This window comes from Microcoleus sp. D2_18a_B4, assembly GCF_036702475.1.
Classification (GTDB): Bacteria; Cyanobacteriota; Cyanobacteriia; order Cyanobacteriales; family Microcoleaceae; genus Microcoleus.
Genome location: NZ_JAUBTL010000002.1, coordinates 193,167 through 244,878, shown reverse-complemented (window position 1 = coordinate 244,878; position 51,712 = coordinate 193,167). Strand labels below are relative to the sequence as shown.

General features: G+C 46.5%; 37 protein-coding genes and 1 pseudogene (1 of these 38 running past the window's edge). 16 read left to right on the top strand and 22 right to left on the bottom strand.

Annotation, left to right across the window (positions count from 1 at the left end; all coding sequences use genetic code 11):
* Positions 1-508 precede the first annotated feature (508 nt).
* Positions 509-1,516, bottom strand: a complete 1,008-nt coding sequence (locus QUB04_RS02390) for a zinc-dependent alcohol dehydrogenase family protein (protein ID WP_333280525.1) — start codon at positions 1,514-1,516, stop codon at positions 509-511.
* 137 nt (positions 1,517-1,653) lie between these two features.
* A complete protein-coding gene (locus QUB04_RS32465; protein WP_445243008.1) occupies positions 1,654-1,785 on the bottom strand; it encodes a ribbon-helix-helix protein, CopG family in 132 nt (43 codons plus the stop codon).
* Between the two features lie 37 nt (positions 1,786-1,822).
* Here QUB04_RS32465 and QUB04_RS02385 point away from each other — a divergent pair, with 37 nt between their 5' ends.
* Together QUB04_RS02385 and QUB04_RS02380 are read left to right on the top strand one after the other, a co-directional pair.
* On the top strand, positions 1,823-2,965 hold the full coding sequence (locus QUB04_RS02385; RefSeq protein WP_333054402.1) for a transposase: 1,143 nt from the start codon (positions 1,823-1,825) through the stop codon (positions 2,963-2,965).
* 123 nt (positions 2,966-3,088) lie between these two features.
* Positions 3,089-6,631: an EAL domain-containing protein gene (locus tag QUB04_RS02380; RefSeq protein WP_333280514.1), complete on the top strand. Its 3,543-nt coding sequence runs from the start codon at positions 3,089-3,091 to the stop codon at positions 6,629-6,631.
* Between the two features lie 169 nt (positions 6,632-6,800).
* Here QUB04_RS02380 and ilvN read toward each other — a convergent pair whose 3' ends face one another.
* From ilvN to QUB04_RS02355, 5 genes and pseudogenes are all read right to left on the bottom strand, one after another.
* Positions 6,801-7,319: an acetolactate synthase small subunit gene (gene ilvN / locus QUB04_RS02375; protein ID WP_041622928.1), complete on the bottom strand. Its 519-nt coding sequence runs from the start codon at positions 7,317-7,319 to the stop codon at positions 6,801-6,803.
* A 274-nt stretch (positions 7,320-7,593) separates the two neighbouring features.
* Positions 7,594-7,680 (bottom strand): annotated as a pseudogene (locus QUB04_RS02370) (carbon-nitrogen hydrolase family protein); the annotation flags it as partial.
* Between the two features lie 19 nt (positions 7,681-7,699).
* Positions 7,700-8,512, bottom strand: a complete 813-nt coding sequence (locus QUB04_RS02365) for a carbon-nitrogen hydrolase family protein (protein WP_333280512.1) — start codon at positions 8,510-8,512, stop codon at positions 7,700-7,702.
* Positions 8,513-8,990: 478 nt separating this feature from the next.
* Positions 8,991-9,119, bottom strand: a complete 129-nt coding sequence (gene psaJ / locus QUB04_RS02360) for a photosystem I reaction center subunit IX (protein WP_106151078.1) — start codon at positions 9,117-9,119, stop codon at positions 8,991-8,993.
* A 119-nt stretch (positions 9,120-9,238) separates the two neighbouring features.
* On the bottom strand, positions 9,239-9,727 hold the full coding sequence (locus QUB04_RS02355) for a Photosystem I reaction center subunit III (RefSeq protein WP_333138816.1): 489 nt from the start codon (positions 9,725-9,727) through the stop codon (positions 9,239-9,241).
* A 330-nt stretch (positions 9,728-10,057) separates the two neighbouring features.
* On the opposite strand from QUB04_RS02355, the gene tsaD reads away from it, so the two are divergent.
* Together tsaD and QUB04_RS02345 are read left to right on the top strand one after the other, a co-directional pair.
* On the top strand, positions 10,058-11,131 hold the full coding sequence (gene tsaD, locus QUB04_RS02350; protein ID WP_333280510.1) for a tRNA (adenosine(37)-N6)-threonylcarbamoyltransferase complex transferase subunit TsaD: 1,074 nt from the start codon (positions 10,058-10,060) through the stop codon (positions 11,129-11,131).
* Between the two features lie 81 nt (positions 11,132-11,212).
* Complete coding sequence (locus QUB04_RS02345; RefSeq protein WP_333280508.1) at positions 11,213-11,704, top strand: N-acetyltransferase family protein; 492 nt, start codon at positions 11,213-11,215, stop codon at positions 11,702-11,704.
* 287 nt (positions 11,705-11,991) lie between these two features.
* Here the strand turns inward: QUB04_RS02345 and QUB04_RS02340 are convergent, their stop codons facing one another.
* The 10 genes from QUB04_RS02340 to QUB04_RS02295 all read right to left on the bottom strand — a co-directional run bounded on the left by QUB04_RS02340 (position 11,992) and on the right by QUB04_RS02295 (position 26,392).
* Positions 11,992-12,732, bottom strand: coding sequence for an HAD family hydrolase (locus tag QUB04_RS02340; RefSeq protein ID WP_333280506.1), 741 nt, complete (start codon positions 12,730-12,732; stop codon positions 11,992-11,994).
* Positions 12,733-13,089: 357 nt separating this feature from the next.
* Complete coding sequence (locus QUB04_RS02335; protein ID WP_333280504.1) at positions 13,090-17,304, bottom strand: chemotaxis protein CheB; 4,215 nt, start codon at positions 17,302-17,304, stop codon at positions 13,090-13,092.
* 237 nt (positions 17,305-17,541) lie between these two features.
* Positions 17,542-18,951 carry an adenylate/guanylate cyclase domain-containing protein gene (locus tag QUB04_RS02330; RefSeq protein ID WP_333280502.1) on the bottom strand — a complete coding sequence of 470 codons (1,410 nt, stop codon included), beginning with the start codon at positions 18,949-18,951 and terminating at the stop codon, positions 17,542-17,544.
* A gap of 686 nt (positions 18,952-19,637) precedes the next feature.
* On the bottom strand, positions 19,638-20,753 hold the full coding sequence (locus tag QUB04_RS02325) for a 30S ribosomal protein S1 (protein WP_333051464.1): 1,116 nt from the start codon (positions 20,751-20,753) through the stop codon (positions 19,638-19,640).
* Between the two features lie 639 nt (positions 20,754-21,392).
* Positions 21,393-21,950 (bottom strand): transcriptional regulator NrdR, encoded by a 558-nt coding sequence (nrdR, locus tag QUB04_RS02320; RefSeq protein ID WP_190738941.1) that lies wholly within the window; start codon positions 21,948-21,950, stop codon positions 21,393-21,395.
* Between the two features lie 193 nt (positions 21,951-22,143).
* Positions 22,144-22,239, bottom strand: a complete 96-nt coding sequence (locus tag QUB04_RS02315) for a photosystem II reaction center protein T (RefSeq protein WP_006635641.1) — start codon at positions 22,237-22,239, stop codon at positions 22,144-22,146.
* A 419-nt stretch (positions 22,240-22,658) separates the two neighbouring features.
* A complete protein-coding gene (psbB, locus tag QUB04_RS02310; RefSeq protein WP_333280500.1) occupies positions 22,659-24,188 on the bottom strand; it encodes a photosystem II chlorophyll-binding protein CP47 in 1,530 nt (509 codons plus the stop codon).
* A gap of 198 nt (positions 24,189-24,386) precedes the next feature.
* Positions 24,387-24,716 carry a hypothetical protein gene (locus QUB04_RS02305; protein ID WP_333037185.1) on the bottom strand — a complete coding sequence of 110 codons (330 nt, stop codon included), beginning with the start codon at positions 24,714-24,716 and terminating at the stop codon, positions 24,387-24,389.
* A 946-nt stretch (positions 24,717-25,662) separates the two neighbouring features.
* Entirely contained in the window at positions 25,663-26,082 is a 420-nt protein-coding gene (gene vapC, locus QUB04_RS02300; RefSeq protein WP_333280498.1) for a type II toxin-antitoxin system tRNA(fMet)-specific endonuclease VapC, read from the bottom strand.
* Positions 26,075-26,392: a hypothetical protein gene (locus QUB04_RS02295; protein WP_106333715.1), complete on the bottom strand. Its 318-nt coding sequence runs from the start codon at positions 26,390-26,392 to the stop codon at positions 26,075-26,077. Before QUB04_RS02295 ends, vapC begins: the two co-directional genes overlap by 8 nt.
* A 308-nt stretch (positions 26,393-26,700) precedes the next feature.
* Here QUB04_RS02295 and mnmG point away from each other — a divergent pair, with 308 nt between their 5' ends.
* A complete protein-coding gene (gene mnmG / locus QUB04_RS02290; protein WP_333280496.1) occupies positions 26,701-28,617 on the top strand; it encodes a tRNA uridine-5-carboxymethylaminomethyl(34) synthesis enzyme MnmG in 1,917 nt (638 codons plus the stop codon).
* An 807-nt stretch (positions 28,618-29,424) separates the two neighbouring features.
* Here the strand turns inward: mnmG and glgP are convergent.
* Together glgP and QUB04_RS02280 are read right to left on the bottom strand one after the other, a co-directional pair.
* Positions 29,425-31,983, bottom strand: a complete 2,559-nt coding sequence (gene glgP / locus QUB04_RS02285) for an alpha-glucan family phosphorylase (RefSeq protein ID WP_333280523.1) — start codon at positions 31,981-31,983, stop codon at positions 29,425-29,427.
* Positions 31,984-32,095: 112 nt separating this feature from the next.
* Positions 32,096-32,356 carry a hypothetical protein gene (locus QUB04_RS02280; RefSeq protein ID WP_333138790.1) on the bottom strand — a complete coding sequence of 87 codons (261 nt, stop codon included), beginning with the start codon at positions 32,354-32,356 and terminating at the stop codon, positions 32,096-32,098.
* Between the two features lie 222 nt (positions 32,357-32,578).
* Here QUB04_RS02280 and QUB04_RS32460 point away from each other — a divergent pair, with 222 nt between their 5' ends.
* Both QUB04_RS32460 and QUB04_RS32455 read left to right on the top strand, forming a co-directional pair.
* A complete protein-coding gene (locus QUB04_RS32460) occupies positions 32,579-32,773 on the top strand; it encodes a ribbon-helix-helix protein, CopG family (protein ID WP_445243109.1) in 195 nt (64 codons plus the stop codon).
* 5 nt (positions 32,774-32,778) lie between these two features.
* Positions 32,779-32,934, top strand: a complete 156-nt coding sequence (locus QUB04_RS32455) for a hypothetical protein (RefSeq protein ID WP_445301027.1) — start codon at positions 32,779-32,781, stop codon at positions 32,932-32,934.
* Between the two features lie 155 nt (positions 32,935-33,089).
* Here QUB04_RS32455 and QUB04_RS02270 read toward each other — a convergent pair whose 3' ends face one another.
* Positions 33,090-36,437, bottom strand: coding sequence for an EAL domain-containing protein (locus tag QUB04_RS02270; protein ID WP_333280493.1), 3,348 nt, complete (start codon positions 36,435-36,437; stop codon positions 33,090-33,092).
* A 343-nt stretch (positions 36,438-36,780) separates the two neighbouring features.
* On the opposite strand from QUB04_RS02270, the gene QUB04_RS02265 reads away from it, so the two are divergent.
* The 8 genes from QUB04_RS02265 (at position 36,781) to QUB04_RS02230 (ending at position 46,696) form a co-directional block, all read left to right on the top strand.
* Positions 36,781-37,359 carry a hypothetical protein gene (locus QUB04_RS02265; protein WP_333280491.1) on the top strand — a complete coding sequence of 193 codons (579 nt, stop codon included), beginning with the start codon at positions 36,781-36,783 and terminating at the stop codon, positions 37,357-37,359.
* Between the two features lie 352 nt (positions 37,360-37,711).
* Positions 37,712-38,749, top strand: coding sequence for a M20/M25/M40 family metallo-hydrolase (locus QUB04_RS02260; protein WP_333280489.1), 1,038 nt, complete (start codon positions 37,712-37,714; stop codon positions 38,747-38,749).
* A gap of 190 nt (positions 38,750-38,939) precedes the next feature.
* Positions 38,940-40,799 carry an ABC-ATPase domain-containing protein gene (locus tag QUB04_RS02255; protein ID WP_333280487.1) on the top strand — a complete coding sequence of 620 codons (1,860 nt, stop codon included), beginning with the start codon at positions 38,940-38,942 and terminating at the stop codon, positions 40,797-40,799.
* A 77-nt stretch (positions 40,800-40,876) separates the two neighbouring features.
* Positions 40,877-43,237 (top strand): FHA domain-containing protein, encoded by a 2,361-nt coding sequence (locus QUB04_RS02250; RefSeq protein ID WP_333280485.1) that lies wholly within the window; start codon positions 40,877-40,879, stop codon positions 43,235-43,237.
* A 59-nt stretch (positions 43,238-43,296) separates the two neighbouring features.
* Positions 43,297-43,779, top strand: coding sequence for an SRPBCC family protein (locus QUB04_RS02245; protein ID WP_333280484.1), 483 nt, complete (start codon positions 43,297-43,299; stop codon positions 43,777-43,779).
* Positions 43,780-43,784: 5 nt separating this feature from the next.
* Entirely contained in the window at positions 43,785-44,234 is a 450-nt protein-coding gene (locus QUB04_RS02240) for an EVE domain-containing protein (protein WP_333280482.1), read from the top strand.
* A gap of 84 nt (positions 44,235-44,318) precedes the next feature.
* Positions 44,319-44,804, top strand: a complete 486-nt coding sequence (locus QUB04_RS02235) for a hypothetical protein (RefSeq protein WP_333280480.1) — start codon at positions 44,319-44,321, stop codon at positions 44,802-44,804.
* Between the two features lie 125 nt (positions 44,805-44,929).
* Complete coding sequence (locus QUB04_RS02230; protein ID WP_333280478.1) at positions 44,930-46,696, top strand: tetratricopeptide repeat protein; 1,767 nt, start codon at positions 44,930-44,932, stop codon at positions 46,694-46,696.
* Positions 46,697-46,847: 151 nt separating this feature from the next.
* Here the strand turns inward: QUB04_RS02230 and QUB04_RS02225 are convergent, their stop codons facing one another.
* Together QUB04_RS02225 and QUB04_RS02220 are read right to left on the bottom strand one after the other, a co-directional pair.
* Positions 46,848-47,888, bottom strand: a complete 1,041-nt coding sequence (locus tag QUB04_RS02225; protein WP_333280476.1) for a glucokinase — start codon at positions 47,886-47,888, stop codon at positions 46,848-46,850.
* Positions 47,889-47,923: 35 nt separating this feature from the next.
* On the bottom strand, positions 47,924-49,984 hold the full coding sequence (locus QUB04_RS02220; RefSeq protein ID WP_333280474.1) for an amylo-alpha-1,6-glucosidase: 2,061 nt from the start codon (positions 49,982-49,984) through the stop codon (positions 47,924-47,926).
* 316 nt (positions 49,985-50,300) lie between these two features.
* Here QUB04_RS02220 and treZ point away from each other — a divergent pair, with 316 nt between their 5' ends.
* Positions 50,301-51,712: the 5' portion of a malto-oligosyltrehalose trehalohydrolase gene (gene treZ / locus QUB04_RS02215; protein ID WP_333280472.1), read on the top strand. It continues 412 nt past the right edge of the window; 1,412 of the gene's 1,824 nt are visible here — the first part of the coding sequence; its start codon is at positions 50,301-50,303; the stop codon falls past the right edge of the window.

The window sequence follows — 51,712 nt, the reverse complement described above, 5'->3', positions numbered from 1 at the left end:
AAATTGGAATTAGGAGTCAGGAGTCAGGAGCCAGGAGAAAAGAGTCAGAAGGAAGAAGAAAGAAGTGTTTTTGCAAAGATGAGATGCTCCAGAAACGGAAGAGACAGATGAATCATTCCGAATAGGAATTAGGAGTCAGGAGTCAGGAGCCAGGAGAAAAGAGTCAGAAGGAAGAAGAAAGAAGTGTTTTTGCAAAGATGAGATGCTCCAGAAACGGAAGAGACAGATGAATCATTCCGATGCCAACGGATTTGATAGAAAACAAAGATTCACCTTGGTCGTTGAATTAGCCATAGTTCTCTCAAAATTATTAACGAGGATTTTGCACTTTTCTATCCAAGAATTTCATATCATGTCCGCTCGATTAACCATAATATCCCGGTCGGGCGAGTTTTTGAGATTGTCAATTATTGGCAGGTATTATTGGTGAACTCGCACCTAAAAAAATCGCGGTTCCTCGACCGGACATGATATCAGTTGTGAATTTCTTATTTAAGCAGCCGCAATTTTAACCACCCGCAATTTCAAGCACTATTTTACCGGTTACTGAGCCTGTTTCTAACAGTTCGTGAGCGGCTTGCGCTTCTTCGAGAGGGAAAGTTTTGCTGACGTGAATTTTTAGCAAGTTGCGATCGCACAAACGAGCACACTTCTGCAAAATATGAGCCTGCTGTTCCTGTTCTTCCACCAAACCTTCCAGCATCGGTGTCAACATTAATTCCAGACTAATTCTCAGATTCCGCATTCTCGCTGTTTTCAAATTGCCCAAAGCCGGATCGGGTTCCAAAATTGTTACCAAATCTCCATAAAATCGAACAGCCGGAATAGTTTGGTAAAAAGTTTCTCCCCCGACTGTATCGAAAGCCAAATCAACTCCTTGTCCTTGAGTCCAAGTCAAAACCTCATCGACAACATTGGTATTTTTGTATAAAATAACTGAATCTGCACCTAGGTGCTTGACAAAATTGGCTTTTTCCTCAGAACTAACAGTCGTGCAAACCTCTGCACCCTGCAATTTTGCCAACTGTACCGCGACGTGGCCGACACCGCCGGCACCAGCTTGAACCAGGACTTTTTGACCGGCTTGCAAGCGCCCTCGATCGTACAGCGATTCCCAAGCTGTAATTAAAACTAACGGTGCCGCCGCCGCCTCAGCAAAACTTAAAGCAGCAGGCTTGAGGGCGAGAAAACGTTCGTCTACAACGGCAAACTCGGCATAAGTACCGATCGACCCGCCCAAACCGCCATTGCAGAAAAAAACCTCGTCTCCCACTTGGAAACTTTGCACACCTGCACCGACAGCCTCTACGACTCCGGCACCGTCGCACCCCAAAACGTGAGGAGTTTTCTCGGGGTAAAAAGTGCCGCGCGATCGCAACTTAGTATCTATCGGATTGATACCTGCCGCTCGCAACCGTACCAAAACTTCAGTTTCTGTTTGTATAGTAGGGGCGGGGATATCTTGCAGTTTCAATACGGACGGGCTTCCGGGCGTTTCAAAAACGATTGCTTTCATCAGGGATATTAACTCTCTTGTCGCTTTCACCTGCAATCCTACCTTGTATGCGTTACTCATTCATGACCAAGAAACTGGGATACAAGCCCCGTCACTTCGGCGGAGTTTATCCGCCGAAGGGCTCAGTACATCGCCTTCTAGGACGGCTTTATCTTTATTTTCCTAATAAGCTCCCTGAATACATCGTTTTGCGTTCTATTCGTAAGCTTGCAATATTCCGCAAGTTTCTCATATTCTTCATCAGAACATCTAATAGTTAACTTTTTCATGCCGTCAATATGCCGTCAGTTATGCTAAGATAATAACATGAAAGCAAGATACCAGTACCGATTCTACCCAACCGACCAACAGCAACAGAGCTTAGCTCAGTTGTTTGGTTGTGTGCGAGTAGTGTGGAACGATGCTCTAGCGCTGTGCAAGCAATCAGAGAAAAAGCCCAAATCCGCAGAGCTTCAGAAAATAGTAATTACTCAGGCAAAGCAGACAATCGAAAGAGCTTGGTTGGGGGAAGTGTCAAACATTCCACTACAGCAGTCTGTAGCCGATTTAGAGACAGCATTTAAGAACTTTTTCGACTCCTGTAAGGGCAAGAGAAAGGGACGCAAGGTTGGTTATCCTAAGTTCAAAAAAAGGACTAGCAGCCAGTCGGCAAGACTTACTCGCGGTGGTTTTTCTTTTAAAGGCAATGGTGTCTATTTAGCCAAAATAGGAATCGTCAACCCTATATGGTCTAGGAAATTGCCGTCTAAACCTAGCTCTGTCACAGTAATCAAAGACTGTGCAAACCGCTATTTTTTGAGTTTTGTTGTAGAGCTTGGGCCAATTCAAATTGAGGCTAAGAGTCCAAGTATCGGAATTGACTTAGGGATTAAAACTTTTGCAGTAATGAGTAAGGGTGAAAAAGCTAAAAGTCCCAGTTATAAAAAGTTAGACCGAAAAGTTCGCCAACTCCAGCGCAAAGAGGCCCGTCAGCCCAAAGATTCTAAAAGAAGAAATGTAACTCGAATTAAAATTGCTAAACTACATAATCGCATTGCCGATACCCGTAAAGATTTCCTACACAAACTGTCAACCAAAATAGTCAACGAAAACCAAGTGATTATTCTGGAAGATTTGAACGTGTCAGGAATGCTAAAGAATCGGAAACTTTCAAGGGCAATTAGTCAGCAAGGATGGAGGGAGTTTAGAACTCTCTGTGAAGCCAAATCCGAAAAGTTTGGCAGAGAGTTTCAAGTAATTAGCAGGTGGGAACCTACCAGTCAAGTTTGTGCGGACTGTGGCTTTAAATGGGGTAAAATCGATTTGTCTATTCGTTCAGTGCTTTGCCTGAGTTGTGGTACTGAGCAAGACAGAGATAAAAACGCTTCTAGGAATATAGAACAAGTCGGGATGGGGAATCGCCACGACTCTAAACGGACGCAGAGGGATTGTCAGACTAGCAACGGTTAGCAGAACCCTGTGAAGCGTCAAGAATCACCGCACCTGATAGTCGGTGAGTATTTCAAGATACTTAGTTATTTTTAAATAGATTGGCTTCAGATAACTACAACAATTTTCGAGCGGTGTTAATCGATGTTCGATCTAAATTTATTTTTTTACTTTGAGATTTTTGCATATCTTCTGGGATTATCGGCGATTTTAGCCTTGGCGTCCGCGATTTATCTTAAGTGGCAGCCAATGCCCCCCCGTCTGCCGCCGGCCGAAGAGCAACGGCAGTTGCCACAATTAAACGATGATTTATCTGCCGGATTGAAAATGCGGAAAAACTTTGTGATTTTTCCCAACTCAAATCGGTTGCCGGCAACTGACAGCTTCTTGGGTAAAGTTTTAGGTATGGGCCCCGCTGTATTCTTTGCCAAGCAACAGCGCCTAAGTGTGAATTCTTCGCCTATTGTGGGGCCTGGAACCAGCAAAACCCTAAGTCTGAGCATTTCGGGTTCGATGGGGGAAAATCCCGATCGCCCGAATGCCGAGAATCTTCCCAAAGTTAATGGTTTCGCGCAATTAGAGGAAGATTTGCTGGGCGAAATCCTAGCAGGTACTGATTCGCCGGGGGGAGCAGAATTCTTTGATGCCTTAGTTTGCCACTTAGCCTCAGCACTCGGAGTTCGCACCGCCGTCGCTGCCAAATCGATTAAGTCGAAGGCTCGCACCGATGCTGGTGCTGATAGATTGCAACTTATCAGTTTTTGGAGCGACGGACAGCAGCAGCCAAACTTTGAGTGGGACACCGCCAATACTCCCGAAGCGCGGGTGCTGGAGGAGGGAATGTATTCCTGTCCAGACAACCTCTGCGAAACCTTTCCAGAAGACCGCAGACCGGTAGTTACAGGTGCGCGCAGTTTCCTGGGAGTCTTGCTGAAAAACTCTTACGGCGAACCTTTAGGCATTATTTGTATTTTCCACGATCGACCCCTGGTGGAAGCACATCTTGCCAAATTCCGATTAATTCTCAATATCTTTGCCGGACGGGCAGCCGCCGAATTAGAGCGGCAGCGCCTAGAAGCAGCACTGTCTACTGTAGAAGCGAAATACTGCGCCCTGGTAGAACAAATGCCCGCTGTCACCTACATTTCTCCCCTCAACCGCAAGGCTGCCAAACTTTACATCAGCCCGCAAATCGAGACTTTTCTAGGTTATTCTGTAGCTGAATGGAGAGCCGATCCCGACCTGTGGCTGAAACTCGTTCACCCAGAAGACCGTGACCGCGTGTTAGTGGAAAACGCCACACAGAAATTCAGCGAGGGAGAAGATATCTTCTGCGAGGGGTCGCTGGTTTCAGAATACCGCGCGATCGCCCGCAACGGCCGAGTCGTCTGGTTCCGCGATCAAGCGACCGCAGTTCGCGATGAAGCAAGCAAGTCTGTTATCCTTCAAGGCGCAATGTTTGATATCACGGAGACTAAAGTAGCTGCCAGCGCGCTGCTAGAAAGCGAATACCGCTATTACACCTTGGCAAAAATACTGCCTGTCGGGATTTTCCGCGCCGACGCTGCTGGAGATTGCTTGTACGTCAATGAGCGATTTTTGGAGATGGCGGGACTGACTGCGCCAAAGGCACTAGGCGAAGGTTGGGCGCAAAGTTTGCATCCCGAAGACCGCGAGCGTGTTTTGAGCCAGTGGTATCGCGCTGTCACAGACAAGTTGCCCTGTAAGTTAGAGTACCGCTTTTGCAACGGTGACTTCACAACCTGGGTATTTTGGCAAGCAGTGCCAGAAATTACCCAAGGCGGGGAAGTTCTAGGCTATCTCGGCACGTTGACCGATATCACCGATCGCAAGCAGGCAGAATTCGCGCTGCAACAGGCGGAAGAGAAATACCGCAGCATCTTTGAAAATGCGATCGAAGGCATTTTCCAAACAACGCCCGACGGACGCTACCTCAGCGCTAACCCTGCTTTGGCGAGAATTTACGGCTACGAGTCGGCCGCCGAATTGATCGCGAATATCCAAGACATAGACCGCCAACTTTACCTCGATCCCATCCGCCGCGTCGAGTTTTTGCGCGCGATCGAAAAACAGGGTTTTGTGTCTGAGTTCGAGTCCCAAGTTTACCGCGCTGACGGCACTACTATCTGGGTTTCCGAGAACGGCCGCGCAGTTCGCGATCCTGACGGAAATTTACTTTACTACGAAGGCACTGTCGAAGATATTACCCTCCGCAAAATAGCAGAAGATAAGTTAGTACACGATGCTTTGCACGATATGCTAACCGGTTTGCCCAACCGATCTTTATTTATGGATCGCTTGGGGCACGCGATCGATCTTTCAAAACGCCGCCCCGAGATTTTGTTTGCGGTGCTGTTTATCGATCTCGATCGCTTTAAGGTTGTTAACGACAGTTTGGGGCATTTAGTGGGCGATCGGTTGCTGATCGCGATCGCGCAGCGCCTGGGAATCTGTTTGCGCGCTGGAGATACCGTTGCCCGTCTCGGCGGCGACGAATTCGCTATTTTGCTGGAAAATATCAAAAGCACCGAGGATGCGATCCAGATTGCCGAACGAGTGCAAGCGGAACTGGCAGAGCCTTTTTACCTTAACGAGTATCAAGTTTTTACCAGTGCTAGCATTGGGATTGTTTGTTCTGGTTTTCCTCCGTATCAAAGGGAAACCAGCAAACTGTCGAGCCCCGAAAATCTCGGAAATATCGATCGGGAAAGTTCTTTGTCTTGCTTATCTTCTGACTCTCCTGTTCCCAATGCCCCGTTGTCCATATTGTACGATCGGCCTGAAGAACTGCTCCGAGATGCAGATGCTGCCATGTATCATGCTAAGGGATTGGGCAAAGCTCGCCACGAAGTTTTTGACTTAAGTATGCACACTCGCGCCGTCGCCCTTTTGCAACTGGAAAACGACCTGCGACGCGCTTTAGACTCCCAGGAATTTCAGCTTTACTATCAGCCCATCGTCTCTCTAGTTACTGGTAGAATCAGCGGTTTTGAAGCGCTGATACGGTGGTATCACCCGCAGCGGGGTGTCGTATCTCCTGGCGAGTTTATTTTAGTAGCCGAAGAAACTAGATTGATTATACCTATGGGCTGGTGGATGATGCGATCGGCTTGTCGTCAGATCCACGAGTGGCACCAAAAATTCCCAACAAATCCGCCGTTGACTGTCAGCGTCAACCTTTCTAACCAACAATTTAAACAACCGGATTTAATCGATCGCATTCGTGAAATTTTACAAGAAACTCAGCTTGACCCCCGCACTTTAAAGGTAGAAATTACTGAAGGTGTCATCATGGAGAATGCGGAATCAGCAGTCGCTATCCTCGCGGAATTGAAAAATTTAGAAATTCAATTATATATTGACGATTTCGGCACGGGCTATTCTTCTTTGAGCCGCCTGCACACTTTTCCAACTGATGCTTTAAAAATCGATCGAGCTTTTGTCAGCCGCATGACTGAAGATGAAGGCAACGAAGCGATTGTACAGACTATTTTAATTTTAGCCAGTCATTTAGGTATGGATGTAATTGCTGAAGGAATCGAAACCATCGAACAGCTTAATTTACTCAGAGCGCTGCAATGCGAATACGGACAAGGATACTTTTTCTCAAAGCCGATAGACAGCATTGCAGCCACACTTTTGATAGAAAGTCAACCTAAATGGTAATTAGTCAGGAGTCATTAGTCATTGGGAATTGCTAATTAGGAATCGGGAATTGGAACTTGGAAATTGGAAATTAGAAATTAGCAATTGGAAGTTAAAACCTTCTTCCTTCTTCCTTCTTCCTTCTTCCTTCTTCCTTCTTCCTTCTTCCTTCTTCCTTCTTCCTTCTTCCTTAAACTTTCGCTTCCAAAGACTTGAGAAACTCAGTATTTACCCCCGACTCCCGCGTCAGGGCAATTTTCCCAGTACGAGCAATTTCCTTAATCCCAAATCTATTCAGAACCTGGACGATCGCCACCATTTTACCGGGATCTCCGACAACTTCCAATGTCAGCGTATCATCACCAATATCCACCACTCGCGCTCTAAAAATTTGAGCTAACTCAATTATCTCCGATCGCGTCCCGCTAGCAGCATTAACTTTCAGCAACATCAACTCCCGTTCCACACAGGGAATTTCCGTTATATCCTGAACTTTAAGCACGTTAATCAACTTGTACAGTTGCTTTGTCAACTGTTCGATAATTTGGTCATCTCCGGGTACAACCATCGTAATCCGAGACACTCCCCCTTGTTCCGCCGGGCCAACGGCGAGACTTTCAATATTAAAACCCCGACGGGCAAACAAACCAGCAATTCGAGTGAGGACACCCGCTTCATCTTCAACTAAAACCGAAAGAGTGTGTTTCATTTCTTCAAAAAAGACGCATTTCGTGCAATTCTACTTTCGCCAATTCGCCTTTTAGCAGAAGTGCACGGTCATTGAACCTTCATTAAACAATATGTTTGGCTCAAAATTCTTCAGGTGTTGTCCCTGACGGGGACTGAATTTTTGAGACCAATTGGTCTCAAAATTCCTTCAGAGAAAAAGCCGGTGTTGCAGTGAGGGCATCTGGTGGCGGACTTGTTCTAGTCGATCGGGATTAATTTCCGAATTTTTGAGACCAATTAATCTCAAAATTCCTTCAAAGAAAAACCCGGTGTTGCAGTGAGGGCATCTGGCGACGGACTTGTTCTAGTCGATCGGGATTAATTTCCGAATTTTTGAGACCAATTGGTCTCAAAATTCCTTCAAAGAAAAACCCGGTGTTGCAGCGACGGCATTTGGCGGCGGACTTGTTCTAGTCGATCGGGATTAATTTCTGCAATTGCCACACCCGGTTCCTCTCCAGCATCCGCCAAAATGGCACCCCAAGGGTCTATAATCATCGCGTGACCGTGTGTTTGACGGCGGCCGTAGTGGTGTCCAGTCTGTGCCGGGGCGATCGTATAACAAGTATTCTCGATCGCCCTAGCTTGCAACAAAACCTTCCAGTGATCCTTGCCAGTGTAAGCGGTAAACGCCGCCGGCACGAACAAAATATCAGCCCCCTTGTACGACAAATGCCTGTACACCTCCGGGAACCGCACGTCATAGCACACCGAAAGTCCCAGGGTGCCCAAATCCGGTGACACATAAACAGGCGGCAAATCTTCACCAGCTTTCACAGTGTTCGATTCCCTGTAAGTAATGCCGTCTGGCACATTCACATCGAACAAATGTACTTTTCTGTACCTTGCCACTTCAGTGCCGTTTGGGTCTACCAGCAAACAAGTATTGTATACCTTCCCCCCCTCCGTCGGCACTGGAAATCCGCCGCCCAGAATCGTTACCTGGAACCGTTGGGCCATCGTTTTGAGGAATTTTTCGCTTTGGAGCCCGATCGCCTCTGCTGAAGCAATCTTTTCCTCCTCTTCTCCCATAAACGAGAAATTTTCTGGTAAGGAAACTAACTCCGCACCCCGACGCACTGCCAGGTCGATTAATTCCTCTGCCTGAACCAAATTTTTTTGCAGGTCAGGCAAGCTAGTCATTTGAATTGCTGCGGCGAGATAAGACTTCATCGATTCCAAATATTAGTCATTAGTCAGTAGTCAGTAGTCAGTAGTCAGTAGTCAGTAGTCAGTAGTCAGTAGTCATTAGTCATTAGTCATTAGCCCTTAGTCAGTAGTCATTAGTCATTAGTCAGTAGTCATTAGTCAGTAGTCATTAGTCAGTAGTCATTAGTCATTAGTGATTAGTCATTAGTGATTAGTCATTAGTCATTAGTGATTAGTCATTAGTCATTAGTCATCAGTCATTAGTCATTGGCAACTAATTTGAGCACTAAATAGTTGAAATTCTGGGGGTTTTTTCCCATTTATGCGCTGGTCTTGCGCCAACTTTTACGGTTTGAGAGCTTTGATGTTTGAGCTTTAAATTAACCTGTAACTCATCACTCAAAACTCAAAACTCTCAACTTTTTCTTCCACCGTCAACCGTCAACCGTCAACCGTCAACCGTCAACATTCATAGGTTTTGCAACCTAATTTCCCTCAAATCTTAAGGCATTGGATGGAAAAGCAGGTCGGGGAAAAAGCGGTTAAATTCAATTAAAGCCGCGCCTTGAATAGAGAGCCAAAGGATAGCCAATACTGGGGCGGTCGAAAGAAACTTGACAAAATATTGCATGATTTCTGCTCCTGAAAATTCGAGACAGTTGGTAATTGCCGATCGGTCTAGCGCGCTAATTGCTAATTTCTAGTTAATTACTTAACTGTTAGCTATTAGCTCTTCTCCATTTCCCAATTTTAGCGGGGGGAAACAGTAATTTCGTCGTCCTTGGCAAACATTTCACCGCTGGTGATTGATGTGAGAGCTGCCAGAGGCCATAAAACGCCGCTCAGCATACATTTGATTGCCAAAGGAACGTCGATAATAATCTCTTTTTCCTCTGGGGTTGCTGATTTTTTGGTAACTTGCAGATAAGAACGGCCTACCCAACCAATCCAACCAGCCATATACAAGAACAGTATGCTAGGAATCAAAAAGTCCCCTGCTTTGCTCAAGTTGCCGTCTACGATTAAGTGCGGGTATCCTTCCGGGCCGCACATAGCTTGAGAATAGCGATCGAACCGCGCTTTCGCAGATGCGGGGTCGCCATTGGTAGAACGTGCATTTTTAGCCAGTTCCTTGAATTCGGGAGAGTCTTTGCACGGCACTAAATTGTAAGCCGAAGCAACTGGAGCAAAACTGATCCAGACACTCAACACTAAAATTGCAGCAAACAATCGTCGCATGGAATTGTTTCCTTTTGTTACAAAACAATAAGTTTTTGTACAAGCATTTCAACTTGCCGATCTGGAATCCAGATTACCGTGTTTGTTGACAGTGTAAAGTATCCATCATTGATGCGGCAAAGCCCAATAGAATGAGGGATTCCCGTTTTCATAGGTCAATGCTGAGCTAGCAATACCGCGAGGATATTCCTTCATTGCATCCGATGATGGCCTTAGCTGTCGATCGGGCAAAAATCCCTTAACAATAACCTGAGTACAGGTAGAGCGGGGGACTTGCGCCGAATTAGTTAAGCTAGCAATAACTAACCTATCAAATAAAATTAGCAGTTAATGGCAACCATTTTCGCAATCGAAACAAGTTGTGACGAAACAGCAGCAGCAATTGTTAAGAATCGTCAAGTTTGCAGCAATGTTGTAGCATCGCAAATTAAAATCCACGAGCAGTATGGCGGGGTAGTACCGGAAGTGGCTTCGCGGAGTCACCTAGAAATGCTCAATCAGGTAATTGCCCAGTGTCTCGGTGAAGCAAACCTGAGTTGGTCAGAAATTGACGGCATTGCAGCGACTTGTGCCCCCGGTTTAGTAGGTGCATTGTTAGTCGGGCTGACAGCGGCCAAAAGCTTGGCAATAGTCCATCAAAAACCTTTTTTAGGCGTCCACCACCTCGAAGGGCACATCTACGCTTCTTACCTTACCGAACCCGACTTGCAGCCACCGTTTTTGTGTTTGTTAGTTTCCGGGGGACACACTAGCTTCATTTACGTCAAAGATTGCGGCGTTTATGAAACTGTAGGACAAACACGCGACGACGCCGCCGGCGAAGCTTTTGATAAAGTCGCGAGACTGTTGCAGCTAGGATATCCCGGCGGGCCACTGATTGACAAATTGGCCGCCCTTGGCAATCCCCAAGCATACCCCCTACCAGAAGGCAGAATTTCCTTGCCTGGTGGCGGCTACCATCCTTACGACAGTAGTTTTAGCGGGTTAAAAACAGCAGTTTTGCAATTAGTGCAGAAACTCAAGAAACAAAATAACAATGTGGGTGCGGAAGGCATCTTGCCTGCCTCTACAATTAATGATATTGCGGCCAGCTTTCAGGAAACTGTAGCTAAGGGTTTAACAAAAAGAGCGATCGACTGTGCGGTAAATTTCGGGCTTACCACTATTGTAGTCGGCGGGGGAGTTGCAGCAAACAGCGGACTCCGAAAACACTTACAAGCAGCAGCAGCAAAACACAACTTGCGGGTATTGTTTCCGCCCTTAAAATATTGTACAGACAACGCAGCAATGATTGGCTGTGCAGCGGCAGAACACTTGCAGCGAGGACACACATCACCGCTGACTTTGGGAGCAAATTCAAGAATGGCTGTCAGCGATATTATGGAACTGTACAACAGTCATTAGTCATTAGTCATTAGTCATTAGTCATTAGTCATTAGTCAACAGTCAACAGTCAACAGCCAACAGTCAACAGTCAACCCAACGATGAAAATCCGCGACGCAGAAGAAAGCGATTTGCCAGCAATTGTTCAAATATACAACGCAGCAATACCGGGCAGAATGGCCACAGCAGATTTAAAACCAGTCTCAGTCGAAAGCCGCCTCCCGTGGTACAGAGAACACTCCTCCCATTCCTGGCCGATTTGGGTAATGGAATCCGAACAAAATATTGTTGGCTGGCTGAGTTTGCAGATTTTCTACGGACGCGCCGCCTATCAGCATACAGCAGAAGTTAGCATCTACGTCGCACCCGATCGCCAACGCTGCGGAATCGGACAAAAATTATTGCAATCGGCAATTGTGCGGAGTCCAGAATTGAAGCTTAAAACTCTCATTGGAATAATTTTTGCTCACAATCAGCCGAGTGTAAGATTGTTTGAAAAATTTGGCTTTCAGCGCTGGGGATATCTGCCACAAGTTGCCGAACTTGACGGCCTTGAAAGAGATGTCGTAATTCTGGGTTTGCGTTGTTTGTAGGGAAACGGCAATGCTTTTTATCGTGTTAACTTAAGATTAAAAACCTTTTTATCTCTCGCTTATAGCAGAGGCCAGATCCCCCTAAATCCCCCTTAAGAAGGGGGACTTTGAATGCTCTTTCTTGTCCCCCCTTCTTAACGGGAGGAAAGAGAAGACTCTTCCCCGTTAAAAAGGGAGACTTAAAACACTCTTGTCCCCCCCTTTTTAAGGGGGGTTAGGGGGGATCTGGCCTGGGCTACAAGCGAGATTTTCCCAAGCAAAATCGGCCCAGGCGATCTGATGTTTGCTCAATCTGCTAAAATTGTAATTTCATCCAAAGATGCGATCGCCACATCAGCATTTTCCAAATGACTAACCTCGGCCTTTCCCCAACAAATCCCGATACAGCCAGCCGCGCCCGCATTTTTACCCATCTGAATATCGCCCGCTGAATCTCCCACCATCAAAGTTGCTGCGGGATTTACTCCGAGTTTCTCACAAGCTTGCAAAAACAATTTCGGATCTGGTTTATGAACCGTTGAATCAACTCCCATTTCTAACTGAATCCACTCGGCTAATGCGTGGTGTTTCACAAACTTCTGCACAACCTCCGTCGTAGCAGCCGAAAGAATTCCTAGTTTTAAACCCGCTTCCGAAAGATATTTCAGCACTTCCAAACTGCCGACAAATAAAGGAGAAACAGCACTATTTTTAAACATTTCGTCAGCTTCGTCAAAAGCGCGGCGCGCAATAGTTAAAGATTCCAGCCATCCCCTGCCGGTTTCGGCGATGTATCCCGCCGCCACAATCTCATTTTCCCTGCGGCTACCGACAGCTAGCAAACCCGTGGGGTCGATGCTGCCAGCTTCGATGCCGAAAGCCATTTGTAAAGGCTCTCCAACGCCCGGAATTTGAGCGTCTGCGAGGCGCGCTCGCTTCATCCCCAACAATCTCAAAAATTCTTGAGAATCCTCTAGAGTGCCGTCTTTGTCAAAGATTACGGCTTGGATGTTCGAGAAGGTAATGCCCCGACATTTAATAGTTACCAAGAATCTGAACTCCGTAATATTTATATTTTTTTCTATCTTCCCATATTGCGCTATTTTTGGCAATTGTTAATTGCCCACGCTCGTTGTGATCCTAGAAAATCATGTTCCCACATTAGACATCTCCAATAATCATTGTGGAACAGGCATCTTGCCTGTTCAAAATGCCATACTTCGGAGCGCGAATTTGATATCATTCCGGCGCAGCGGGAATTGATATCATGTTCAACATTAGACATCTCCAATAATCATTGTGGAACAGGCATCTTGCCTGTTCAAAACAGGCTTGTCTGGAGCTGACTATTGTTGTGTTCCTACAAAATTAGGACACAACATTGTTGTGTCCCTACAATCAATAAACTAAAATCTTCCTACTAAATCAGCCACCATTAATCCTAGTACAACCGGCTTGATAGGCTTAACCATATGCCTTTGAAAACCAGCTTCGATCGCCCTTTCGCGTTCTTTATCGCCCGCATAGGCAGTCAGCGCCGCGGCTGGGATTTCTCCTCCGGCTTCCGCAGCAAGAGCTCGCACTTCTCGAATTAAGAAATACCCATCTTCCTCTGGCATTCCGATATCGGAGATTAGCAAATCATATCTGCCGGGATTTTCAGTCAAAGCAGCGATCGCACTTCTGGCAGATGCAACTGCCAAAACCTCCGCCCCGTAGCCTTCAAGCACAAATTGTAAGAAGTCGCGCGTATCGATCTGATCATCTACGGCTAAAATGTGCAAGCCTTCTAGAGAGGGGACGCGATCGCTAGAGGCGTTTAAAGGCCCTACCAAAGCAGTTGACTTTAAATCGATCGCCGATGTCAACTCTGGAGGTAGCGATCGCAACGGCAATCTCACAGTCATTGTAGTTCCTTGTTCCTCACCCGGACTTTCGGCTTGCACCGTTCCCCCGTGCAATTCAACCAGGTGACGCACGATCGATAAACCCAATCCCAGCCCTTGATTTGCCTTAACGCTGCTGGAATCGCCTTGATGGAAACGATCGAAAATATACGGCAAAAATTGTGCCCCAATGCCTTTTCCCGTATCGCTGACTCGAAGTTGAGCATGATTCTCGATCGTCGATAGCCTGATTTCCACTCGTCCCCCCGCCGGAGTAAACTTAATCGAATTAGACAGAAGATTCCACACAACTTGCTGCAAGCGATTGATATCCCCTAAAACAGTCGTAGAAATCAACTGCGAAACAATTTGAATGTTTTTTGCTTCGGCTGATAATTGAACCCCCTCCAGCGCAGCTTGCACCACTAACCGCAGATCGATCGGACAAATGCACAGTTGAAGCTTGCCACTCGTAATCCGGGAAATATCCAGGATATCTTCGATTAACTGAGATTGCGCTCTCGCGCTGCGCTCGATCACCTCTAAAGCCTTAGTAACGGCTGGTTCCTTCAGTTTCCCGGAACGCAGAATTTGTGCCCAGCCCAGGATCGGAGTCAAGGGATTGCGTAATTCGTGGGAGAGATTCGCGAGAAATTCATCTTTACTACGGTTGGCTGTTTCTGCCTGGTGGCGGGCCAACTGTTCATGCAGTAATAACTGCGATCGTACTGTCTCAAACTGCTTGCGCTCTGTGATATCCTCGATCGACAACAGAATCATTAAAGCTTGGTCTTCTCGTTCAAGTTTACAAGCATTCAGCAGCATGGTTTTCTGCCCGATCTGCTCAAACAGGTGATCCAACTCAAAGTTTTCAAGCTGAACATCACTAATCAGAATATCTTCCAGAATCCATCGCACTTGGGGGATATTCCACTGCCCGTTGCCTAGCTCAAACAGCGAAGATTTTGCTGTTTCTGACGGTGAAACCTGAAACATTTCATAGAACGATCGATTTGCTTTATTGACTCGGAAATCAGCATCTAGGACGACTAAAGGCGTTTGCACAGTTTCCACAATGGTTTCAGCATAATTGCGGGCCTCCTCCAAGGTTCTGGCACTGCGTTTAAGAGCATCAATATCGAGCAAAACCATCACCACACCGTCAATCTGGTTTTCCGTTGTCCGGTAAGGACGAATGCGGAGGTTGTACCAATATCCCGATAAAGTTTGAACTTCTTGTTCTTTCGTCTGGAGAGTATCAATCACCTCCAAAATCATCTGTTCCAAGTCAGGAACGTTCAGAGTTGAGCGGATGTCGCTAAAGGGTCGTCCAACATCTGTGGGAATCACACTAAAAATTTGCTGTGCCGTTGGCGTAAAACGTCGAATCTGTAAATCGTTTGTCAGCATTAAGATAGGGATATTGATACTGGAAAGCAAATTTATCAGATCGTTATTGACCAGGCTTTGTTCAATATTTCGGCTGCGAAGTTCATCGTTAGTGGTAGTGAGTTCCTCGTTGGTGGCTTGAATCTCTTCTTTGGCAGTTTCTAACTCCTCATTGGTGCTTTGCAACTCCTCGTTGCTTGATAGGATTTCTTCGTTCGCAACTTTGAGGTCTTGGTTGAGACTTTCCTGATCCTGGATCACCGCTTGCAGTTGGGCTTGAGCCGCAGTTTTTTCTTGGTTAGCTGCTGCAACTTGCTGCCTCAGCAGCTCAATTTCAGGATATAGATCAGCTTGATCTAAGCTTTCAGAAGTGAGGATGCTGAGGTTAAGCACCGTGGGTGAAGCCTCTTCAAATAGCACCAAAAAGTAGCGTCCTTCGACTGCCTGTGGCTGGAAGGGAATCACCTCAAAATTGACGATACTCGATCGTCCGCCCGATTCAAGCAAAACCCTTTCTTTCCTAATGGTTACGTTCTGCGTTTGTGCCTGATAAATCGCGGTGCGAAGCTCAACCAGCAAGCCTGCCCTTGCCATTGCCAGCAAGTTTAAGTCGGGCGTTCCGGCTACCACTCTCAAGTAAGGATCGATGTCTCCCCGCACTTGCAGGATTTTCATCTGCTCGTTGACAACCACACTGGCTGGGGCATATCGATTTAAAATCAGTTGGTCAGTTTCTTGTTGTAAATCCAAGCTATTCGTAAAATTGTCCTTCACTTCCTGCCGTTCACGTGCTTTAGCTACGGGATAGGAACTCGGCGTAAACGAAAAATTGGGACGAGTCGCAGTCAACTTTTTGGCATAAATTTTAGACTTTTTATCCACTGAAGTAAACAAGTAGGAAAATTCTCCGGTACTCTCAGAAGTGCCTAACAGGAGAAAGCCCGTTGGCTTAAGACTGTAATGGAAAATCGGCATCACTTTTTTTTGCAATGACTCTCCCAAGTAGATCAGCACATTGCGACAGCTAACTAAATCGATATTGGAAAAAGGCGGGTCGCTGCCTAAGTCTTGTCGGGCAAATACACAAAGTTCGCGGACTGCCTTGCTGATTCTATAGCTACCTCTTGCTTCGGCAATAAAGAAGCGAGTACGTCGTTCTAGTGAAACATCTACCATCTGGTTTTCTGAGTAGACGCCAGACCTCGCTTTGCCGATCGCCTGTTCGCCAATGTCCGTGGCAAAAATCTGGATCGGTGGCTGGATAACTTGATCGCTCAAAAACTCTAACAAGCAAATGGCGATCGAATAAACTTCTTCACCTGTCGAACATCCTGCCACCCAAATCCTAATCGGAGTTTCGGCCGATTTATTTTGGGTAATCGTGGGGAAAACCAGTTCTTTTAACTTTTCAAAGGCTTCGGGATCGCGGAAGAAACTGGTAACGTGGATCAGGATTTCTTCATACAGGGCTGTGACTTCAGCCGAATTGTGTCGAAGATGTTGGGCGTAATCATTCAAGCTTTCCAGCTTGTACAACACCATCCGTCGCTGGATGCGTCGAGAGATCGTGGTGGGTTTGTAGTGACTAAAATCAACGCCTGTGGTGGATTTTAACAGCGCAAAAATAGTTGTCAGGGCATCTCCCTGTTCGGGCGATTCCTCAACTTTTGTCATGGGAAGCGGGCCAGTGAGAAGGGGACTGCGACTATAGTTTGCCAGTTCCTCGGCAATTTTTTCCGGTGGCAGAACAAAATCGACATTGCCTGTCGCAACAGCGGTATTCGGCATACTATCGACTTTTGCTGTGTCTTGACATTGAGCAAAAGTCATGCCTCCGGCTGCTTTGATTGCCTTGAGCCCCAGCGAACCGTCTCCGTCTCCCCCGGATAAAACTACGGCGATTGCTTTGTGCCCGCGATCGATCGCCAATGAGGTAAAGAACGCATCTCCTGGCATATATTTGCCATAAATCTTCTCGCGAGGTGATAGTTGCAGCACGCCTTTACATAGCACCATCTTGGTGTTGGGCGGAATAACGTAGACTTGATTGGGCTCTACAGCTACGCCGTCTTTTACCTCATTAACAGGCATTTGCGTCGTTCTCGCGAGAATCTCGCTCAGCAGACTTTTGTGATTGGGCTCTAAATGCTGAATCAGCACAAACGCCATACCCGTATCAGTCGGTAAATGGCTCAGTAACCCCGTGAAGGCTGCCAAACCTCCTGCTGAGGCGGCAATCCCAACAATGGGGAAGGGGGCATCGGTTTCGGTTAATTGTTCGCAATCGAGGGCGGCTGGTGCGATCGATTCGAGTGTATTTTCTGGAGATAATTGAGGAGAAGTCATAATGTGAAGTCCTCGACTTCAGTTATTTAGGAGCCAACATATTTGGTAAGCGTGTGGCTAAGTAATTCGGACTATTTGTATCAAAGCCTACTTAAGTTATCGGCATTATGAAGCTCCCTTAAGCATGAGCTACACTGTGGGAGCCATGATCTGAGCGCTATCGAACAATTCTATATGCTGTTGGGGCGAGCACAACAAGAGGCTGGCAATAACCAAGTAGTATATCAGCTTTTGTACTTAGCTTTTTTCAGCGACAAGTGTAGCAGACAGCGGGATTACTGATTCAGTATTAATTCTAGCAGTATAAGCGACTTGTGCCCCTTGTATTCCTTTTAAATCTTCTACTCGTTTTTGAATTTCGGAGACTCCAGCAGCTTTTAATGCTGTTAAAAATGCTGCGTCGCTGTAAACCTCTTCGGAAAACGAAACTTCGTCACTTTTAGAAAGATTTTGAATCCGGGCGGCTTTGTTGACTGTGGAACCAAAATAGTCGATCGAATTATTAAGATTTACCAGCAAAGCCGTACCTCGGTGAATGCCAATCCTGACTTGAATCCACTCTTGCGGTTGGCGAGTTGAGTTATACTCTCTCAAACAGCCTACAGCACCAGCGACCGCCATAATTGCTTGTTCGTTGCTGATAAAAGAAGCCATGACAGCATCGCCGATAGTTTTAATGACTTTACCGCCAAATTTCTCGATCGACTCAAAGAAAATTTCAAAATGATCGCGCACAATATTGTAAGCTTTAGTATCTCCCAGTGTTTCGTACATTCTGGTAGAACCGGTAATATCAGTAAACATAATAGTAATCGCCCGAATCTTGACTCGCTCTCTTTCCGATATTACTTGATTGCCGAACAAACGCTTATAATCCGGGTGATGAAGTAGTTGCATTCCTGACAGCCGCAGGGGCAGTTGTTCTACTGTCAATTCATCGGGCAATTCATCGGAATGCAAAATCAGTCCCGACAAATTGTGTTCGGTATTAGTTAATTCGAGCTTAACTTTTCCCGGACGCACGGCCAGCTCTTTTTTATCAAAATCTGGGCCGGCTAACTGCTGGAGTTTAATTTCTTGTATCTCTTCTGTTTCTTCGCCTTCAACCTTTAAAATCCCTTTAGCTAAAGTCAGGGGACAGCAGTAGCGGTATCGACCTTCTTCTAAGCTAACTATCTCGGATTCGGTGCAGTAGAGAGGTGTCACCAGTTGCAGTTTGCTCTTGAGTACGGGAGGGGGAGCGCAGACGGGCCGCAGTTGCGGGTCTTCGATTTCTTTGTTTAGGGAAAAAGTAACTTCGACACGATCGAGCAAATCAATTTTAAACTCGCGCTCGCACATCGGGCAAAAAGACATTTCTGATGTGTCTGCCAAATCCTTAAATTCTTCTGTAATCATGTTGCAGTGGGGGCAGTGAATATCCCAGTGCAAGTCAAAGGCGCCGGCTATCACTCCGTGCAGAAATTCGGAAGTAATTTTTTTAACATTCTTGACTGTATCGCCTGCTACGTAGTAAGGATTAATTCTCAATCTCTGCAAAATGTGGGAACCGGTTAACCAGTTTTCGATTTGGTCGATGGTTCCTTTGCTCGAATTGGGACGTTTTTTTAGCTGTTCTAATTTTTCTTTTAATAGTTCGAGGTTCATAATCCACTTGCCTTTGAGCGTCAGGGCAAGAAATTTATAAGAATTTTGTTGTATAGCAACCCTAAATCATTCGCGTAATTATTGTAGGGGCAATCCCCCCGTGGTTGCCCCGATAGATAGGGGGTAGGCACGGGGAGTAGGGGTAGCACTACCCCTACAAATTTACATGAATGATTTAGGATTGCTATATAATTTGCTCGTCTGCTTGGTTCTGGCGTGAGAATTCTGATGAGTTTGCACCTGTGCCGATGTCTCTAACCTTTATAAATCTTAACAAATTAGCACCATGAAGGCCATGCCTATTTAGGCAGATTGATCGCGCTGCCACTTTTTTTAATTCAAAGTGCGATCGCTGCATCTGTCTACAGAAAGATTTTAAATGTCGGTAATTAAGAATGGGGAATTGGCAATTGGGAATTCTAAACCAATACGCTTGGGTTAAAACTATTTATTCCGGGCGAGATCCCCCTAAATCCCCCTGATTGTTGGGGGACGCAAGAGTAAGTTCTTGTCCCCCCCTTGTAGGGGCGGTGCCCCCGTGCCCGCCCGGTTGCGCCAGGGTGATCGAGCTTAACTGAACAGTATTGAATTGTCAACCACCCAGCAGCGACTAATGACTAATAATTAATGACTAACTAAAAAAAAAAGAGGGAGTTTTCCCTCTTTTAATCACACTAACTGCGATCTTATTCTTCCGTCGCAGGAGGGATTTCTTCCTCTACATCTAATACTGCTTCGGGTGCTGCTTCGGGTGCTGCTTCGGGTGCTGCTTCGGGTGCTACTTCCGGTGCTACTTCCGGCAGATCCTCTTCCATTGCTGAGGGCACATCTTCGAGTTCGTCGGAGAAGTCATCATCAGCATCAGTTGAGTCTACAGGAATGTCTATGCCTGCTTTAGCTTGCTTTTGAGCGAGCATTTTCTCGCGGAACTTAGCTGCCATTTCCTCAGCTTTTTCGTATACCAATTCGCGATTTTTGACCATCGCGCCCGGTTCCGGTTCCAACTGCTTGGTGGAGAGAGAAATCCGGCCCCTCTCGGCATCCAAGTCAATGATCATCACTTTCACTTCGTCGTTGACATTGAAGACGCTATGAGGCGTATCGATGTGATCGTGCGAAATTTCCGAGATGTGCAGCAAGCCGCTGACGCCGCCGATGTCGATAAAGGCACCGTAAGGCTTGATACCGCGTACTGTACCGATGACGACTTCCCCGACTTCGAGGCGGTTCATCTTGCGCTCAACTAAGGCGCGACGATGACTCAACACTAGGCGGTTGCGGTCTTCGTCTACCTCTAAGAATTTTAATGGTAATTCTTCGGCGACTAATTCTTCCTTCGGTTTGCGGGTACTTATATGAGAACCGGGAATAAAGCCTCGCAAGCCTTCTATTCTCACGAGTGCGCCGCCGCGGTTGGTGGCAAATACTTGCGATCGTACTGTGGCATCTTCTGCTTGCAGTTGTCGCACTCTTTCCCACGCCCGCATATACTCGATACGCCGAATGGACAGGGTTAATTGTCCGTCTTCATTTTCATCGGTTAGAATGAAAAATTCTCTGGTTTCGTTTGATTGCAATACCTCTTCAGGGCTTTCCACTCGATTGATGGACATTTCCTGAATGGGAATGTACGCTGCTGTTTTAGCACCGATATCAATCAGAGCGCCCCTCGGTTCTATACTAAAAACTGTACCCGCTACTACATCGCCCGGGCTAAAGTGATAGTCATATTTATCAAGTAGGGCTGCAAAATCTTCGTGAGTAAAGCCGATGTCTTTGACTGTGGTTTTGAGATTGACCATGCGAATAGTTTCCTAGGATTTCTCTCCTTCATGTTTTTCGTTTGTGCCGGCAGATATTAGAGATTTTGGTGAAAAAGCGATTAACTTTTTTCAAAATCTTTTACTAAAGTCAGTTTTTGCTAACTTTTGCCAGGTGCAACTGCACACCAGCGCTTGCCATTACTGTTACTCCATACTCTGTGTTAAAACGTTGAATCTTAACATTCCGAGTCAAGTAGACTATTTTGACACTCTCAGGTATAAATAAACTGAGATTCTTCGTTCAACGAGCCGACTTGCTGGCGACAGGATTACTCCAGTCTAAGTAGAGGTCGGTTTCTCCAGAAGCGTAAATTTCGGTATGCCCTACCGTATTTAATTAGTCGCCGATCTTTAGTTAGGTTTTGTTCAAATGCGAGCTTTCCTAAACTGCAACACCGTTAGGTGTGACTACGCACTCAACTAATCCAGTTAAGTTTTTACGTTGTCTAGTTATACTCTATTTTAGACCGATGACGATCATATCACACCCAGCACTCTTACTGAGAAAAAAGAACACTCGATCGAATGAGAGTTCCTTGAGTCGATATTCCTCCGGGCCTTCCTCGCGACACGGTTTTCAATCTCCCAGAATATTTCTATAAATTAATTTAAGCGAGCTTAGCTGGGACTAGCGCAGGATGCGGGGCTTTCTCGATCGACTGATTCGGAATCCGGCAAATCTGCGTCAAAATTCGGTCGAGTTTCTGTATCTTCAGCTTCGTTGAGGGGATTCTGAAGGTGATTTAGGGTATCTACAAAATCTCGGATGCCTCGAAATTGCCGATATACCGAGGCAAAACGGACATAAGCGACTTCGCTGAGCGGCCGCAGGTGCAACAGCACCAGTTCCCCTATTTCTGAACTGGCGATTTCTCGGAGCGATCGACCTTGGAGTTGGGCCTCGATTTCTTCTGCCAGAGTTTCGAGATGCCCGGAAGACAAACCGGTTTTTTCGCAGGCCCGAATCAATCCCCTGACTAATTTTGACCTGTCAAAAGATTCGCGCTTGCCGTCCCGCTTGATCACCGTAATCGGCACAAATTCTATGCGTTCGTAAGTTGTGAAGCGGTGCTGGCAGCTCAAACACTCACGCCGCCGACGGATGCTTTGACCTGATTCGGCTGAACGCGATTCTAGAACGCGGCTATTTGTGTGTTGGCAGGAGGAACAGCGCATGATTGCTGATTTTAACAGGCATTGCCAGCAAATTGCCACTCATCTAACCGCGCGGGGTCGGATGAATGGCTGGACTAGAAAAATGACTTAGCAATCAGCGGTGAAATAGTCCCGCACCACATTCGATGCAATGATGCGGGCTAACCGCAGTCCGGTTCAAGATATTTTGGACTTGCCGCAGGCGTATAGCTAATTATTTGCCAATCCGGGGAGGTTCCCGAAAGGCGATCGCAAAAAATAGTACGCCTATGGCTAAAGCCAGAATCAAAATGTAAGCAACACTTTCCATGTTAAATTTTCCCTATCTTCCCTTGCCGTATTATTTTATCGTGAACAAACCTGACGGTCAACTGAGTACAGTTAGACCGCAGGCTTCTTTTTCCTTTTTTTCAAAGGCTTTTTATAGTGAGGTAGTTCCACCCCCACTTGCTAATATAGTATCAGAGTATTTCCCGATCATCAATGGGTGTAAAAGAACAATTGTCGCTTTGGGTACCTACACCCGACGAGCCTTTCATCCCAAGGAGTAATTCCCAACGGGGTACGGGGCTCCGCGATCTGATTAATCCCCTCTAAATATACGCCCGGGACTTCCCGGCTGGTAGTTAATTACTCGTTTTATTTTTAACTAAAAAAACCCGGTTTCTTGAAGAAACCGGGTTTTTTTACACCGGGGAAGTTTCCCGGCTAGCCAGAGGGTGGCGAAATTTAGAGAGGTTCTTCTCTTCTGGTGGTCACGTCGCCCAGTTTTTGGAACAAGCCCCACTCGACTTGTTCTTCCATGTCAGCCTCAACACCAGCAAACACGTCGCGGAAAATAGTCCGAGAACCGTGCCAGATATGGCCGAAGAAGAACAGCAAAGCAAAGCAAACGTGTCCGAAAGTGAACCAACCGCGAGTCGAAGTGCGGAACACCCCGTCAGAGTTCAAGGTTTCGCGATCGAATTCAAATACTTCACCTTTTTGGGCGGCGCGAGCAAACTTCTTAACATCTAGAGGATTATTAAAGGTTTGACCGTTAAGTTCGCCGCCGTAGAAGCTGACTGTAACTCCGCTTTGTTCAAAGCTGTATTTTGATTCAGCACGGCGGAAGGGGATGTCAGCGCGAACGACCCCATCTTTGTCCGTCAAAATTACTGGGAAAGTTTCAAAGAAGTTGGGGAGGCGGCGAACCGACAATACCCGACCTTCGCTGTCAGTAAATACTGGATGGCCCAGCCAAGATTTAGCAATACCGTCGCCATTGACCATCGCGCCGGCGCGGAACAAACCGCCTTTAGCAGGAGAGTTGCCCACGTAGTCGTAGAAAGCCAATTTTTCGGGAATTTGTTCGTAAGCTTCTTGGAAGCTTTGGCCACCGGCCAAGCTAGCTTGAGCTCGGCGATCGATTTCTTGTTGGAAATAGCCGCTGTCCCACTGATAGCGAGTCGGGCCAAAAAGTTCGATCGGAGTTGCAGCAGAACCGTACCACATCGTACCGGCAACCACAAAGGCTGCAAAGAATACGGCAGCGATACTGCTAGAAAGTACAGTTTCGATATTCCCCATCCGCAGGGCTTTGTAAAGACGTTCCGGCGGCCGCACTGTCAAGTGGAACAAACCGGCAATTACGCCGACTACGCCCGCTGCAATGTGGTGAGCCACGATGCCGCCCGGATTGAACGGATCGAAGCCTTCAGGGCCCCAAGAAGGCGCCACTGGCTGGACGTGACCGGTCAGGCCGTAGGGGTCGGACACCCACATTCCCGGCCCAAAAAGCCCCGAAAGGTGAAATGCGCCGAAGCCGAAGCAAAGCAAGCCGGAGAGGAACAGGTGAATGCCAAACATTTTTGGCAAGTCGAGGGCTGGTTCACCGGTGCGAGGGTCTCTGAAAAGTTCTAAGTCCCAAAATACCCAGTGCCAAACTGCTGCTAAGAACAGCAGGCCAGAGAGGACGATGTGAGCGACGGCGACGCCTTCAAAGGACCAGAAGCCCGGATCGACGTTACCTTCGCCAGTGATGCTCCAACCGCCCCAAGAACCCGTAACTCCCAAGCGAGTCATGAAGGGCAACACGAACATCCCTTGACGCCACATTGGGTTCAGAACTGGGTCTGTGGGGTCAAAAACTGCTAGTTCATAAAGGGCCATTGAGCCGGCCCAACCTGCCACGAGGGCAGTGTGCATTAAGTGTACAGAAATCAATCGGCCTGGGTCATTTAAGACGACTGTGTGTACGCGATACCAGGGTAGTCCCATTGACTGCGGTTCTCCAAGGTGTAAGTGATGATGTCTATTTTTACGGAAAAATCAGATTCTGAATCCCCAGCAGTTACCTGCAGGGTTTAAACTCTGCCTTTTGCCGACTGCCATCTACCTTCAAAGGTGGAGGCATAAAAATGAAAGTTATTTAAAGAAGTGTATCGAGTGTTAGAACCGATTGCAATATGTTGAGCATTACATTAGTTGCGGGTTTCCCATTTCGCAGCGGGCGGCGATCGTCCCGAGGCGTTCGAGGACTTGCTCGGCATCGATCAGTCTGGTGAGGGTAACGTTGCCGATATTTTTGGCGGGATCGGCAGGATCGGGACGGACTGCTGGTTGGACTTCTACCATGAGTACGGCGTCTTCTACGCGGTAGAGCCACATTTTTTCGTTGCGATCGGAAAGACAGAGGTTGAGCTGTTGGATGTCCGGCGGCCGCCTCCAGGCAGCGTGACTCCACTCGCCACCTACGCCCCAGACGCGCCCAACTTTCCAGCCGTCGGATAAGAAGAAGTATTTCACTTGTGTACGCTTGTTGAGATTTTTTTGTCTAACATAACGCAAAACAGGAAAAGTACGGAATTATTGAACCGCGAAGACGCCTTAGCGAAGCGGCGCGTAAGCGCTAGGACACTAAGGAAGAGCGGCTCGCTTGGGTCAGAAAGTTCTAAACATTCAAATGTGTATTGGGGCCTTAACAAGGTTGTGGTAATTTTGCTCTTTTGGTCGCTGGCTGTCGATCGCATCATCTTAATCTCGGTTAATATGCCCCAATTATGAGCGATCGATATTTGATCAAACCTTTTACTATACTATATAATGGTATTAAATGACAGGTACCCTGAACTGCACGGGGAGGTATGGTACGGTTGAAATACCGTGCGCCTGTCAGAGACAAGGTGCCCCGAACTGCACGGGGAGGTATGGTACGGTTGAGATGCCGTGCGCCTGTGTAAAATCTTCTTCAACAAAAGAACCCTGGACTCTCGCAGTCGTGGGTTTCTGATTAAATACCTTTCTTCGCTTAGGGAAGGAGTTCGCGATCGATCGAGCCTTCAAACTTGTTTTCAGCGTACATATAAATATTGTTATTCGATCGACTAAAGTTGTTTGTAGTGTGCAAAATTTTGGATTAGCTGAGAGTATTTAGGCAAAGATATCTCCGATAATTTTGCCACTATCTGTGGCAGATACGAATGCCGATCGTTGAGTTTTTTTTGATGGGATATAATAACCACAGGTCGATCGTTGTGGATGAACGGTCTGAATCTTATCAAAAATCTTGGGGAGCATCTCATATTTGTAAAAACACTTCTTCTGGCTCCTTACTTCTTCCTTATTCCTCTTTTCTACTGACTCCTGACTCCTGACTCCTAACTCCAATTTCTAGGGGAGGGCTGCAAAAGTGAGACGCTCCCAAATCTTGATAAAATTGCATTATACTTTTCATAACCCTGATAATTACTCATCACCCCGCCTCCCAATCTTCAATCTGTAGCCCTTGTACTCTGCTAAACTCCCTAACATTATGAGTGACTAAGATTAAATTATTTGCCAAAGCAATAGCAGCAATTTGCAGCTCGTTTGAGCCGATCGGAGTTCCCAAACTTGCCAAATCCCTCCTAATCTTGCCATATACTTCCGCACAAGCATCGTCAAACGGCAGAGAAAGGAACTGACTTAAAAAAGATTTTTGTACATTTAAACTCTTTTGGGGGTTATTGCTACCCATCGCTCCGTAAAATAACTCGGCTTTTACCACAGAAAAAACCCCTATTTTATCGGCTACCACAGTATTAAAATGAAGGTCGATACTAGGCGATTTACCCTTTAAATACATGATACAAACATTAGTATCTAGCAAATAAACCAAAGAGCTATTACTCATCAAAAACCCCCATCATATCGTCATCCATTTCATCAGAAATCCCCCAGCCATCATCATCAAAATCAATATCCGCACAACTCCCAGACAGATTTATCAATCCTGAAGAATGCAGCATATTATTTTGCCTGAAAAATTCCTTCAAGCCTGCCTCATCGCCAATATCGAGCATCTCCTTTAACTCATCCAAATCGATTAACCCATCGCGAAAAGCACTTAAGACTAAATCTCTCAGAATTTTTCGTGACAAATCCCCCCATTTATCCTCGATCTTATCTACTAACGTATCAGGTAAATTAACGGTGATTTGCATATATTAAAAACCCCCTCGCTCTCCATTTCTATTTTAGTTGCTCAAACCACATCTTCCAACATCGCCATAATATCCGACTACAAATATTTAATATCCCGCTCGCTTGGTGCATGGTGTATGGGTGCGTGCATAAGTATTGCCTGCATAAATATTGTTACTCAAACGACTATTGTCTATAATAGACTATATAAGGCATAATTTACTCACATAACACAGACAAAAACGCGATATCCGATAAATAACCCTCCGGCTTAATCCCTCAAGTCAATTATTCAATCTAAAATCTAAAATCTAAAATCTACAATCCCATGACCGCACAAACACCAGTACAATTCCAAGACAGTTTCGACATCATCGTAGTAGGTGGCGGACACTCCGGCTGTGAAGCCGCCCTCGCCACTTCTCGCCTCGGCTGTCGCACCCTTCTCCTCACCCTCAACCTCGACAAAATTGCGTGGCAACCTTGCAATCCGGCTGTCGGCGGCCCAGCTAAAACCCAACTCACTAACGAAGTTGATGCGTTAGGCGGGGAAATTGGCAAAATGGCCGATCGCACCTACTTACAAAAGCGCGTCCTCAACTCTTCGAGAGGCCCCGCAGTTTGGGCCCTGAGAGCACAAACCGACAAGCGGGAATACGCCGCTGTGATGAATAATATTGTTGAAAATCAACCCAATTTGACCATCCGCGAAGCGATGGTAACAGACTTAGTTTTGGGCAAAAACGAAGAAGTAATCGGAGTCGAAACATACTTCGGCGTCGCTTTTGAATGCAAAGCAGTAATTCTGACCACCGGCACTTTTTTAGGTGGCACGATTTGGGTGGGCAATAAGTCGATGCCCGCCGGACGTGCGGGAGAGTTTGCCGCCGTTGGCTTGACGGAAACTCTGAATCGTTTGGGCTTTGAAACAGGCAGGTTAAAAACTGGAACTCCGGCAAGAGTTGACAAACGTACTCTTGATTATACCAACCTGGAACCGCAGCCGGGAGATGCAGAGGTTCGGTGGTTTAGTTTCGATCCAGAAGTTTGGATCGAACGGGAACAAATGCCTTGTTATTTGACTAGAACTACGCCAGCAACTCACCAGTTAATTAGAGACAATTTGCATCTTTCTCCAGTCTACGGCGGCTGGGTTGATGCGAAGGGGCCGCGCTATTGTCCGAGTATTGAAGATAAGATTGTACGGTTTGCCGATAAGGAAAGTCACCAGATTTTTATTGAACCGGAAGGCAGAGATATTCCTGAACTTTATATCCAAGGATTTTCTACGGGTTTACCGGAAAATTTGCAATTGCAAATGCTGCGGACTCTTCCGGGTTTGGAAAAGTGCGAGATGATGCGCCCTGCTTATGCTGTGGAGTACGATTATTTGCCGGCTACTCAGTGCTTTCCAACGCTGATGACTAAGAAGATTGAAGGGCTGTTTTGCGCGGGTCAGGTGAACGGTACAACTGGATATGAGGAGGCTGCTGCACAGGGGATTGTGGCGGGTATTAATGCGGCCCGGTTTGCGAAAAATCAGGAGATGATTGTGTTTCCTCGCGAGCAAAGTTATATCGGGACTTTGATCGATGATTTGTGTACGAAGGATTTGCGGGAACCTTACCGGATGTTGACTTCGCGATCGGAATATCGGCTATTATTGCGATCGGACAATGCGGATCAACGCTTGACGCCGCTGGGACGGGAAATTGGTTTGATTGACGATCGCCGCTGGGAGTTGTTCGATCGCAAACAAGCTAATATTGTGGCAGAGAAGGAACGCTTGTACTCGACGCGGGTGAAAGAGCACGAGGAAGTTGGCAAGGCAATTTTTGCTGACACTCAACAAGCGATTAAAGGTTCAATTACTCTTGCTGATTTGTTGCGTCGTCCTGGTTTTCATTATGTGGATTTGGAACGCTACAATTTAGGCAATTCTAGTCTGAAGTTGGCTGAGAAAGATGGTGCAGAAATTGACATCAAATATTCCGGCTACCTGCAAAGACAGCAAAATCAAATCGATGACATTGCCAAACACGAACGCCGACAATTGCCTGCAGATTTGGATTACATGGCAATTACAACTCTCTCCAAAGAATCGCGGGAAAAGTTGGCTAAGGTGAAACCGCTGACGATTGGCCAAGCTGCCAGAATTGGTGGGGTAAATCCCGCTGATGTTAATGCTTTGTTGATTTTTCTGGAAGTGCGAAACCGTCAGCAGCCAGCGGGTGTAGGTAAATAAGCTAAACTATAGCCTTTCGAGCTCTCATATGAGGTACTCATGGGCATAGGGCATAGGGCATAGGGCATAGCGCATAGCGCATAGCGCATACCTCACTTTTTTGAGAAGCGCTATAGAGGTGTCTCAAAGCTGCCTTCAATTTTATGGAATAGCAGGATGAAAAAGTGTGAATATTGTGGAACCACTATTTTGTTCGGCTGCTTTCATATTGAGGGATATAGATTCTGGGCTTTGCTGATTCACGGTATAAATCAACTTTTATCGGAAGTTACAAAACTCACCATACTGGGCTTATAAAAATTCCGAAATCTTGAATTTATACCTGTATTCAGCAACCCCAAAAATAAGGAAAACTGGCAGAATGTCAACTCTAATTGATGAAATTCTGCCAGTATATTGTAGATATTTATCAATCGTCGAACCAAGTCTGAATTTCGCAAATATTCCGCAGAAGAATCAGCGTTCATCGGTGGTTCAAACCTCCCCGAAAGCCCCACCAGTGTTGCCACCCTCAAAGCCTGAGAAGACCAGCTAGATGCCTTGCTGTACGCTTATATACGCGCTCACTGGTGGTACTGGGAATCCAGCGGAATTTGGTATTGGGCGATCATTTCACAATCGGCTACATAATCATTCCCCAAGGAAGATAAGGAGAGAGGGAGTGGGAGAGTGGGAGAGTGGGAGAGAGGGAGAGGGGGGAGAGGGGGAGAAGTGGGAAACACAGTTAAATTCATCCGTGTATCCGTGTCCGAATCCGTGTCGTGCCCCTCTTCCTTCTTCCCTCTTCCTTCTTCCTTCTTCCTTCCTTTAATGTGCCCAGAGAATCACGCCAGCTTCATAAGGACTGCTGAGATTATCGTGCTTCGGCAAAACGCGCAACGACAAGCCTTGCAAACCGCTAGAAGTATAAGTAATGTCAGCCGTATAAAGGCTAGCATTCTGAGAATCTTCTCCCAAATACTCCATCACTACCGGCACGCCACCAATGATATCGCCGTTAGCATCAACCGAACCTTGATAAAGTTCGACTTGCACGTCCGCAGGAGTCAATCCCTTCAGATTAATCCGAGATTTAACAGCGATCGACTGATTGACCTTAACTTCCTTATCCTGGGAAATATCAACAGCCTCAATCTTAATATCGTGCCACTTCGCGAGAACGTGCTTCTTCCAGTGAGACAACTCCTTGGCGGGAGCGCAATTATCCGAAGTCATGGTGTGGTAGCGATCGCTCACCGGGAAATAAGCCCGCCGCGCGTAATCTTTCACCATCCGAGCAGTATTGAACAAAGGACAATTCAAGCGAATAGAATCCTTCATTTTCGCCGTCCAACCGCGCGGAATGCCATCAGCATCCCGGTTGTAAAACAGCGGTACAACTTCCTTTTCCATCAAGTCGTACAAAGCATTCGCCTCTACCTCATCCTGATACTTAGTATCTTCGTAAAACTCGCCATGTCCGATCGGCCAACCGGTGCGAACATAATCAGCCTCATCCCACCATCCGTCAAGAATGCTCAGATTCGGCAAACCATTCATCGAAGCTTTCATCCCCGAAGTCCCGGAAGCCTCACGGGGGCGACGCGGCGTATTCAGCCACACATCGCAGCCAGACACCATCATCCGAGCGACGTTAATGTCGTAGTTCGGCAAAAACACCATCGAGCTCATCGTGTCGTGTTCGCGGATGAAGTGAACGATATCCCGAATCAATTCCTTACCCGGAATATCCATCGGGTGAGCCTTCCCAGCAATCACAAACTGCACCGGGCGATTTTTGTCCCGCATGATCCGCATAATTCGATCGACATCGCGCAAAAACAGTGTAGCCCGCTTGTAAGTAGCAAAGCGGCGGGCAAACCCGATCGTCAGCACCTTCGGATCGAGAGCCTCCCGCGCGTGTTCGATTTCCGTTTGGGCCGCACCGCGCTCGCGCAAAGTCTTTTGCAGCCACTCCCGTGCGAACACCACCAACTCCGATCGACAGCGTTCGTGATTGCGCCACAATTCCTCATCAGGAATCGATGACATCCGATCCCAGAGTCGATCGTCCTTACCGGTCATTTCCCAGTCCGGGCCAAGGTATCGATCGTACAACTCCTGAGTAGACTTCGCCACACAACTGCGAGCGTGGACCCCGTTGGTAATCGAAGTAATCGGTACTTCTTCCTGCGGCAAACCCGGCCACAAACCCTGAAACATCGGGCGCGACACCACACCGTGCAAAGCCGCCACCCCGTTGACAAAACTCGACATTTTAATTGCCAAAATTGCCATATTCAGAGGTGCGGACAAATCGCCAGTATTCTCCCGGCCCAATCCTAAAAACTGATCTTGCGACAAGCCAAATATCTTGGGATAGTGACTCAGATAGTGCATCACCATATCCGGCTCGAACAAGTCAAACCCAGCAGGCACCGGCGTGTGAGTCGTAAACATACTGCTCGAAACCACCACCTGTTCCGCTTCCACGAAACTCAGGTGATATTCCTCCATCAGCATCCGAATGCGTTCCAAAGCCATGAAAGCCGCGTGGCCTTCATTCATGTGATAAGCCGTAACTGTCAGCCCCAATGCCTTGAGCATTTTCACGCCGCCGATGCCCAGCATGATTTCTTGGTGCATCCGCAGAGTCTTATCACCGCCGTAGAGTTGGTCGCTAATATCTTGGTCGTAGCGGCTGTTAGGTTCAATATTTGTATCCATTAGGTACAAAGGAACCGTTCCCACTTGTACTCGCCAAATCCGGGCATACACCTTGCGGCCGGGATAGTCCACCTCAATCCGCAATTCCGAACCGTCGGGATTGCGTTCTGGGTGCAGCGGCATATTGTAGAAATCGTTGAGCGGATAGCGTTCTTGCTGCCAGCCGTCGGCGTTGAGATACTGCGAAAAATAACCTTCTTGGTAGAGTAGGCCGACACCGACTAAGGGCAAGCCCAAATCACTAGCTGATTTGAGGTGGTCGCCTGCGAGCACGCCCAAACCGCCTGAATAGATGGGTAGGGCTTTAACTAAGCCGAATTCCATCGAAAAGTAAGCGTAGCATTCTTGTTGCTCGGTGCCGCGCTGTTTGCGGTACCAGGCGCGGTTTTTGAGATAATCGTCTAACTGCTGGGCTGCTCGGTTCATTTGGGCAATGAAGCCTTCGTCTTCTGCCATTTCTTGCAGTCGCTCTTGAGATATGGTTCCGAGCATCAGCACCGGGTTTTGGTTGCTGGAGTCCCAGAGGTCTCGATCGAGGCGGCGGAAGAGGTCTTTGGTATCGACGTTCCAGTCCCAGTGCAAGTTGTAGGCAAGCTTGCGTAGGGGTTCGAGAATTGTCGGTAGCGAGGGGGAAACGTTAAATGTGCGAATTGGCTGCATAGACAAAGCCTTTATGTTGGGGTAGCGATATTTTCCTCTGTCTTTAGGTACAAGTCCGTTATTCTGCACACTATTTTAAGTTTTAAGCGGCGGGGGGCGATCGGCTGTTACCTTAACTGCGGTGGGCCGAGCAAATGCCGATCGCCCGCAAAACAGCTTTTCGCACTTCTGGATGAGATTTCTCAATACCGTTAGACCGAAAAATCCAGTGTCCGCCGCCCGCGTGTTCCAGCAAAATTCTCTTTCCATCGGGCAAAACTATTTGCCACAAGTTTAAAACGGAGGTTTTAACTAGCTTGCACTGAATTTCGCGCAAGTTGGTTTCCATGAGCTTGAGTTGATGCAGTACCTGATTTTGTGCCGCTGATTTCATGGGATTTTCACTCCTGATTTAACGCTTGTGAGAGAAAGGGGCTTGGTTCTGCAAGTCCAAACCCCAGCAGGTTAAGGGGTGTGCAGGTGTTTCATGTCAAAACACTTGCACGTCGCTCGCACTGCACGTGCAATCTGCCATTAAATTATTGCACGTGCAACAATCTGAGTCAATAGTCGCACGTGCAATAATTGTGGGGAAGTCCCGTTATGTTTCAAGCCTATGGAAAATCGGAAAAAGAAAACGATCAACGCTACTCTACGTCTAGAGGAAGAAGATTGGGAAGCACTGGACGAGAAAGCGAAAGCATTGGGGATGTCTTCCCGGACGCAACTTCTCAGGGAAATAGCACGAGGTTTTATAGAAACAAAGCAAGTTCTGTCTACTCAGGACAAAGAAGTATTGGGAAAATTTTAAGCCAGTTGAAAGAATTGCAGCGCTCTCACCTGGCCTATCTAGAATCTCACGAACAAATACTTAAAGTTAGATTGCAAGCGGCTCAAGAACATCACAATCAAGTTCTTGAACAAATGAAGCTGCTAGAACAAGAAATTATTGTCCTTATGAAAAAGGAGTAGTAGAAACCAGCGATTGTTGAAATCGCTGGCTTTTGCACGGCGATCGGCCTATTGTCAGCAATAGATAAATCTTGAACCGCGCCTCACCCACCCTACAATTGACTGATGACTAATAACTAATGACTAATGACTAATAACTAATGACTAATGACTAATTAAGCAATTTTCACTTGTTGCAACTGAGAATTTACCAAAAGTTTGCTAGCATCATTGGCTGATAGTGCAGGGCTGAAATAATGACCCTGAATTTCTTGACAGTGGAGTTGGCGCAAACACTCCAACTGCTCTTTAGTTTCTACTCCTTCGGCTACCACGCTCAAGTTCAAATCTCGCCCCAGCGTCGCTACAGCCTTAGCGATCGCCAGTTCGCACGGATCAGTCGTCAATCCGCTGATAAAGGATTTATCTATTTTTAAGATATTCAAGGGAAACTTTTTGAGATAATTTAGAGAACAATAACCCGTGCCGAAATCGTCCAGCGCAATTTGCACTCCCATATTCTGCAACTCCCTGAGAACTTTTGTGGTATAATCCACATCTTGCATGGCTGTAGTTTCGGTAATTTCTAACTCTAAATACTTGGGTGCTAAACCGCTTTTTTCCAAGCACTTCGCTACCATTTCTAATAAATTAAATTGCTGGAACTGCCGACCCGAAACGTTGACTGCTACCCGCAAATCAGGCTGCAAAGTATCCTGCCAAGCTTTATTTTGAGTGCAGGCTGTTTGCAGCACCCATTCCCCAATAGGTACAATGAGTCCGTTCTCTTCGGCGATCGGAATAAATGTAGCGGGAGTAACTAAACCTAATTGTGGATGTTGCCAGCGCAGCAGGGCTTCCATACCCTGAATTTCCCAAGTAGTAATATTGACTTTTGGCTGGTAGAAAACCTCAAATTCTCCCTGTTCTAAAGCCTCGTGCAGTCTGTGTTCTATAGTTAGTAAATGGCTGCCGTGGGGATTAATTGTGGAAGTATATAACTGATAGTTATTTCTTCCCATTTCTTTAGCGTAGTACAAGGCAGCATCGGCATTTTTGACTAAAGTTTCGGCATCTTCACCATCATCGGGATAAAGGGCAATGCCGATGCTGCTGCTAACATGAAACAATTGTCCTTCTAGTTTAAATGGTGGCTTTAAATTGTTGAGTATTCTTTGAGCTGTTTTAACTGCATCTTCTAAGCAATTGATGTCGGGAAGCAGTATGGTAAATTCGTCGCCTCCCCAGCGGGCAACCGTGTCAGTCGATCGCAAAGTGTCGCTGATGCGTCCGGCAAAACCTTCTAACAGGCGATCGCCCGCAGCGTGACCTAGTGTATCATTAATCTTTTTGAACCTGTCCAAGTCTAAAAACATCACAGCTAGCATTTTTTGGTTTTTTTTAGCTTGTTTTAAGGACGCCAGCAGCCTCTCGTTAAAAAGTATCCGGTTCGGTAAACCGGTGAGTTGGTCATAAACAGCTTGATAGCGAATAATTTCTTCAGCTTGCTTGCGCTGAGTGATATCCATGATCGTGCCGATCGCCCTTACTGCTTTGCCACTTTCATTGCGGATGATATAGCCGCGATCGAGCACAAAAACATATCCCCCGTCTGCACGGTGAAAGCTGTATTCTTCCGACCAACAGTGAGCGTCTGAGCTCATTGTTTCGTAGAAGCTTGACATCACTCTTTCCCGTTCTTCGGGATGAATATTTAACCACCAAGATTCTAATTCTATCGTCTGAGTTTCGTTGAGTTTGTATCCAAAAACTTTTTCAAATTCTTCGCTCAACCAATACTCATTTTTTAACAAATCAAAATCCCATACGGCATCATTTGTCGCCCGCGTCAGCAGGTGAAAACGTTCTTCGCTTTTGCGTAGTTTTTCTTCGGATTGCACCCGTTCCGTTACATCCCGAAAGCTGAATACTCGACCAGTAATTTGGCCTCCCGTGCGCTGGGGCAACGAGTAGCGCTCGAAGATTCTGCCATCTGTCAACTCGATGAGATCGTAACTTTCTGCTGCGGGGCGATCGGACAATTCTTTAGCACGGTTGAGAAATATTTCCGGGTATTTTAACTGGTTGATTCCAAACCCCAAAATTTGGTTGTTATCTCTCGAATCCACCTGCAAATCCCGCAACTGCCACATTTCGGCAAATTTACGGTTAAAGCTGACAACTTTTCCTCCACTGTCAACCGCAAGAATACCGTCAGCAGTAGACTCAATGGTTGCTTGAAGCAACGAAAGAGATGTTTCTAGTTCTAACTCTGCTAATTTGCGATCGCTGATGTCAAACGCTGTGATTAATATTGAGGCTTTTTTTTCAAATTTTATAATATCTACAGTTGCTTCAATCCAGCACATTTTTCCAGTTTTCGTGACTATTACTAATTCATATTTAGAGCCTGCCGTTGAGCGCGCATGGCTGGATTTACCCCATTTTTTAACTATTTCTCGAAAATCTGGATGAATTAAATCGTATAAATCCAACGCTAGCAATTCTTCACGAGTATATCCTGTCAGAGCTTCTGTCTGAGCATTGACATAGCGCAACTGTCTGCGGTTATAGATAAATGCAGCAGCATTAACCGTTTCTATCAGTTGGCGAAACTTTTTTTCACTGCGCCGCAAATTTCTTTCAGCCCGCTTGCTATCAGTAATATCTTGTGCTATATATAACTTGCCGCTGACCTTGCCTTTGCCGTCGCGAATAGTTGAAATAGAAAGCAGTACAATTATTTTTTTTCCATCTTTGGAAACGTAGAGTTTTTCCACGTTGTGGACAGATCCTTCGGCTGTTAAACTTGCTAACTCTAACTCCTGTGCAGGTGATTCACTTTTCTTAAAAAGTCCGGCTATTGGTTTGCCTAACAACTCTTTTTTAGAGTATCCCAAAAGTTGACAGGTAGCTTGGTTTAACGACAGGATATGACCGCCCGGAGTGGTCGCAATTATCGAGACGTTCATTTCCTCGCAAATATCGAGGGCATATTCGGCAGTTTGCTGCAAATCTTGGGTCATTTGGGCAATAGTATGCCAGATATCCTGTTCTTTTTTTGGATACAACACTTTTTCTCCTTTTGGTAGCTTGTCATTCTCTGTTTCAGACTTCGGCTTGATTAACCTCATCGTCTTGGATAAGCTATTTACTGTCTTCGCCCTGGTCAATAATGAGATTACTAAACCAAGAAAAACCAGAAAATAACCGATTACGATCAAATTTATAGTAGGTTTTTTTCTAGGAGTTTCCTGAGATTGTATATAATTGTAAGTATGTAAGTTTACGGACTCAACTTGGGATAATTTATCCAAAAATAATGCGGCGCTTGCAGAAGTAAGGGGGCGAGATGCCGAGCGCAAATAGCTATGTTTGTGAGACGCAACCAAAATCCCTTCTACAGGGCGAGTGCCATGTCTATCTCCTAGACTTGTCGGTAATATTTTGGGATTTATGCCACATTCCATACCAAAAATAGCAACCGCGACATATCCCAATATTAATTGAAAAATTATTTTCATTTGCTCTATTTCCTAATTTTTAATAAATCTTTTTAGGAACCATCTATATAAAAAACTTTAGCAGAACTTTCTCTGCCATAGGAAAACCCAGCCCCCATTAATTTATGTGGATTTGTAAATTAAATTTTACCCAGCTAATAACTTAGCTTTATAACTAATTATAATTTTAATCTTAATTTAAAATGTGTCATCAGCCATTGTGCCACAAATTATCCGCCCTTCTGCCTAGACACCGGGTGGGAGCGCGCTAAAATTAGATAATTCCCGCAAGGAGGCGATCGGGATTTGTTAGAAAAATAAACAATTAGCTTAAAATCGATGCAGAGGTCCACTAATTGAACCCATGAGTCAGACCATCCCAGAACTCCAAAAAGAAGTCCGCGCGCTAGAAGCAGAAGTTGCCGCCCTGCAAGAGTCGCGGGAAAAACTTGGCGTACAGCGCTCTGAGTGCCGAGTGGCAGTCAGTTTTCCCAAAAATAATACTCCTGAAGCCATTGCTGAGTTCCACCAGCAAACTGCTGCTTTTGGGGAGCAGTGGTTGCAGCAAATCCAGGAGATTGACCGAGAGACTAAAATTATTGAAAAGCAACTGGAACAAAAACAGGCTTTACTCAATTACAAGCAAGGTGAACTAGAAAAATTGCTGGCCGGACAGCACTGGCAAGAAGTAGAAAACCACGTTCAAACCGGGGAAAAACGCTTGCAAGCACAAGCTCGCAGAATCAATCAAGCAGCAGCGCAGCTAGAGGCAGAGATTCAAGCTTTAAAAGCACTGTACGATCAACTCAATCCGAGTTATTCCGAGTGGTTTCAACAACCAACTCAAATAGTGGAATTTTCGGCAAAAACTATTCCTTATGCTTTTCCCAGCAGCAGCGGGTTGATATTGGAGAATAAGGAGATTGAGTGGGAAAATAAGTAGTTTTGAAGGATAAATTTTCAAGGTAAATTAGTGATTTGAATGTCGCCGTCGAACGTTCCAATAAGCAAGACAGATTCGACGGCAACATCCCAAGGCTTTTACCTGCTTTTTTACATAAAAAATACAAAACTGCCTCTGGCGCCGTGAATTTTCAGATTTTTGAGTTTCATTTTTTGAAACAGGTTTATTTTTAACTCTGGTGTCAATCTAAAATCTCAAATATAACTGTTCTGGACGCATCAACCGGATTTTACAAAAAGACTTTGTTGCAGCCCTCGCTTCCGCTAAAAAACCCGGTTGATGGGAGTGAGGAGTGCGTAAGCCCTGTCTAAAATTTCAAATAGACTTACTGATGAAACAATTGATTTGGATAGCGCTATTTATTGTGGTTGCGGTGACGGCTGCAGGTTGGGGTTCTCACTCGTGGCAGCGGTTGTCGGCTGTACCCGAAGTTGGGATCGATCGCAATATCCACACTTCCCAAAACCCGTCTCCCTTACCGCTTCCTGCTGAAAAAAATGCAGTTTCTCTGCCCCAAATTGACCCATCTCGGTTGTGGAAACACGTCGAGACTTTAGCAGGAGAACGCGATGGAGAACGAGATCGCTCTTTTACTAGAGACTACATTTCTAAACAACTGCAAACATTAGGATTTTCCCCAGAGTTGCAGCCGTTCGATCGCGGAATCAACGTCTTCGCTGAGAGAAAAGGTACTGACTCAAACGCCGGTGCAATTTTAGTCGCAGCACACTACGATACTGTACCAAACTCCCCCGGCGCTGACGACAATGCGACGGGAGTTGCAGTAGTTTTAGAAGTAGCAAGATTGCTGGGTTCTCGCCCCACACCTCGGACATTGCAAGTAGCATTCTTCGACAGGGAAGAAATCGGACTTTTAGGCAGTTTAGCATTCACCGGTAGCGACGCGCGGTTAAAAAATTTGCAAGGAGCGATCGTCCTGGATATGCTAGGTTATGCCTGCCGCACGCCCGGATGCCAGCAATATCCCGAAGGATTGACAGCGCAACCTTTTCTAGAAGCATCGGGGGTAACTTCTCCCGACAAAGGCGAGTTTATCGCTGTGATTGGGGATGCGGAACATCCGCTGCTATTGAAAAGTTTTGCGGAGTCGGGAAAAGCCGATTTGCCGCCTGTGGTGGCGCTGCCGGTTCCCCTGAAAGGGTTGCTGACTCCCGATGTTTTACGCAGCGACCACGCGCCTTTCTGGTATAAAGGGATTGGTGCTGTGTTGGTGACGGATACTGCAAATTTGCGATCGCCCCACTATCACCAATCTAGCGATACATTAGCAACTATCGATCGACCTTTTTTCGCCGGTTCTGCTCAAATTGTTGTCAATGCCACGGCTAAATTATTGGAAATTCGGTAATCTACTCGTTACCAGGCTCTGCCTGGTAACGCATATCTGGAGGCTCTGCCTCCAATTTTCCCACGCCAAGCAAGCGAGGCACAGCCTCTGGACATCGGTTCCTAGGCAGAGCCTAGCAACCAGCTAAATAACTAATAACTAATAATTAATAACTAATAAATACTAACTAATAACTAATAACCAATAACTAATGACTAACAAAGAAAGCTTGCAACGGCATTTACTGCAACTAGACAATCGAGGCTACAAAGCCTACAAAGACATTCAAGGTAATTACGACTTTTCTGAATTCACCTTAATTATTGATTACGTGCAGGGAGATCCGTTTGCTTCTCCCAGTAAATTTAGAGTCAGAGTTCCGCCACACATAGCTCAAATTCCCCGCGAACTTTTCAACTCTCGCAGTCGAGAAATAGCCTTGCGAGATTACCTAACTCGCCAGTTTGACAAAGCAGCACACAGCATCAGCAGCAAACGCGGCACTGGGAAAAGCGGTATGATTGCAGTGACTCGCTTCGGACAAGAAGTTTTAGAGCGAACTTCCGCATTTATCCTTTTTTCAAATACATCCGATATCGAAGATTTAGGAGGAGTTGAACTGCGATTGGCTGTCGGACTTCCAGCGGGCGGACGTAGTATTTTAGGGCGACAAGCTGCTGAAATGCTGTGCGAAGATATTCCGCAAATTGTCAGTCAATCTCTGAAGTATGCTAACTTAAATGCTGTGGAATGTCGCCGTCACGTTGAAACTGTAGAAGATGCTGACTGGCTGCGGCAGCAGTTAGCTGAAAAAGGATTAGTTGCGTTTGTTGCGGACGGTTCTATTTTACCCCGCCGCAGCGGTGTTGACCATCGCCCTTTGTTAAACAATGCTGTGGCTTTTCAGTCCCCGCCGTCGTTAAAAGTTGAGTTTAATTGTCCGAATCGCGGTTTGATTTCCGGTATGGGTATTCCGGCTGGCATTACTTTGATTGTTGGGGGCGGCTATCACGGCAAATCAACTTTACTCAAAGCTATTGAATTGGGAGTTTACAACCGAATTCCCGGAGATGGTCGGGAATTTGTGGTGACTAATCCGGCGGGGGTTAAAATTAGGGCAGAAGATGGGAGAAGTGTTGCGGGAGTAAATATTTCGCCTTTTATTAACCACTTGCCGCAAGGTAGAGATACTGCACAATTTTATACTGAAAATGCGAGCGGTAGCACGTCGCAAGCTGCTAATATTATTGAGGCTTTGGAAGTGGGGAGAAGGAAGTTCGGCAACGGATTCTGTAACGGATTTAACGGATGTCAGTCCGATGTCCGTCGGAAGAAGGAAGAAGGAAGAGAGAATGAGGAACAGGAGAGAAGGAAAAAGGAACAGGATTTAGTGCCTGTTTTATTAGTTGATGAGGATACGGCGGCGACGAATTTTATGATTCGCGATCGCCGAATGCAGGAACTCATCGCTAAGGATAAGGAACCGATTACGCCGTTTATTGATAAAGTTAAACAGTTGTACGCAGATTGCGGCGTATCGACTATTTTAGTAATGGGGGGAAGCGGCGATTATTTTGATGTGGCGGATACTGTGATTTCAATGGAGAATTTTCTAGCATATAATGTAACGGAGAAAGCTAAAGAAATTGCTAATAATTACTCGATTAGCCGCGCTGCTGAAGGGGGAGAAAATTTTGGTGAGATTACTCAAAGAGTGCCGATTCCTGCTAGTTTAGATCCGAGTCGGGGACGGCGAGATGTGCGGGTGAAGGTGCGGGATGTTGATGAATTGGCTTTCGGAACTGAGGAGATTGATTTGGGTGCTGTTGAACAAATTGTGGACAGCGGACAGTTAAGGGCGATCGCTGCGGCAATGGTTTATGCTAAGCAGCAATACATGGACGGGAAACGCACTTTGTCGGAAATCATAGATTTGGTGATGGCAGATATTGACGCGCAGGGCATGGATATTTTATCGCCTTTTCCTGAAGGGGATTTTGCCATGTTTCGACGGTTTGAATTAGCTGCAGCAATTAATCGGCTTCGTAGTTTGTCGGTTGTTGCTAAGTAGACTTGCTTAATATAAGTGTATTGTTGTCCTACTTTTGATATGCTGACAAAAGTGAGTGCAAAAACCGCGATTGAAGTATGACAGGCAATATAGGACAACTGACTGCTTTAAGCGATCGACCTTATATAGTATTAAGCAATCAAGGCGAGATTTTACAGTTAGAGTTAAAACAGCAGCAGCACGTATTGGGGCGCGATCGCACTCGTGCTGATTTAGTCATTCCCGAACCCTGGCGCGCAGTTTCCGGCGTTCACGCTGTTTTGCGCCAAATAGGGGATAATTACTGGATTTACGACGGTGACGGGCAGCGGCCGAGCACTAATGGCTTATTTGTCGATCGCACTCGCATCACTCCCAATGACGGTTATTGTCTGAAAAACGGTACAGAAATTAAAATCGGTCTCGATCCTCAAAATCAAGTTTTGCTGACTTATTTTAATCCGCTGGCGAATCAGGTTGCTGTCCCTAGCAAGCAGTCAATTCTTCTTAAGAATCGGTCGGTTTTGTTGGGTCGCGATCCAAACGCTTCGCTGCAATTAGATGCGCCGCTTGTTTCTAGACGCCACGCCACAATCGACCAAGACAGTCGCGGCAATTATATTTTGCGAGACCACAGCGTTAACGGGGTTTTTGTTAACGGTCAGCGAGTGACAAATTCTGTACAGTTGTCCGAGGGAGATGCAATTCGGATCGGCCCGTTTACTCTAACTTACCGCAGCGGTGAGTTGGAGATGCAAGACTCAGGCCATCAAATTCGTTTGGATGCTGACAGTCTGGTGATTCCGAAACGTTTGGATAACATCACTTTGGCGATCGAACCGGGGCAGTTTGTGGCTTTAGTCGGCGGTAGCGGCGCTGGCAAATCTACTTTAATGCGGACGCTTTTAGGCATCGAAAAAACTACTAACGGCGCTGTATTTCTTAATGGCGACAACCTGCGCCAAAACTTCAATATTTACCGCAATCAAATTGGTTACGTGCCTCAAGATGATATTGTACACGCAGATTTGACAGTAGAAGAAGTCTTGAGTTATGCAGCTAAATTGCGCTTACCTCCCGATACAGATGTCAAGCAGGTAGTCGCCAAAACTTTAGAAGATATTGAAATGACTCACCGTCGCAAGGCTTTGGTAAAACAGCTTAGTGGCGGACAGCGGAAGCGGGTCAGTATTGGAGTTGAACTGTTAGCAGACCCGAAACTTTTCTTTTTAGATGAACCGACTTCAGGACTCGATCCGGGTTTGGATAAGAAGATGATGCAACTGCTGCGAAAGTTGGCAAATCAAGGCCGGACGGTGATTCTGGTGACTCACGCGACGGCAAATATCACGATGTGCGATCGTATTGTTTTTATGGGTCGCGGCGGACGCCTTTGTTACTTCGGCCCGCCTAGGGAAGCGCTCGATTTTTTCGATATCAAAACTGGCGATTTTGCAGACATTTACAACGAATTAGAAACAGGAGAAACCAACGTTCAAAGCTGGGCAGAAAAGTTTAATAAATCTCCCTACTATCAGCGCTATATTGTCAACCACTTCAGCAGAAGCCAGGCTAATGCAAAAATACATTCTGCACCTTCTGCACCAAAATCTCAATCTTTTGTCAAACAACTCGTTTTGCTCGCCCAGCGCTATTTTCAACTCGTTTCCCGCGACTTAGTTAACTTTAGTTTAGCTCTTTTAACGGCTCCGATCGGCATTAGTTTGCTGCGGCTAGCCGTCAGAGATAAAGACCCGTTAATTGGCGCACCGGAGGCAACTTTAGCACCTTTGGCGCTCAGAGTTTTATTTGTATTTACCTGCGCGGCGATTTGGGTAGGGCTGGCAACTTCTCTGCAAGAAATTGTCAAAGAATCTGCTATTTATCTGCGCGAACGTTTGGTCAATTTAGGATTGTTTGCTTATTTAGGCTCAAAAGTTTTTATACTTTCTGGTTTGGCAGTATTGCAAACGCTGTTAATGGTAGGAGTTATTCTGATTGCTTTTAAATCCCCCGAACCGAGTTTTATTTCCTGGCCTGTGGGAGCAAGTATTACCACCTTCCTAACTTTAATGAGCTGCATAAGCCTTGGATTAGTCGTTTCCGCGATTGTTAAAAATAGCTCTCAAGCTAACAGCGCTTTGCCTCTATTATTGTTGCCTCAAATTATTTTTTCAGGAGTTTTGTTTAAGATGGAAGGTGCGGCGAGCAAGTTTTCTTGGCTGATGTTAAGCCGCTGGTCTGTGGGTGCTTACGGCTCTTTAGTTAATGTGAATGAGATGGTTCCCGCGCCTACTACATTACCGGACGGGAGTACGCTTCCTCAGCCGTTTGAGCCTACTCCTGTTTACGATCCAACGTGGGAAAATTTGGGTTTAAATTGGGGTATTTTGTGCGTGCATATTTTCGTTTATTTGATGTTGACTCTGTGGTTGCAGAAGCGGAAGGATATTTTATAATTAAAATTACGCTTTTTTAACTCACAGTTCATTATCAAATCAGATCATTGGAGGAATAAATGTTAGTTAAAACCAACGCAGTAGTAGAAATTGCTGCATCGCCTGAAGTAGTCTTTGATTTTGTTACGTCCCTGTCAAATCTGCCCAAAGTCTTTCGCGGATATGGCCCAATTCCAGCAATTATTAAAGCTGAGATGGCAGATGGTGGAGAAATGCGCGAAGGCGGCGTGCGGCGGATAGAAAATTCCGACACTTCGGTGATTGATGAAGAAATCATTACTTTCAAAAAGCCAGAAAGACAAACCTACCGACTGGTTAGAGGGTTTAAGTTTCCGATTTCTCTACTCATTGAGTCTGGTGGCGGAGATTGGAATTTCACTGCTACAGCAAAGGGAACTCGGATTGATTGGGAGTTTTATTTTATGCTGACTTCTCCGGTATTCTATCCCCTTGGGTTGTTGCTAGTTCAGGTTTTTATGCAAAAAGCTATGCAGCAGTGTTTAGATAATATTCAAGAATATTTGGCTAACCCAAGCGAATAGATTGTATGAATTATTGGCTAATGAAGTCGGAACCCGATGTTTATAGTATTGCGAATTTGAAGCACGATCGCACTTCTATTTGGGATGGCGTTCGCAACTATCAAGCTCGCAATTTTATGCGAGAAATGAGTCGGGGAGATTTAGTATTTTTTTACCATTCTAATACTAAATTTCCGGGTATTGTCGGGTTAGTGCGCGTCGTGGAAACAGGGATTGCTGACCCAACTCAGTTCGATATGAATAGCGAATATTACGATCCTAAATCGCCGTTTGATGCTCCTCGCTGGCAAACGGTGAGAGTTGAGTTTGTTGAGGAATTTGCTAAATTAATATCTTTGGATGAACTGAAACAAAAGTTTAGTGCTGATGAGATTTTGGTGGTTAGGAAAGGCAATCGGTTATCGGTGATGCCCGTATCTGAAAGTGCGGCACAGAAGATTTTGAAGATGAAGTAGGAGAAAAGAGGAAAATAGATCCCGATGTCGATCCGTATAGTGAGAATAGGAGATTTAAACTGATTATATTATTTGGAGTTTTCGATGATTAGCGATCGCCTGTCCCACCTGCAATCTCAAGTCCAAAGCTACTACAAGCAACTCGCTGGCAGGGAAAAAGCGAAACTGTTGGCACGCTTTGAAGACAAGGAACTGCTTCAGCAGGGAATTGACGCACTCAAAGAAGAACTCCGTAGCGTTGAAGGAGAGTATTGGCTGTGCTGGCGGGCGGAAATTCGCGGATTGACGATTCTCGAAGCAGATGCCGAAATAGTTGCGAGTCAATTGGTGGGGGAAGTGGAGTTTCTGGAGATGGAACCTGCGGTTCAGAGGAATGCTGAATTGATGACGGTGTTACAGGAAATCAAAGCGGAATTGAGTAAGCCGGGAATTCCGGCGGCGGGAAAACTCAAAGCAGCGATTCCGTTGTTGCCGGGATTAATTTCCTATGAGATGGAGTTGGATACGGAAGGATTGTTGCGGCGGGTATTTCCCACGTTTTGTAACTTGGCAGACAAACTAAAAAAGTAACGCCCTCCGAAACACCCCCAACTTCGGAGGAGAACCCGCAAAGGACAACGGAGAACCCGCAAAGGACAACGGAGAACCCGCAAAGGACAAAAAGGGTTTGGCTAGTTGTAGGGGCGATCGGGTTATTGACTCTCGGTGGTGGCGGTATAGGTTTGCATTTTCTACAACCTCAGTTATCACCTCTGTGTCTCATACAACAGTGCGAACAAAAAACGAAAACTGTAACGGTTCTGTTAGCGGAGTTTGATGGGGTAGATGCGAAAAATTATCGCGTCACAGAAACGATTTTACATAATTTGCAGGAGGCAACTAAAAATTACCCAACCGTGAAAATTTTGCCCCTAAAACAAGCGATTAGTCAGCAGGAAGGTAAAGATAAAGCGCGGGAATTGGGCAAGAATAAAAATGCGGATATTGTGATTTGGGGTTGGTATGGCAAGACGCAGCAGAAAGCCCTAGTCAGCGTGAATTTTGAGATTCTTTCAGCAGCAAAGGATTATATCGATGTAGGTAAGCAAGTGCAGGGAGAACCTCGCAACATGGCGGTGGCTTCGCTAGAACATTTTGAGATACAATTCAATTTAGCGCAGGAACTGAAATATTTAACGTTGGTGACATTGGGGGTGTCTGCTTATGCAGCGGATGATTGGGATAATGCTATTAAGCAACTAACGGCAGCACTTTCTGTGGCTAAACCAAATAAAGCTGCACTTGACCCAGCCACTATCTATTTCTATCGCGGCAATGCTTACGACAATAAAGGGGAATACGATCGCGCTATTGAGGATTACAATCAATCCCTTCTACTCAATCCTAAATTCGCAGTAGCCTTCAACAATCGCGGCAGTGCTTACGGCAATAAAGGGGAATACGGTGGCGCCATTGCCGATTTCAATCAAGCCCTAAAACTCAATCCTAAATTCGCAGAAGCCTTCTACAATCGCGGTCTTGCTTACCGCAATAAAGGGGAATACGATGGCGCCATTGCCGATTACACTCAAGCCATAAAACTCAATCCTAAATTCGCAGAAGCCTTCAACAATCGCGGCAATGTTTACCGCACTAAAGGGGAATACGAGGCCGCCATTGTCGATTTCAATCAAGCCATAAAACTCAATCCTAAATATGCAGAAGCCTTCTACAATCGCGGCAGTGCTTACGGCAATAAAGGGGAATACGATCGCGCCATTGGCGATTTTAATCAATCCCTTCTACTCAATCCTAAATATGCAGCAGCCTTCAACAGTCGCGGCATTGCTTACGGGAATAAAGGGGAATACGATGGCGCAATTGCCGATTTTAATCAAGCCATAAAACTCAATCCTGAATTCGCAGAAGCCTTCTATAATCGCGGTCTTGCTTACCGCAATAAAGGGGAATACGATGGTGCCATTGCCGATTACACTCAAGCCATAAAACTCAATCCTAAATACGCAGAAGCCTTCAACAATCGCGGCAATGTTTACCGCACTAAAGGGGAATACGATGGCGCCATTGCCGATTTCAATCAAGCCATAAAACTCAATCCTAAATATGCAGAAGCCTTCTACAATCGCGGCAGTGCTTACGGCAATAAAGGGGAATACGATCGCGCCATTGAGGATTTCAATCAAGCCCTAAAACTCAATCCTAAATATGCAGCAGCCTTCTACAATCGCGGCAGTGTTTACAACGATAAAAAGGAATACGATCGCGCCATTGAGGATTACAATCAAGCCATTCAACTCAATCCTAAAGATGCAGAAGCATTCTATAATCGTGGCATTGCTTATGAACTCAAAGGCGACAAAGTAAAAGCAATTGAAAGCTATCGCCAAGCTTTAGCCGTCGCTCAAGATCCGCAGGTGAAGGAGTTGGCCCAGCGGAAGCTGAAAGAACTGGAAGGGAAGTAATTTTAGGTTTCAGCGATTGAGAATGTCCTAACCGTCTTGGCAGTTCCTATATAGCAAGCCTAAATTATTTTTGTAATTTTGTAGGGGCAATCCCCCCGTGGTTGCCCCGATCGATCTGGGGCGGGCACGGGGGCGCCGCCCCTACATTCTCCTAAAGACCGGCCGCACAAACAGCCGCACCAATTAACCCTACATTGGGATTCAAAACCAATCGAACTGGCATCATTTCTAACAGCGAATCCATCCGGCCTTTGTGCGTAAAAGCTCGCATGAAACCCCCTTCTAGAATCAGCGGCAAAATCTTAGCAGCAATGCCGCCAGCTACGTACAAACCGCCGTAAGGTAACAGTGTCACAGCCAGATTTCCCGCCACTGCACCGTAAGCTTCTACAAACATTTGCATTGTTTGTTCGGAAAGCCGATCGCACTTTTTGAGGGCCGCCTGTGCAATTGTCGCCCCCGGATCGACAGTCTTTTCAGTTTTCCCGATTTCTGACTCCCATTTTTTGATAACTTCCCCTACCTCCGACGATTCAGGAGCAAACTTTCTGTCCCGCAAAAACTGGTAAATTGAAACAATCCCTAGTCCCGAAACTACACGCTCGATCGATATTCTTTGAATGTCGTGTTTTGCTAACAAATATTTCAGCAATTCAAACTCCAACTCCGAACGAGGAGCAAAGTCACCGTGCCCCCCTTCCGAAGAAAATACCCTGATGCCATTTGCTTCGGGAATTCCAAAACAATTTCCCAAACCAGTACCCGCACCAATCACAGCAATTGGATCGTGTTGGCGGGGTTTTCCAACTTGCAAAGTGTGCAAATCTCGATCGTCCAAAGCCCACACGCCGTAGCCAACCGCGACAAAATCATTAATTAAACTAACGTGTGATATTCCTAATTCTTGTTCCAGACGCTTCGCATCCAGCCTCCAAGGCAAATTAGTCAGTTTTGCAGTGTTGTTAACCACCGGGCCTGCGATCGCAAAACAAGCTTTTTCAGGCAATGGCGCAAAATCCAATTTCGTAGCAGCTTCCGTCAAAAACTGCTGCACCATCGGCACTAAATCTGGAAACTCCCCGCTCGGATAGCGAAACTCGTAAAGAGCGTTCATTTCACCGTTAACAGTCCTTTCCACTAAACGCAAAATTGTCTTAGTTCCGCCAATATCGCCTGCTAATAATAATGCCATAAATCTCTTTTTCCACCAAAGATAACATTCCCCATTTAAACACCCACAGTATTAATTGCCAACCAAGCCCGCAGCACCTCAGCCACAGTCCAAGCTTGAGCCGTGCAGCCCCGCGGCGAGTGGGGGGCGTCGCCCTCAAAAATTTCGCCCAGACTGCCAACTCCGCCGGCTCTTATATGATGTGCCATCGGTTCTAGGAATTCGCGAGCTTGTGCTGGATCTTTGTATACGTGCAAGTGCGCCAAGACAAACGGGCCAATCAGCCAGCCCCAAACTGTGCCCTGGTGGTACGCGCTGTCGCGCTGCAATTGGTCGCCTCCGTATGCGCCGCGATACTGCGGGTGCTGCGGCGAGAGGCTGCGGAGGCCGACAGAAGTCAGAAGCTGTTGAGCGCAGGCGTCCACCACGCCGCGCTGCTGGATGGGCGTCAGTAACGGTGTATAGCGGGTTTCCTGGCGCATCGCCGCTGACAAGGAGTTGGCGGAGTGAGGAGGAATCGAGTCTAGGGGCAAGGATACGGCGAATATCTGGTTGGGCCGCAGCGAGGTATCGTGTCCGTCTGGGCCGTCGATAACGTCGTAACAGTAACCAGTTGAGGCGTTCCAGAAGCGAGGGAATCCGGCGGCCGTTCGATCGCCCAATTGCTGGTATTCATTGTGAGGCTTGCCCAATTTTCGAGCAAAACTTGCCATAGCTTGTATAGCATTGTACCAAAGCGCGCTGAGTTCGATCGGCTTACCAATCCGAGGCGTCACCACCCAATCGCCGATTTTCGCGTCCATCCAAGTCAGTTGCACGCCGGTTTCGCCCGCGTAGATTAAACCGTCATCGGGATCGACGCGGATGTTATACCGAGTTCCCTGTATGTGCCAGTCAACAATCTCACATAGAGTAGGCCAGAGTTCGCTCAAAAGTTCGTCGTCCCCCGTGGCATCAATATAAGCGCGAATTGCCTCAAAGTACCACAGAGTGGCATCTGCGGTGTTGTATTCCGGTTCGCCGCCCGCATCCGGGAAGCGGTTCGGCAGCATCCCCCGATCGACATACCGCGCAAATGTCCGCAAAATCGATCGCGCAATTTCCCATCGCCCGGTACAGATTGTGAGACCGGGCAGGGCGATCGTCGTGTCGCGCCCCCAGTCGCTGAACCAGGGATATCCGGCGATAATCGTTTTGCCTGCGGGTTCCTCCGGTAGCGGGCGGCTGACGATAAATTGGTCGGCGGCTAGCACTAAGTGATTGATCCAGTCGGGAGATTCGCTCACTTTTGACCATTTTTCCAGCACTTCTCCCTCATAAGTGCGACGAACTTCTAAAGCTGTACCGCCGTTGAGTTCGGTATTTTTCTCGGTGCTGGCTATCAATGTGAGAGAACTTCCCGGTGCGATCGTCATGTGAAAAGTCGCCGCGTGCAAGTGATCCTCGCAGTAGTCCAATCCGCGCCGCTTTTCGGCTGCTAGGTCAAATCCGTAATGCCAATTGTATAAAGGCGTAGAAACTCGAAAATTCGCCTCTGGTTCGGCATCCGTCAGCAGGTACAGGGGTACAGACTTGGGAAATGCAGTCACGCAAACCCCGCGTTCTAAGGTCTGTAGGCTCATCTGCCAGTCGCCGACGCTCGTTGTGTGGTGGTAGTCGCGATAGTTGACTAGGGCTTTGACAGCGAGGGCGATCGGTTGTGAGGCGCGGTGCAAGCGGTATTGAATATATGTTGTGTTAGCACCTTGCTGCATCCAAATCCGCTTTTCCAGGATAGCGTCGGCGAGAGCAAACCTCCAAACAGGCGTCGTGCCTTCTAGGTGAAAGCTTTCGATGTATTTGTAGCCGTGGGGTTCCATCGTCGCGTCGGCCCAGCGGTTTGTATAAAGCGGATAGGCGCGATCGTTATACACAGCCGTCTCGTCCAGCTTGGCGAGCATCAAAGTGCGTCCCAGCGGGGGTTTGAGGGCGGCTATCAGCAAGCCGTGATAGCGGCGGGTGAGGAGATTTGCGATCGTCCCGCTAGCGTAACCGCCGATCCCGTTTGTGACCAACCACTCCCGAGACTCCGCCGAGTCGAGATTGCAGCAGATTTCCCGTCCAAAAGCCATAACCATAAAGTCCACACTCGCGCTGATTTTTTACCTACCTTTAGGTAGATTTTCGACATGATATCAACCAGAAATATTAACGCTTGCAGGCCGTTAATTTGGCGATCGGCCCCGTGCCGATTCCTGCTCTAATTTAAGCCTAACCAACCGCTAATTTTGCCCCTTACCCAATTTTCCCCTTTGATGCCTCTGTCTAAAGTTAGTTGTTTGTTATATTAAGTAATATTACCGTCTAAACAGGCGCTGAACGTTAAGGGCAAGCATTTGATAGCGCGTCGGGCGATCGAACTACCAACCTATTTTATAAGGAGAACAGCTCAAAGTGAAGATAGGAGCAAATTACCTCGGCAATAACCAATGTGAATTTACCGTTTGGGCGCCCACCCTCAAACAAATCGCCGTCCAAATTGTTTCTCCCAAAAAACGCCTGATACCCCTGCAACAATCCGCAGAAGGTTATTGGCAAACCACAGCTACAGACATCGAACCAGGAACCCTTTACACTTATCAAATCGAAGGAAAAACCGACCGACCAGACCCAGCCTCAAAATATCAACCCCAAGGCGTGCACGCTCCGTCGCAAGTAATAGATGAAAATATTTTTACTTGGACTGACACAAATTGGCAAGGCGTGCCGCTAGCCGAAATGATTATTTACGAACTGCACGTCGGCACATTCACCCAAGCCGGAACATTTGAAGCAATAATTCCCCAGCTAAAACAACTTAAAGAATTGGGCATCAACGCCATCGAAATAATGCCAGTAGCCCAATTTCCGGGCGAGCGAAACTGGGGATATGACGGCGTATATCCCTACGCGGTTCAAAACTCCTACGGCGGCCCCGAAGGCTTCAAAACACTTGTCAACGCCTGCCACGAACAGGGCATTTCAGTAATTCTCGATGTAGTTTACAACCACCTCGGCCCCGAAGGAAACTATCTCAGGGACTTCGGCCCCTACTTTACCTCAAAATACGGCTCGATTTGGGGAGACCCCCTCAACTTCGACGACGCCTACAGCGACGGCGTGCGTAACTACTTTCTTGAAAACGCCCTCTACTGGTTTCGAGACTATCACATCGATGCCCTGAGATTAGATGCCATTCAAGCAATATTTGAAGTAGGTGCAAGACCTTTTTTACAAGAACTATCCGATGCCACAGCCGATATTTCCCAAGAACTAGGACGGCAACTTTACTTAATAGCCGAAAGTGACTTAAATGATGTCCGCACTATACGTCCCAAAGAACTCGGTGGCTTCGGACTAGACGCCCAATGGTGCGATGATTTCCACCACGCACTGCACGCTTTGCTCACCGGAGAAGACGACCGATACTACCAAGATTACGGCAAGTGCGAACACTTAGAAAAAGCCTTCAAAGAAAGCTTTGTTTACTCCGGTCAGTACGCCCCCCACAGAAAGCGGAAACACGGCAATTCTGTTAAGGATGAACCGGGTCATAAATTTCTGGTGTTTGCCCAAACCCACGACCAAATCGGCAACCGCATTTTGGGAGACCGACTATCCAAAATAGTTGACTTTGAAGGATTGAAACTTGCAGCAGGCACTGTCTTAATTTCTCCCTACATTCCCTTCTTTTTTATGGGAGAAGAATACGGAGAAGAAGCACCGTTTTTTTACTTCGTTTCCCACTCGGACGAAAACTTAATTGAAGCTATCCGCAAAGACAAACAACAAGAATTTAAAATCTTTGAAGGCCGAGGCGAGTTTCA

Coding starts and splice junctions, on each gene's coding strand:
- QUB04_RS02390 (WP_333280525.1), bottom strand. CDS start 1,516: ATGAAAGCAATCGTTTTTGAAACGCCCGGAAGCCCGTCCGTATTGAAA.
- QUB04_RS32465 (WP_445243008.1), bottom strand. CDS start 1,785: ATGAAAAAGTTAACTATTAGATGTTCTGATGAAGAATATGAGAAACTT.
- QUB04_RS02385 (WP_333054402.1), top strand. CDS start 1,823: ATGAAAGCAAGATACCAGTACCGATTCTACCCAACCGACCAACAGCAA.
- QUB04_RS02380 (WP_333280514.1), top strand. CDS start 3,089: ATGTTCGATCTAAATTTATTTTTTTACTTTGAGATTTTTGCATATCTT.
- ilvN (WP_041622928.1), bottom strand. CDS start 7,319: ATGAAACACACTCTTTCGGTTTTAGTTGAAGATGAAGCGGGTGTCCTC.
- QUB04_RS02365 (WP_333280512.1), bottom strand. CDS start 8,512: ATGAAGTCTTATCTCGCCGCAGCAATTCAAATGACTAGCTTGCCTGAC.
- psaJ (WP_106151078.1), bottom strand. CDS start 9,119: ATGCAATATTTTGTCAAGTTTCTTTCGACCGCCCCAGTATTGGCTATC.
- QUB04_RS02355 (WP_333138816.1), bottom strand. CDS start 9,727: ATGCGACGATTGTTTGCTGCAATTTTAGTGTTGAGTGTCTGGATCAGT.
- tsaD (WP_333280510.1), top strand. CDS start 10,058: ATGGCAACCATTTTCGCAATCGAAACAAGTTGTGACGAAACAGCAGCA.
- QUB04_RS02345 (WP_333280508.1), top strand. CDS start 11,213: ATGAAAATCCGCGACGCAGAAGAAAGCGATTTGCCAGCAATTGTTCAA.
- QUB04_RS02335 (WP_333280504.1), bottom strand. CDS start 17,304: ATGACTTCTCCTCAATTATCTCCAGAAAATACACTCGAATCGATCGCA.
- QUB04_RS02330 (WP_333280502.1), bottom strand. CDS start 18,951: ATGAACCTCGAACTATTAAAAGAAAAATTAGAACAGCTAAAAAAACGT.
- QUB04_RS02325 (WP_333051464.1), bottom strand. CDS start 20,753: ATGGTCAATCTCAAAACCACAGTCAAAGACATCGGCTTTACTCACGAA.
- nrdR (WP_190738941.1), bottom strand. CDS start 21,950: ATGCGCTGTTCCTCCTGCCAACACACAAATAGCCGCGTTCTAGAATCG.
- QUB04_RS02315 (WP_006635641.1), bottom strand. CDS start 22,239: ATGGAAAGTGTTGCTTACATTTTGATTCTGGCTTTAGCCATAGGCGTA.
- psbB (WP_333280500.1), bottom strand. CDS start 24,188: ATGGGACTACCCTGGTATCGCGTACACACAGTCGTCTTAAATGACCCA.
- vapC (WP_333280498.1), bottom strand. CDS start 26,082: ATGAGTAATAGCTCTTTGGTTTATTTGCTAGATACTAATGTTTGTATC.
- QUB04_RS02295 (WP_106333715.1), bottom strand. CDS start 26,392: ATGCAAATCACCGTTAATTTACCTGATACGTTAGTAGATAAGATCGAG.
- mnmG (WP_333280496.1), top strand. CDS start 26,701: ATGACCGCACAAACACCAGTACAATTCCAAGACAGTTTCGACATCATC.
- glgP (WP_333280523.1), bottom strand. CDS start 31,983: ATGCAGCCAATTCGCACATTTAACGTTTCCCCCTCGCTACCGACAATT.
- QUB04_RS02280 (WP_333138790.1), bottom strand. CDS start 32,356: ATGAAATCAGCGGCACAAAATCAGGTACTGCATCAACTCAAGCTCATG.
- QUB04_RS32460 (WP_445243109.1), top strand. CDS start 32,579: ATGGAAAATCGGAAAAAGAAAACGATCAACGCTACTCTACGTCTAGAG.
- QUB04_RS02270 (WP_333280493.1), bottom strand. CDS start 36,437: ATGAAAATAATTTTTCAATTAATATTGGGATATGTCGCGGTTGCTATT.
- QUB04_RS02265 (WP_333280491.1), top strand. CDS start 36,781: ATGAGTCAGACCATCCCAGAACTCCAAAAAGAAGTCCGCGCGCTAGAA.
- QUB04_RS02260 (WP_333280489.1), top strand. CDS start 37,712: ATGAAACAATTGATTTGGATAGCGCTATTTATTGTGGTTGCGGTGACG.
- QUB04_RS02255 (WP_333280487.1), top strand. CDS start 38,940: ATGACTAACAAAGAAAGCTTGCAACGGCATTTACTGCAACTAGACAAT.
- QUB04_RS02250 (WP_333280485.1), top strand. CDS start 40,877: ATGACAGGCAATATAGGACAACTGACTGCTTTAAGCGATCGACCTTAT.
- QUB04_RS02245 (WP_333280484.1), top strand. CDS start 43,297: ATGTTAGTTAAAACCAACGCAGTAGTAGAAATTGCTGCATCGCCTGAA.
- QUB04_RS02240 (WP_333280482.1), top strand. CDS start 43,785: ATGAATTATTGGCTAATGAAGTCGGAACCCGATGTTTATAGTATTGCG.
- QUB04_RS02235 (WP_333280480.1), top strand. CDS start 44,319: ATGATTAGCGATCGCCTGTCCCACCTGCAATCTCAAGTCCAAAGCTAC.
- QUB04_RS02225 (WP_333280476.1), bottom strand. CDS start 47,888: ATGGCATTATTATTAGCAGGCGATATTGGCGGAACTAAGACAATTTTG.
- QUB04_RS02220 (WP_333280474.1), bottom strand. CDS start 49,984: ATGGTTATGGCTTTTGGACGGGAAATCTGCTGCAATCTCGACTCGGCG.